This window comes from Streptomyces sp. NPDC030840, assembly GCF_055572015.1.
The window spans coordinates 12,232-59,655 of the sequence record NZ_JBVIEE010000041.1 but is presented as its reverse complement, the minus strand read 5'-3'; the positions used below and the strand labels follow the sequence as shown (position 1 = coordinate 59,655).

The 47,424-nt window shown below is 71.9% G+C and carries 39 protein-coding genes and 3 pseudogenes; 25 read left to right on the top strand and 17 right to left on the bottom strand.

Going from position 1 to position 47,424, the window contains the following annotated elements:
• Positions 1 to 213 precede the first annotated feature (213 nt).
• The gene (locus tag ACZ49J_RS44815; protein ID WP_467457449.1) at positions 214 to 2,022 is read right to left on the bottom strand and encodes a phosphatidylglycerol lysyltransferase domain-containing protein; all 1,809 of its coding nucleotides are present in this window, start codon (positions 2,020 to 2,022) and stop codon (positions 214 to 216) included.
• A gap of 288 nt (positions 2,023 to 2,310) precedes the next feature.
• Here ACZ49J_RS44815 and ACZ49J_RS44810 point away from each other — a divergent pair, with 288 nt between their 5' ends.
• Complete coding sequence (locus tag ACZ49J_RS44810) at positions 2,311 to 3,435, top strand: alpha/beta hydrolase (protein ID WP_467457448.1); 1,125 nt, start codon at positions 2,311 to 2,313, stop codon at positions 3,433 to 3,435.
• Positions 3,436 to 3,734: 299 nt separating this feature from the next.
• Entirely contained in the window at positions 3,735 to 5,123 is a 1,389-nt protein-coding gene (locus ACZ49J_RS44805) for a hypothetical protein (protein ID WP_467457447.1), read from the top strand.
• A 149-nt stretch (positions 5,124 to 5,272) separates the two neighbouring features.
• Here the strand turns inward: ACZ49J_RS44805 and ACZ49J_RS44800 are convergent, their stop codons facing one another.
• Together ACZ49J_RS44800 and ACZ49J_RS44795 are read right to left on the bottom strand one after the other, a co-directional pair.
• A complete protein-coding gene (locus ACZ49J_RS44800; RefSeq protein WP_467457446.1) occupies positions 5,273 to 6,601 on the bottom strand; it encodes a PH domain-containing protein in 1,329 nt (442 codons plus the stop codon).
• On the bottom strand, positions 6,598 to 7,161 hold the full coding sequence (locus ACZ49J_RS44795; RefSeq protein ID WP_467457444.1) for a PH domain-containing protein: 564 nt from the start codon (positions 7,159 to 7,161) through the stop codon (positions 6,598 to 6,600). Before ACZ49J_RS44795 ends, ACZ49J_RS44800 begins: the two co-directional genes overlap by 4 nt.
• A gap of 31 nt (positions 7,162 to 7,192) precedes the next feature.
• Between ACZ49J_RS44795 and ACZ49J_RS44790 the strand changes: the two genes are divergently transcribed.
• The gene (locus ACZ49J_RS44790; RefSeq protein WP_467457442.1) at positions 7,193 to 8,344 is read left to right on the top strand and encodes an NADH-quinone oxidoreductase subunit D; all 1,152 of its coding nucleotides are present in this window, start codon (positions 7,193 to 7,195) and stop codon (positions 8,342 to 8,344) included.
• 11 nt (positions 8,345 to 8,355) lie between these two features.
• Here the strand turns inward: ACZ49J_RS44790 and ACZ49J_RS44785 are convergent, their stop codons facing one another.
• Positions 8,356 to 9,381, bottom strand: coding sequence for an SAM-dependent methyltransferase (locus tag ACZ49J_RS44785; RefSeq protein WP_467457441.1), 1,026 nt, complete (start codon positions 9,379 to 9,381; stop codon positions 8,356 to 8,358).
• Between the two features lie 118 nt (positions 9,382 to 9,499).
• On the opposite strand from ACZ49J_RS44785, the gene ACZ49J_RS44780 reads away from it, so the two are divergent.
• Positions 9,500 to 10,702: a sensor histidine kinase gene (locus ACZ49J_RS44780; protein ID WP_467457440.1), complete on the top strand. Its 1,203-nt coding sequence runs from the start codon at positions 9,500 to 9,502 to the stop codon at positions 10,700 to 10,702.
• 196 nt (positions 10,703 to 10,898) lie between these two features.
• A complete protein-coding gene (locus ACZ49J_RS44775; RefSeq protein ID WP_467457439.1) occupies positions 10,899 to 11,570 on the top strand; it encodes a response regulator transcription factor in 672 nt (223 codons plus the stop codon).
• A gap of 31 nt (positions 11,571 to 11,601) precedes the next feature.
• Here ACZ49J_RS44775 and ACZ49J_RS44770 read toward each other — a convergent pair whose 3' ends face one another.
• Positions 11,602 to 12,822: a threonine aldolase family protein gene (locus ACZ49J_RS44770; protein WP_467457438.1), complete on the bottom strand. Its 1,221-nt coding sequence runs from the start codon at positions 12,820 to 12,822 to the stop codon at positions 11,602 to 11,604.
• Positions 12,823 to 12,997: 175 nt separating this feature from the next.
• Here ACZ49J_RS44770 and ACZ49J_RS44765 point away from each other — a divergent pair, with 175 nt between their 5' ends.
• From ACZ49J_RS44765 to ACZ49J_RS44720, 10 genes are all read left to right on the top strand, one after another.
• The gene (locus ACZ49J_RS44765) at positions 12,998 to 13,918 is read left to right on the top strand and encodes a Rossmann-like and DUF2520 domain-containing protein (RefSeq protein ID WP_467457436.1); all 921 of its coding nucleotides are present in this window, start codon (positions 12,998 to 13,000) and stop codon (positions 13,916 to 13,918) included.
• A gap of 28 nt (positions 13,919 to 13,946) precedes the next feature.
• Positions 13,947 to 14,948, top strand: coding sequence for a pantoate--beta-alanine ligase (panC, locus tag ACZ49J_RS44760; protein ID WP_467457435.1), 1,002 nt, complete (start codon positions 13,947 to 13,949; stop codon positions 14,946 to 14,948).
• Positions 14,945 to 16,753 carry an L-aspartate oxidase gene (locus ACZ49J_RS44755; protein WP_467457434.1) on the top strand — a complete coding sequence of 603 codons (1,809 nt, stop codon included), beginning with the start codon at positions 14,945 to 14,947 and terminating at the stop codon, positions 16,751 to 16,753. Before panC ends, ACZ49J_RS44755 begins: the two co-directional genes overlap by 4 nt.
• Positions 16,750 to 17,739 carry a carboxylating nicotinate-nucleotide diphosphorylase gene (nadC, locus tag ACZ49J_RS44750; RefSeq protein WP_467457433.1) on the top strand — a complete coding sequence of 330 codons (990 nt, stop codon included), beginning with the start codon at positions 16,750 to 16,752 and terminating at the stop codon, positions 17,737 to 17,739. Before ACZ49J_RS44755 ends, nadC begins: the two co-directional genes overlap by 4 nt.
• Positions 17,740 to 17,754: 15 nt before the next feature.
• A complete protein-coding gene (locus ACZ49J_RS44745) occupies positions 17,755 to 18,552 on the top strand; it encodes a type III pantothenate kinase (protein ID WP_467457432.1) in 798 nt (265 codons plus the stop codon).
• Positions 18,553 to 18,961: 409 nt separating this feature from the next.
• The gene (locus ACZ49J_RS44740) at positions 18,962 to 19,708 is read left to right on the top strand and encodes a hypothetical protein (RefSeq protein WP_467457454.1); all 747 of its coding nucleotides are present in this window, start codon (positions 18,962 to 18,964) and stop codon (positions 19,706 to 19,708) included.
• A 63-nt stretch (positions 19,709 to 19,771) separates the two neighbouring features.
• Positions 19,772 to 19,954: a hypothetical protein gene (locus tag ACZ49J_RS44735; RefSeq protein WP_467457431.1), complete on the top strand. Its 183-nt coding sequence runs from the start codon at positions 19,772 to 19,774 to the stop codon at positions 19,952 to 19,954.
• Between the two features lie 200 nt (positions 19,955 to 20,154).
• Positions 20,155 to 20,697, top strand: coding sequence for a BlaI/MecI/CopY family transcriptional regulator (locus tag ACZ49J_RS44730; RefSeq protein WP_467457430.1), 543 nt, complete (start codon positions 20,155 to 20,157; stop codon positions 20,695 to 20,697).
• Positions 20,698 to 20,706: 9 nt separating this feature from the next.
• On the top strand, positions 20,707 to 21,240 hold the full coding sequence (locus ACZ49J_RS44725) for an amino-acid N-acetyltransferase (protein WP_467457429.1): 534 nt from the start codon (positions 20,707 to 20,709) through the stop codon (positions 21,238 to 21,240).
• Positions 21,241 to 21,546: 306 nt separating this feature from the next.
• Entirely contained in the window at positions 21,547 to 21,882 is a 336-nt protein-coding gene (locus ACZ49J_RS44720) for a histone-like nucleoid-structuring protein Lsr2 (protein WP_450758695.1), read from the top strand.
• Here ACZ49J_RS44720 and ACZ49J_RS44715 read toward each other — a convergent pair.
• Positions 21,861 to 22,604, bottom strand: a complete 744-nt coding sequence (locus ACZ49J_RS44715; protein ID WP_467457427.1) for an SCO3374 family protein — start codon at positions 22,602 to 22,604, stop codon at positions 21,861 to 21,863. The genes ACZ49J_RS44720 and ACZ49J_RS44715 overlap by 22 nt on opposite strands.
• 430 nt (positions 22,605 to 23,034) lie before the next feature.
• Between ACZ49J_RS44715 and ACZ49J_RS44710 the strand changes: the two genes are divergently transcribed.
• The gene (locus tag ACZ49J_RS44710) at positions 23,035 to 25,560 is read left to right on the top strand and encodes an ATP-dependent Clp protease ATP-binding subunit (protein WP_467457426.1); all 2,526 of its coding nucleotides are present in this window, start codon (positions 23,035 to 23,037) and stop codon (positions 25,558 to 25,560) included.
• Positions 25,561 to 25,930: 370 nt separating this feature from the next.
• Here ACZ49J_RS44710 and ACZ49J_RS44705 read toward each other — a convergent pair whose 3' ends face one another.
• Positions 25,931 to 26,230 (bottom strand): hypothetical protein, encoded by a 300-nt coding sequence (locus tag ACZ49J_RS44705; RefSeq protein WP_467457455.1) that lies wholly within the window; start codon positions 26,228 to 26,230, stop codon positions 25,931 to 25,933.
• On the opposite strand from ACZ49J_RS44705, the pseudogene tnpA reads away from it, so the two are divergent.
• The 3 genes and pseudogenes from tnpA to ACZ49J_RS44690 all read left to right on the top strand — a co-directional run.
• A pseudogene (tnpA, locus tag ACZ49J_RS44700) lies at positions 26,162 to 26,473 on the top strand (IS200/IS605 family transposase); the annotation flags it as partial. The gene ACZ49J_RS44705 and the pseudogene tnpA overlap by 69 nt on opposite strands.
• Positions 26,470 to 27,524, top strand: a pseudogene (locus ACZ49J_RS44695) (RNA-guided endonuclease InsQ/TnpB family protein); the annotation flags it as partial. The pseudogenes tnpA and ACZ49J_RS44695, both read left to right, overlap by 4 nt.
• 370 nt (positions 27,525 to 27,894) lie before the next feature.
• On the top strand, positions 27,895 to 28,467 hold the full coding sequence (locus tag ACZ49J_RS44690) for a M23 family metallopeptidase (protein ID WP_467457425.1): 573 nt from the start codon (positions 27,895 to 27,897) through the stop codon (positions 28,465 to 28,467).
• A gap of 39 nt (positions 28,468 to 28,506) precedes the next feature.
• Here the strand turns inward: ACZ49J_RS44690 and ACZ49J_RS44685 are convergent, their stop codons facing one another.
• Entirely contained in the window at positions 28,507 to 29,133 is a 627-nt protein-coding gene (locus ACZ49J_RS44685; protein ID WP_467457423.1) for a TetR/AcrR family transcriptional regulator, read from the bottom strand.
• A 226-nt stretch (positions 29,134 to 29,359) separates the two neighbouring features.
• Here ACZ49J_RS44685 and ACZ49J_RS44680 point away from each other — a divergent pair, with 226 nt between their 5' ends.
• The 3 genes from ACZ49J_RS44680 (at position 29,360) to ACZ49J_RS44670 (ending at position 32,188) form a co-directional block, all read left to right on the top strand.
• Positions 29,360 to 30,976, top strand: a complete 1,617-nt coding sequence (locus tag ACZ49J_RS44680) for an MDR family MFS transporter (protein WP_467457422.1) — start codon at positions 29,360 to 29,362, stop codon at positions 30,974 to 30,976.
• Between the two features lie 238 nt (positions 30,977 to 31,214).
• Positions 31,215 to 31,646, top strand: coding sequence for a helix-turn-helix transcriptional regulator (locus ACZ49J_RS44675; protein ID WP_467457453.1), 432 nt, complete (start codon positions 31,215 to 31,217; stop codon positions 31,644 to 31,646).
• Between the two features lie 92 nt (positions 31,647 to 31,738).
• A complete protein-coding gene (locus tag ACZ49J_RS44670) occupies positions 31,739 to 32,188 on the top strand; it encodes a VOC family protein (RefSeq protein ID WP_467457452.1) in 450 nt (149 codons plus the stop codon).
• 34 nt (positions 32,189 to 32,222) lie between these two features.
• Here the strand turns inward: ACZ49J_RS44670 and cseC are convergent.
• The 5 genes and pseudogenes from cseC to ACZ49J_RS44645 form a co-directional block, all read right to left on the bottom strand.
• Positions 32,223 to 33,680: pseudogene (cseC, locus tag ACZ49J_RS44665) on the bottom strand (two-component system sensor histidine kinase CseC); the annotation flags it as partial.
• Between the two features lie 329 nt (positions 33,681 to 34,009).
• Positions 34,010 to 34,717 carry a two-component system response regulator CseB gene (gene cseB / locus ACZ49J_RS44660; RefSeq protein ID WP_467457421.1) on the bottom strand — a complete coding sequence of 236 codons (708 nt, stop codon included), beginning with the start codon at positions 34,715 to 34,717 and terminating at the stop codon, positions 34,010 to 34,012.
• A gap of 120 nt (positions 34,718 to 34,837) precedes the next feature.
• Entirely contained in the window at positions 34,838 to 35,503 is a 666-nt protein-coding gene (locus tag ACZ49J_RS44655; RefSeq protein WP_467457419.1) for a hypothetical protein, read from the bottom strand.
• Positions 35,491 to 36,030: a SigE family RNA polymerase sigma factor gene (locus tag ACZ49J_RS44650; protein WP_467457417.1), complete on the bottom strand. Its 540-nt coding sequence runs from the start codon at positions 36,028 to 36,030 to the stop codon at positions 35,491 to 35,493. The genes ACZ49J_RS44655 and ACZ49J_RS44650 overlap by 13 nt, the downstream gene beginning before the upstream one ends.
• A gap of 514 nt (positions 36,031 to 36,544) precedes the next feature.
• Positions 36,545 to 37,474 carry an HhH-GPD family protein gene (locus ACZ49J_RS44645; protein WP_467457416.1) on the bottom strand — a complete coding sequence of 310 codons (930 nt, stop codon included), beginning with the start codon at positions 37,472 to 37,474 and terminating at the stop codon, positions 36,545 to 36,547.
• 244 nt (positions 37,475 to 37,718) lie between these two features.
• Between ACZ49J_RS44645 and ACZ49J_RS44640 the strand changes: the two genes are divergently transcribed.
• Positions 37,719 to 38,561, top strand: a complete 843-nt coding sequence (locus tag ACZ49J_RS44640) for a hypothetical protein (RefSeq protein WP_467457414.1) — start codon at positions 37,719 to 37,721, stop codon at positions 38,559 to 38,561.
• A 296-nt stretch (positions 38,562 to 38,857) separates the two neighbouring features.
• On the opposite strand, the gene disA is transcribed toward ACZ49J_RS44640, so the two are convergent.
• The 3 genes from disA to ACZ49J_RS44625 all read right to left on the bottom strand — a co-directional run bounded on the left by disA (position 38,858) and on the right by ACZ49J_RS44625 (position 43,029).
• Complete coding sequence (disA, locus tag ACZ49J_RS44635) at positions 38,858 to 39,982, bottom strand: DNA integrity scanning diadenylate cyclase DisA (protein WP_467457413.1); 1,125 nt, start codon at positions 39,980 to 39,982, stop codon at positions 38,858 to 38,860.
• Positions 39,983 to 40,063: 81 nt separating this feature from the next.
• Entirely contained in the window at positions 40,064 to 41,473 is a 1,410-nt protein-coding gene (gene radA, locus ACZ49J_RS44630) for a DNA repair protein RadA (protein WP_467457411.1), read from the bottom strand.
• Positions 41,474 to 41,619: 146 nt separating this feature from the next.
• Positions 41,620 to 43,029, bottom strand: a complete 1,410-nt coding sequence (locus ACZ49J_RS44625; protein ID WP_467457409.1) for a DUF6351 family protein — start codon at positions 43,027 to 43,029, stop codon at positions 41,620 to 41,622.
• Positions 43,030 to 43,332: 303 nt separating this feature from the next.
• Between ACZ49J_RS44625 and ACZ49J_RS44620 the strand changes: the two genes are divergently transcribed.
• Positions 43,333 to 45,060 (top strand): BACON domain-containing protein, encoded by a 1,728-nt coding sequence (locus ACZ49J_RS44620; RefSeq protein WP_467457407.1) that lies wholly within the window; start codon positions 43,333 to 43,335, stop codon positions 45,058 to 45,060.
• A 122-nt stretch (positions 45,061 to 45,182) separates the two neighbouring features.
• Here the strand turns inward: ACZ49J_RS44620 and ACZ49J_RS44615 are convergent, their stop codons facing one another.
• On the bottom strand, positions 45,183 to 46,049 hold the full coding sequence (locus ACZ49J_RS44615; RefSeq protein WP_467457405.1) for a DUF3109 family protein: 867 nt from the start codon (positions 46,047 to 46,049) through the stop codon (positions 45,183 to 45,185).
• Positions 46,050 to 46,121: 72 nt separating this feature from the next.
• Here ACZ49J_RS44615 and ACZ49J_RS44610 point away from each other — a divergent pair, with 72 nt between their 5' ends.
• A complete protein-coding gene (locus tag ACZ49J_RS44610) occupies positions 46,122 to 47,054 on the top strand; it encodes a Ppx/GppA family phosphatase (RefSeq protein ID WP_467457404.1) in 933 nt (310 codons plus the stop codon).
• Positions 47,055 to 47,424: the final 370 nt, after the last annotated feature.

The window sequence follows — 47,424 nt, the reverse complement described above, 5'->3', positions numbered from 1 at the left end:
GGAGCTTCACAGGCCCCTGAGCCTTGCGAACCTTGCGGATCTCGAAGTCCATCGCACCCCTAACTGGGGTGTTGCGAGGACCACTAGAACCGAAGGGGACAGGTAGGGGCGGCGGCGCTTTCCCTCAGGTCGCCCAGGTCGCGTCGCCCAGGCCCCCTCAGGTCCCCCAGACCCTCTCAGGTCCCCCAGACCCTCTCAGGCCCCCAGCCCCTCTCAGGCCGCTTGGACCTCCTTGTGGTCCGCCAGACGATGGGCGCACGGGCGGGGGCCCGTTGACCGGCGGCGCAGCACGCGGGGGAGGGCCAGGTTGACGAAGCCCTCCGCCTGCATGGCCGCCAGGCCGAGGCGGGGCAGGTCGCGCGAGGAGGCGTACACGACGAACCGGGGCTCCCAGCGCGGGCGGAACTTGGCGTTGAACTTGTACAGCGACTCGATCTGGAACCAGCGGGAGAGGAACACCAGCAGGCCCCGCCAGGCCCGCAGCACCGGCCCCGCGCCGATCTTCTCGCCGCGCGCCAGCGCCGAGCGGAACATCGCGAAGTTCAGGGAGACGCGCTCGATGCCGAAGCGGGGGGCGGCCTGGAGGGCCGCCACGATCAGCAGCTCGTTCATGCCGGGGTCGGCCGAGCGGTCGCGGCGCATGAGGTCCAGTGAAGCGCCGTCGGGCCCCCAGGGGACGAAGTGGAGCACGGCCTTGAGGTCGCCGTAGGGCCCGGGCTCGGCGTCGCTCTTGTGTGCCGTGGCGATCAGGCAGTCGCCGTCGGCGGCGTCCCCGATGCGGCCCAGGGCCATGGAGAAGCCGCGCTCGGTGTCGGTGCCGCGCCAGTCCTCGGTGGCCCGCCGGATCCGGTCCAGTTCGCCTTCGCCGAGGTCACGGACTCGCCGGACCCGGGTCTCGTAGCCGGCCCGCTCGATGCGCTTCACCATCTGGCGTACGTTGCGCATCGCGCGCCCGGCGAGGGAGAAATCCGCGACGTCCACCACCGCCTCGTCGCCCAGTTCCAGGGCGTCGAGTCCGGTCTCCCGGGTCCACACCTCGGCGCCCGTCTCGGAGCAGCCCATGACGGCGGGTGTCCAGGAGTGGGCCTTCGCCTCGTCCATGAAGCGCTCGATCGCGCCCGGCCAGGCCTCGACGTCGCCGATCGGGTCGCCGCTGGCGAGCATCACGCCGTGCACGACCCGGTACGTCACCGCCGCCTTGCCGCTGGGGGAGAAGACGACCGCCTTGTCGCGGCGGAGCGCGAAGTGGCCGAGGGAGTCGCGGCCTCCGTGCTTGGCCAGCAGGGCGCGCAGCCGTGCCTCGTCGTCCTCCGTCAGGTGTGCCGCGGGGTGTTCGGGGCGGAAGGCCAGGTAGATCGTGGTGATGGCGGTCAACAGGCCGAGCGCGCCGAGGGAGAAGCCCACCGTCCAGGAGGTGTTGCCGGTGTAGTCGACCGGGCCCTCGAAGCCGAGCAGGCCGTACAGCACGTGTTCGAGGCGGTCGGCCAGGCTCGGGTCGCCGACCATGCGTGTGGTGTGGACGCTGACGATGACCAGGCCCAGGACGATCGAACCGGCGCCCATCACCACGAAGTTGGCGAGCGCGTACCAGCGGCTGCGCGGGTCGGGCAGGGCCCTGAACTCGTCGCGGTGGCGCAGCAGCAGAGCGAGCAGCGCCAGCGAGATGAGGGCGCCGAGCGGCGAGTGGCGGTAGATGAACTGGGCGATCGCGCCCGCCGGGAGCAGCACCACGGCGGCCCGCCACGCCCGGCGTTTGCGGCGCCGCAGCCCGTGCGCGAGGAGCAGCAGCAGGACGCCCGCGCTGAGCGACAGGGCGGCCGCGAACGGGCCGAGCGCGCCGGGCAGCACCTCGGCGATCGTGTGCATGCGGCTGTTGCGGAAGCGGGGGAACACCCCCGCCGCGACGTCCAGAAGCCCCACGAGGGTGCAGGCTCCGGCGACCAGGGCGGGGACGGCCTCGGGGCGCGGCCCGCTCAGTACGCGCCGCAACCCGGTTGACCGGCCCGGAACCTCACCCGACATTTCCCCATCTATCCTGACAGACATCGCATCCCGTAGTTCTGCGAGAAGACTGTGAATCCGGTGCCTTTCAGGCATCCGGCGACATTGCGCCCTCTAGGACGGTGTCTTGAGGGGAGAGGTTCCTTCCCTTGAGGAAAGCCGGTTCAAAGGCCGGGGAAAGGCCGAGGCAAGCCGCTGCGAAGGGGGCGGTGGCGGTCGGGACCGGCTCTCATACGGGACGTCGTACGACGTCGTACGGACGCGGTGGCGGATCGTCCCTCACAGGAAAGCGCAGGCAGGTAGAACCCCATGGGTCTCACGAGCAACAAGGTGCTGGTGCTGGCGGTGCTGTCCGCCGTGCTTCTGTTCGCCGGCACGGTGTGGTGGTGGCCGCGGCTCGCGCGCCGCGGCTGGCGTGCCGTCAGCGGGCGCGTCGGCATCCTGCTGGCCACTCAGGTCGCGGTCTTCGCCTCCGTCGCCCTGGCGGCGAACCAGGCCTTCGGGTTCTACGCCAGCTGGGCGGACCTCCTCGGCCGGGAGAGCGGTCAGGGCGTGGTCGTCGACCACGGCGGCCCGGGAACGGGCGGGCCTCTCCAGGTGCTCGACACCCAGCAGGTGAAGGTCCCGGGCGGCAGCCGTCCCTCGATCGCCGGCCAGATCCAGAAGATCGAGGTCGTGGGCCGTACGACGCGCATCGCGTCCCCGGCGTACGTGTATCTGCCGCCGGAGTACTTCCAACCCCAGTACCGCACCCGCACGTTCCCCGCGACCGTCGTCCTGACCGGCTATCCCGGCACCGCGGAGGCGCTCATCAAGGGCCTGCACTATCCGCAGACGGCCCACCGGCTGGCCAGGAACGGCGAGGCCCAGCCGATGATCCTCGTCATGATGCGGCCGACCGTGGCGCCGCCGCGTGACACCGAGTGCGTGGACGTGCCGGGTGGCCCGCGCACCGAGTCGTTCTTCGCCAAGGACCTGCCCGACGCCGTGGGGCACCACTACAGGGTCGGCAGGAAGCCGGGGAGCTGGGGCGTCGTCGGCGACTCCACGGGCGGGTACTGCGCGCTGAAGCTGGCCGTGCACCACCCGGACGTGTACGCCGCGGGCGCGGGGCTGTCGCCGTACTACAAGGCGCCGCTCGATCCCACGACGGGTGATCTCTTCCACGGGAACAAACGGCTGCGGAACGAGGCGGACCTGATGTGGTACCTGAAGAACCGGCCCGCTCCGGACACCTCACTGCTCGTCAGCAGCAGCCGGCACGGTGAGGCCAACTACAAGGCGACGCTCGACTTCATCGACCTCGTGAAGTCGAAGCGGCCGACGCGGATATCGTCGATCATCCTCGACAGCGGCGGGCACAACTTCAACACCTGGCGGCGGGAGATCCCGGCGACGTTGCAGTGGCTCAGCGGGCGGCTCAGCGACAGGTGAGCCAGGAACAGGCGAGCCAGGAACAGGCGAGCCAGGAACAGGCGAGCCAGGAACAGGCGAGCCCGGAACAGACGAGACCCGAACCGGTGAGTCGGGAACCGGTGAGCCCCGAACCGGTGAGCCCGGACGGAAATACGCGGCGGCGCGCGCGGAATTCGTGAACACGGCCGGTGTGCGGGATTCCCGCTCGGGGTGCTTGCGCACAGGGCCCGCGGTTACTGAATTGTGAGGCTTCGGAGTGGCTGTGTTTTTACCTCGGGGGTCACCAAGGTTCCCCTACGCGCGGTAAGTTTCTGGCCATGCCACGTGGACGTCACCGCCATTCACCACCCCTGCACAGGCTGCTGCCTCCGTCGGCGATCGCGGGCGTCTCGCTCGTCTGCGCCCTCGGGCCCTGGGTGTTCACGGAGCCGGGCGTGCTCCGGGTGTCGGCGGCGGTCGCCGCGGCGACCGCCGCCGTGGGCGCCGCGGTCATGCGCCGCTGGGACGTGGAGGCGGGCAAGCGCGTCGCGGACCTCACGCGCGCGCGGGCGAGCGACGAGTGGCGGTACGAGGAGCAGGTCGCCGAGCTGGAGACCGACCTGGAGGAGTCGCGCGAGCTGCGCCAGAAGCTGGAGCACAAGCTGCGCGCCAAGCGCGCCGAGCTGGCCGGCCTGCGCAACGAGCACGCGGCGCTGCTGCGCCGGTACGCCACCGCCGAGACGGAGCGGGCCAGCGCCCTGGAGGGTCGTCGCCGGCTCGCCATAGAGGCCTCGGAGTCGGCCCCCGCCACGGCGAAGGAGCTGCCTTCGGGGAGCGAGGGCGCGTCCGGGGACGTACGCGAGCAGCGCGCCGCCGGCGCTGTCGACGAGAAGGCGGAGGAGAAGGCACAGGACAAGGCACAGGAGACGAGGGCGCCGGTTCCCGGGGCCTTCTCCCCGGCCGGTGCCTCGCTCTTCCTGCGCGCCAACTCGGCGCTGGACCGGATCATCCAGGGCGGCCCCGCGAAGGCGGCGAGCGCCGAGAAGGCCCGGCCCGCGGTCGACGGCGCGTCCAAGGCCGAGCCGCGCAAGGACGGGCCTGCGAAGGGCGGCTCCGCGGACGGCGGTTCGCCCGACGGCGGTTCGCCCCGGCCCGGTGCCGCGGAGGCCGGAGCCGCTCCGGCCGCCGAGGCCGCCGAGGAGGACGACCACCCGGAGGCGCGGCCCCGGGCGGCCGAGGACCAGGACCACGAGCGCGTGCCCGGCGAGGCCGCGCCGGCCGAGCCCGGGACCGGCGAGGCCGCCGTCGCGGAGACCGGCGCCACCCGGAGCGCGGCCACCGAGCCCGCCGTCACGGACACGGCGCCCGCCCCCTCGGCGAGTTCCCCCGCTCCGCGGCCCGCGCTGCCCTCCCAGTCCTCCGGCCACTTCACGGTCCCGACCGCCGTGGCCGTCGCGCCCGCGACACCTCGGCGGCGTCTGGCGATCGAGGGCGGGTTCGACTTCTTCGGGACGCAGAAGGGCGCGGCGGCCATCGAGGCCGTACAGAACGAGGACCTCGCGGACGTGGTCGGCCAGGAGGCGCTGGCGCTGCACAAGGCCGAGTCCGAGGCGCGGTTCAAGCCCGCGGACGCGGAGTCGCGCGGCGTCGGCCAGGTCATCGACCTGACGGCCCACGACGAGACGGAGCAGATCGACGTGGAGGGACTGCGGAGCGCGGCTTCCTGAGGCGGCGGAAGCCGCGCGGGCCCACCGTTCCTGGCACCGGAAGCGCGTTTCCCGGCACCGGACAGGCGTTGCGGACCGTCGAAATCAAGCCAAGTCCAGCTCGGCGCGGCCCCCTCCCCCGACCAGGACCGGCGCGGTTCAGGACCGCATCAGGCCATCCACCGGTCCGGCAGCGCCTCCCTGCGCCCCGTGCGGGACCGGTCCGCCTGGGCCGCCAGCAGCAGGGCCGCCTCGTCCGCGTCCCGGAGCCGGGCGGTCACCGTCTTGTTGGCGCCCGTGTCCACGCGCACGTCCGCCAGACCCTTGTGGCGCTCCCACGGCCCCTGTGCCAGCCGCACGCTCTGCACCTTCGCGTGCGGGACCAGCGACAGGCTCCGCCGCAGCAGGCCGTGCCGGGCCACGAACACGCTGTCGGTGACGGCGAGCCCGTACCCGCGCCACCAGAACGGTACGCACCACCCGGCCCGCCGGGGCGGACGCTCCAGGGACCGCGGCACGCTCACCCCCGGCAGCACCCGCTCGATCACACCCTCGGCCACGGCACGGGGGGCGACCGGCACCAGCACCGAGTTCGACGAGCCCGCCACGTCCAGCTCCACCCGCACCCAGCCCCGGCGCCGCCACAGCAGCGGCTCCACGATCCGTACGGTCTGCACGCGCCCGGGCGGCACCGTCTCGTGCGCGCGGTCGAGGAGGCCGTGGTCGAGCCGCAGCCCGTCCGGCGACTCGCCCACCGTCCAGTCGTACTCCCCGACGAACCGCCCCACGCTGCTCGCGCCCGCGGCGCCGAGCAGCGGCAGCGCGGTCGCGACGACCGTCCACACGCTGTGCGTGGCGATCCACAGCACCGGCGGGACGACGACCGCGGCGACCAGCGTCGCCCAGGTGGCGCCGCTGAGGACGACCGACACCGCGAGCACGCCCGCAGGGACGTGCAGCAGCTGCCGTACCGGGGCCTCTCCGACCTCGTGCGCCCTCTCGGGCTCGAAACCCGCCGCGCGGGCGAGGAGTTCGGCGCGCAGGGCCCGGGCGTCGGCCTCGCCCAGATAGGCCAGTTCGTCCTTCTTGTCCGTCCCGACGACGTCCAGTTTGAGCTTGGCGACGCCCGCGACGCGGGCCAGCAGCGGCTGGGTGACGTCGACGGCCTGGATGCGTTCAAGCCGGATGTGGGCGGTGCGGCGGAACACCAGGCCGGTACGGATGCGCAGTTCCGTGCCGGTCACCGCGAAGTGGGTGAACCACCAGCTCAGGAAGCCGTACAGGGCGGCGGCCGGGACGACCACCGCGAGCGCGAGCAGCAGCGTGGTCGTGGTCAGCCGGGACAGCTGCCGCTGTGTCCCGTCCGGGTCGTGCATGGCCCAGCCGAAGATCACGGCGACCGGCGCCCAGGCCCGCCGCAGCGGGGTCACCGGGTGCAGCCGGTGCTCGGCCACCGGGGTCTCCTCGCCCACCGACCGCGCGGCGCCGGGCGCGCTCACAGCCCCGCCGATCGTGCCTCGCCGAGCTCCGTCAGCCGGTCGCGCAGCCGCTCGGCCTCCGCCGGGTCGAGACCCGGGATGCGCGCGTCCGTGGCGGCCGCGGCCGTGTGCAGCTGCACGCTCGCCAGCCCGAAGTGCCGCTCGACCGGCCCGGACGTCACCTCCACCAGCTGCATGCGCCCGTACGGCACGACGGTCTCCTCACGCCACAGCACACCCCGGCTGATCAGCAGGTCGTCGGCGCGCTCGGCGTACCGCCACGAGCGCCAGTTGCGGCCCAGCATCGGCCAGCCCCACAGCAGCAGGGCCAGCGGCAGCAGCGCGAAGGCCGCCCAGACCGGCCCCGCGAGCAGGCCGAGCAGCAGGGCCACGCCGACGGTCAGCGGGCCCAGCCACACCACCAGCAGCAGCCGGCGCATCCGCAGCAGGCCGGGCGGCAGCCCGGTCCAGACCGGCTCACCCTCCGGTGCCGCCGGCGGTGTCATCGGCCGCCCGCCGCCGTGCGGCTCCCGCTCCCCGCCCTGTTCCCCACCCGCGTCGTCCAACGTCCCCGTCTCCATTCCGCAAGCGTACGTACGAGAGACTGTCCCCATGACTCCTACGACGGAGACCACGGTCGGCATCGGCGGCGCCGCCGAGAGCACGGACATGGTGCTCAACATCGGGCCGCAGCATCCGTCGACGCACGGCGTGCTGCGGCTGCGGCTCGTGCTCGACGGCGAGCGCATCACGCACGCCGAGCCGGTGATCGGCTACATGCACCGCGGCGCGGAGAAGCTCTTCGAGGCGCGCGACTACCGCCAGATCATCATGCTCGCCAACCGCCACGACTGGCTCTCCGCCTTCTCGAACGAGCTGGGCGTGGTCCTCGCCGTGGAGCGCATGCTCGGCATGGAGGTGCCGGAGCGCGCGGTGTGGATGCGCACGCTGCTCGCGGAGCTGAACCGGGTCCTGAACCACCTGATGTTCCTCGGCTCGTACCCGCTGGAGCTCGGTGGCATCACCCCCGTCTTCTACGCGTTCCGCGAGCGCGAGGAGCTCCAGAACGTCATGGAGGAGATCTCCGGCGGCCGCATGCACTACATGTTCAACCGCGTCGGCGGCCTCAAGGAGGACCTGCCCGCGGGCTGGACCTCCCGCGCGCGTGCGGTGATCGCCGACGTGCGCTCGCGCATGGACGTGTTCGACGACCTGGTGATCGGCAACGAGATCTTCCGGGGCCGCACCCGTGACGTGGGCGTCCTCGCGCCGGAGACGGTGCACGCGTACGGGGTGAGCGGGCCGATCGCCCGCGCCTCCGGAGTGGACTTCGACCTGCGGCGCGACGAGCCGTACCTGGCGTACGGGGAGCTCCAGGACACGCTCCGGGTGGTCACGCGCGAGGAGGGCGACTGCCTGGCCCGCTTCGAGTGCCTCCTGGGGCAGGCGCACAACTCCCTCGACCTCGCCGACGCCTGCCTGGACCGGCTCGCCGAGCTGCCGCCCGGGCCGGTCAACCAGCGCCTCCCGAAGGTCCTGAAGGCGCCCGAGGGCCACACCTACGCCTGGACCGAGAACCCGCTCGGCATCAACGGCTACTACCTCGTCAGCAAGGGCGAGAAGACCCCGTACCGGCTGAAGCTTCGCTCGGCCTCGTACAACAACATCCAGGCGCTCGTGGAGCTGCTGCCGGGCACGCTGGTCGCGGACATGGTGGCGATCCTGGGGTCGCTGTTCTTCGTGGTCGGGGACATCGACAAGTAGGCCGAAGCAGGTCACCGAAGGAGGGCGTCCGGGACGCCGACCGGCTGCAGCAGCCAGCCGAAGTCGCCGAGCCCGCCGGTTGCCGTGAGCTCGGCGGCCTCGCCCGCGCCCGCGAGGGCCCGTACGTACGCCGCCGGGTCGGTGGTCGCGAGGGACAGCGGCGGGCGGCCTCCCTCGACCCCGAGGGCGCGCAGGGCGTCCCGCTGGGTCAGCAGCCGGGCTCCCGGCAGGGCGCACGCGTCCAGCGCCACGTGCGCGGTGATGTCGCACGAGCCGTCCGGCACGGGGGCGGTCTCCCGGCCCTCCCGGAACCCGGTGAGCGTCCCGAACCAAGGCCGTGACCCGGCGGTGTGCGCGTAGTCGACGGCGACGGCGAGCCCCCGGCCGACACTCGCCACGGCCGACGCCCAGGCGGTGTCCCGGGGGCGTCCGATCTCGGCCCGCAGCCCCTCGGCCGCCCCCTCGGCGGGCAGCGGCCACCACCGGTCGAGCCACTCGGCGTCCGCACCCCCCACCGGGTCCCCGAGCCGTTCGGTCCCGTCCCGCCGCACCAGGACGAGGCGTCGTACGCCGTCGGCGTCCACCTGGGCGACGTCCAGGGGCACGTTGTCGAGCCACTCGTTGGCGAACAGCAGGCCGGTCACACCCTCCGGGGGCTCGGGGAGCCACTCGATGCGGTGATCAAGGGCACGTGGCCGGTCGGCGCGCTCGACGGCGTACCCGCGCGCGCGGGCGGCCACCCCGGGCGGGAGGGCCTTCAGGACCCCCGTCACCAGTTCGCCCCGGCCCGCCGCCACGTCCACGAAGGCCAGCTCCGCGGGGTGCCCGACGGCCTCGTCCACCCGGCACAGCAGCCGCGCCACCGCCTGGGCGAACAGCGGGGAGGCGTGCACCGACGTGCGGAAATGCCCGGCGGGGCCCTCAGGACGCCGGTAGAAGCCCGAGGGCCCGTACAGCGCCTCCTCCGTCGCCTCGCGCCACCCGCGCCATTCGCCGCCCGCGGTACCCGTCGCCGCATCCGCCGCCGCACCCGTCACCGCGCCAGGCTATGCGCCGCGGACCACGGAGCCTCCACCTTGGGGAGTACACGCGCCGGTCGCGGATCGGCCCTCCGGTTGACTCCTGCACACAGCACACGTCTTTACGCTGGGTGACGTGCAACGCCTCTATGACTTCCTCCGCAGGCACCCGACATGGGTCGACGGCTTCTGGGCCGTCTTCCTGCTCGGTATCTCCGCGGTGTCCGGAAACGTCCGTCAGGAGGCGGAGCAGAGCGACCTCCCGAACGCCTGGCTCCCGATCACGTTGCTGCTCTGCCTGGTCGTCGCCCTGCGGCGCCGGCTGCCCGAGCAGATGCTGGTGCTGGCCGCCGCCACCGGTCTGGCACAGCTGATCACCGACGTGCCGACGGTGCCGGCCGACTTCGCCATGCTGGTGATCATCTACACGGTCGCGGCGAACGGTGCCCGCTGGGCCTCCCGGTTCGCCCTGGCCGGCGGTCTGAGCGCGGCCACATTGGCGCAGATGCGCTGGCCCCAGGAGGACACGGGCCCGCTGGGCGCGGTCGCGGTAGTGGTCGTCATGACCGTGCCGTTCGCACTCGCCTGGGTGCTCGGCGACTCCCTGCGCACCCGCCGCGCCTACTTCGCGCAGCTGGAGGAGCGTGCCGCCCGCCTGGAGAAGGAGCGCGAGGCACAGGCCAAGGTCGCCGTCGCCGCCGAGCGCGCCCGCATCGCCCGCGAGCTGCACGACGTGGTCGCCCACAACGTGTCCGTGATGGTGGTGCAGGCGGACGGCGCCGCGTACGTCCTCGACGCCGCGCCCGACCAGGCCAAGAAGGCCCTGGAGACCATCTCCTCCACCGGGCGCCAGGCCCTCGCCGAGATGCGCCGTCTGCTGGGCGTGCTGCGCACCGGCGAGCACCAGGAGAGCGGCGAGTACGTCCCGCAGCCCGACGTCGAACAGCTCGACGAGCTCATCGAGCAGTGCCGCAGCTCGGGCCTGCCCGTCGACTTCAAGGTGGAGGGCACCCCACGGCCCCTGCCCAGCGGCGTGGAGCTCACGGCGTACCGCATCGTCCAGGAGGCCCTGACCAACACGCGCAAGCACGGCGGCCCGAACGCGGGCGCCAGCGTGCGCCTGGTGTACTTCGACGACGGCCTCGGTCTGCTCGTCGAGGACGACGGCAAGGGCGCCCCGCACGAGCTGTACGAGGAGGGCGGCCTCGACGGCCAGGGGCACGGCCTGATCGGCATGCGCGAGCGCGTGGGCATGGTCGGCGGAACCCTGGACGCGGGACCCCGTCCCGGCGGCGGCTTCCGGATCAGCGCGCTGCTGCCGCTGAAACCCGCTCACTGACGACTGTTCATGTCGGTCGTTGACACCTGTAAGAGCATGTGGAAGCACGTTCAGAAGCACGTTGCGCGAGACGGTTTGGCCACCCTGGTTCATACGACCTGGTGATTACTGGTAAGACCTCCTGACGGCCCGTACGGGAGTCGGACCGGTATGGAAGACGACCCGGTACGGAAGACGGAAACGGAAGAGGACCCCGATGGCGATCCGCGTGATGCTCGTCGACGACCAGGTGCTGCTGCGCACCGGGTTCCGGATGGTGCTCGCCGCCCAGCCGGACATGGAGGTCGTGGCCGAGGCGGGTGACGGCGTGGAGGCCCTCCAGGTGCTGCGGTCCACCGAGGTGGACGTGGTCCTCATGGACGTCCGCATGCCGAAGCTGGACGGCGTGGAGGCGACCCGCCGCATCTGCTCGGACCCCAACCCGCCGAAGGTGCTGATCCTGACCACCTTCGACCTCGACGAGTACGCCTTCTCGGGGCTCAAGGCGGGTGCCTCCGGCTTCATGCTCAAGGACGTGCCCCCCGGCGAGCTGCTGGCCGCGATCCGCTCCGTGCACAGCGGAGACGCCGTCGTCGCCCCGTCCACGACCCGGCGCCTGCTCGACCGCTTCGCACCGATGCTGCCGGGCACCGGCCAGGCCCCTCAGGGCAAGCATCTGGAGCGCCTCACCGACCGCGAGCGCGAGGTCATGGTGCTGGTCGCCCAGGGCCTGTCGAACGGTGAGATCGCGGCCCGCCTGGTCCTGTCCGAGGCCACGGTGAAGACCCACGTCGGCCGCATCCTCACGAAGCTGGAACTGCGCGACCGGGTGCAGGTGGTGGTCCTGGCGTACGAGACGGGGCTGGTACGGGCCGGAGGACACGGCTGAGCCGCCGGGGCCCACAGTCCGCGCCGGCGGCTCACGAGGACGCGCCCTGCTCGCCGTCCGCCTCCCCGGCGACCTCCCGCAGCCGGGCCACGAACTCCGCCACCGCCTCCTTCACGTCCTCCGCCGTCCACTCCAGACCGGCCGCCCGCACGACGACCTCGGTGTACGACAGTCCCGGGCCGCCCGGGTCCCACACGCCCGCGAACAGGAGCGTTCCCGTCTGCTCGCCCTGCCGGATCGCCGCCTCGGAGAGGACGTCGGCGTCGTACGGCAGCCACACCTGGAACTCATGGGTGTGCGGCTCCTCCGGGTGGACGCGCGCCCAGGGCACCCCCGACGCCGCGAACCCGTCGCGGAGCGCCGCGGCGACCACGCGCGCGTGGGCCACGTACTCCGGCAGCCGGGGCAGCTCCCGCTCCAGCCCGGCCAGCGCCGACAGCACGGTGGGGAACTGCTGGAAGACCTGGCCGCCGTACCGGTGCCGCCACGCCTTCGCCTCGTCGGCGAGCCACCGCGGGCCCGCGACCGCCGCGCCGCCGAGGCCGTCGAGCGACTTGTACAGCGACACGTAGACGCTGTCCGAGAGGCCCGCGATCTCCTCCAGGGGCCGGCCGAAGTGGACGGTGGTCTCCCACAGCCGGGCACCGTCGAAGTGCACCACCGCGTCGCGCCCGTGGGCGGCGGCCACGACCTCGGAGAGCTCCTCCCAGGTGGGGAGCACGAAACCGGCGTCCCTGAGCGGCAGTTCGAGCATCAGCGAGCCGAAGGGTTCCTCGAAATCGCGTACCTCGTCGGCGGTCGGCAGCCGCGGCTCGCTCGTCACGCGCAGTGGGCGCAGTCCGCTGACCTCGCTGAACGCCTTGCGCTCGTGCACCTCGGGATGGGCCAGCGCGTGCAGCGCCACGGCCGGGTTCCCGGTGCGGGCCGCCCACACGCGCAGGGCCACCTGCTGGGCCATCGTGCCCGTCGGGAAGAAGACAGCGGCCTCCTTGCCGAGCAGCCCGGCGACCCGGTCCTCCAGGGCCTCGACGATCCCGTTGCCGTAGATGTCCGCCGACTCGTCCAGGTCGTACAGTCCCGGCGCCTCCTCCTGCAGTAACGCCAGCCGCTCCCGGATCGTCCCCAGGAACGCCGGGCGCGACAGCGCCCGCTCCGCCGCCCGGAGGGCGGCCTTCCGCCGCGCGTACCGCAGCAGCGCCGGTGACCGCTCGGTCTCCGTCTCGTTCTCTGTCTCGTTCGTCTCGCCGCTCATCCCCGGATGATGCCGCGTGCCCCCCACCTGCCACACCTCACTTTCCGGCGCGTCCGCACGGCGTGGGGAAACCCACAGCCTGTGGACAACCGGACGCCTCTCTAACCAATCGCGTTAACATGACGAGAAATCGTCCGGTACCCAGAGCGGACTGGAACGGGAAGGCCACCAGCGCGTGACGACATTCCAGCAACCAGACCCCAAGGACCGCCCCGCGCGGCTCACCGTGGGCGTCGTCGGAGCGGGCCGGGTCGGGCCCGCGCTGGCGGCGTCGCTGCACCTCGCGGGACACCGCCCGGTAGCCGCCTCCGGGGTCTCCGACGCCTCGAAACGGCGGGCCGCCGCCCTGCTGCCCGACGTGCCGCTGGTGCCCCCGGCCGACGTCCTGGACCGCGCCGAGCTGGTGCTGCTGACCGTGCCGGACGACGCCCTGCCCGGTCTCGTCGAGGGGCTCGCCGAGACCGGGGCCGTCCGGCCGGGGCAACTGCTCGTGCACACCTCCGGGCGGTACGGCACGAGCGTGCTGGACCCCGCGCTGCGGGCCGGGGCGCTGCCGCTGGCGCTGCACCCGGCGATGACGTTCACCGGCACGCCCGTGGACGTGCAGCGGCTCGCCGGATGCTCGTTCGGGGTCACGGCGCCCGAGGAACTGCGGCTGGCCGCCGAGGCGCTGGTGATCGAGATGGGCGGCGAGCCCGAGTGGATCGCCGAGTCCGCCCGGCCCCTGTACCACGCGGCGCTCGCCCTGGGCGCCAACCACCTGGTGACCCTGGTCGCCCAGTCCATGGAGCTGCTGCGGGCGGCGGGCGTCGAGGCCCCCGACCGCATGCTCGGACCGCTGCTGGGCGCCGCCCTCGACAACGCCCTGCGCTCCGGCGACGCGGCCCTCACCGGCCCCGTGGCGCGCGGGGACGCGGGCACGGTCGCCGCGCACGTCGCCGAGTTGCGCGAGCACGCCCCCCAGGCCGTCGCCGGATACCTGGCGATGGCGCGCGCGACCGCCGACCGCGCGCTCGCCCACGGACTGCTCAAGCCGGAGCTCGCCGAGGACCTCCTCGGGGTACTCGCCAACGGCACCGAAGGGGACGCCCGATGACGCGCGCGCCCGGGAACGGAGACGCCCGATGACCACCGCCTTGCTGCGCACCACCGACGAACTGCACGCACGTGCGCGTGCGGGCCGCCGTGCCGTCGTGATGACGATGGGCGCCCTGCACGAGGGGCACGCCACGCTGATCCGCACGGCGCGCGAGATCGCGGGCCGGGACGGCGAGGTGGTCGTCACCGTCTTCGTGAACCCCCTGCAGTTCGGCGCGGGCGAGGACCTCGACCGCTACCCGCGCACCCTCGACGCCGACCTGAAGGTCGCCGAGCAGTCGGGCGCCGACGCCGTGTTCGCGCCTTTCGTGGACGAGGTCTACCCCGGCGGCGAGCCCCAGGTGCGGATCTCCGCGGGCCCCATGGGCGAGCGCCTGGAGGGTGCCTCGCGGCCCGGACACTTCGACGGCATGCTCACCGTCGTCGCCAAGCTGCTGCACCTCACCCGGCCGGACGTGGCCCTCTACGGGCAGAAGGACGCCCAGCAGCTCGCCCTGATCCGCCGCATGGTGCGCGACCTGGACTTCGGCGTGGAGATAGTCGCCGTGCCGACCGTCCGCGAGGAGGACGGCCTGGCGCTGTCCAGCCGCAACCGCTACCTGTCCGCCGCCGAGCGCCGTACGGCCCTCGCGCTCTCCCAGGCCCTGTTCGCGGGGCGCGACCGGCACGCCGCCCAGGAGGCGCTGCGCGCGCGGGCCCGGGAGGTGCCCGCCACGCGCGCGCGTGCGGAGGCCCTCAGCGCCCTCGGCGAGTCCCGCGCGGCCGCCGACGCGCACGCCGTCGCGAAGGCCGCCCCCACCACCGCGTCCGGCCCGGCCGACGTCCGCGCGGCCGCCCGCCTCGTCCTCGACGAGGCCGCACGCCTGAAGCCGCCGCTGGAACTCGACTACCTGGCCCTGGTCGACCCCGCCGACTTCACCGAGATCTCCGACGACTTCACCGGTGAAGCCGTCCTCGCCGTCGCCGCCCGGGTCGGGACGACCCGGCTGATCGACAACCTCCCCCTCACCTTCGGAGCCGCCTCGTGACCACCACAGGCACGAACACCACCGGGACGACCACCACGGGCATACGACTGCACGCCCCGGCCCCCGGCTGGGCCATCACCGCGGACGTCGTGGTCGTCGGCTCCGGTGTCGCCGGCCTGACCGCGGCCCTGCGCTGCGAGGCCGCCGGCCTGCGGACCGTCGTCGTCACCAAGGCCCGCCTCGACGACGGCTCCACCCGCTGGGCCCAGGGCGGCATAGCCGCGGCCCTCGGCGAGGGCGACACCCCCGAACAGCACCTCGACGACACGCTGGTCGCGGGCGCGGGCCTGTGCGACGAGGACGCCGTCCGCCTCCTCGTCACCGAGGGGCCCGACGCCGTGCGCCGGCTGATCGAGACGGGCGCCCAGTTCGACGAGTCCTCCGAAGGCGGGCTGGAGCTGACCCGCGAGGGCGGCCACCACCGCCGCCGTATCGCGCACGCGGGCGGCGACGCGACCGGCGCGGAGATCTCCCGGGCGCTCGTCGAGGCCGTCCGTGCGCGAGGGCTGCGCACCATCGAGAACGCGCTCGTCCTGGACCTGCTGACCGACGCCGACGGCCGCACCGCGGGCGTCACCCTGCACGTCATGGGCGAGGGCCAGCACGACGGCGTCGGCGCCGTGCACGCGCCCGCCGTGGTCCTCGCGACCGGCGGCATGGGCCAGGTCTACTCGGCGACCACCAACCCGTCCGTGTCCACGGGCGACGGAGTGGCGCTCGCCCTGCGCGCGGGCGCCGAGGTCAGCGACCTGGAGTTCGTGCAGTTCCACCCCACGGTGCTCTTCCTCGGATCCGAGGCGGAGGGCCAGCAGCCGCTGGTCTCCGAGGCGGTACGGGGCGAGGGCGCCCACCTGGTCGACGCGGACGGCACACGCTTCATGGCCGGGCAGCACGAACTGGCCGAACTCGCCCCGCGGGACATCGTCGCCAAGGGCATCATGCGCCGTATGCAGGAGCGGGGCGCCGAGCACATGTACCTGGACGCCCGGCACTTCGGCGCCGACATGTGGGAGCACCGCTTCCCGACGATCCTCGCCGCCTGCCGCGCCCACGGCATCGACCCGGTCACCGAACCCGTCCCGGTCGCCCCGGCGGCCCACTACGCCTCCGGCGGCGTCCGCACGGACTCCCGGGGCCGGACGACCGTACCGGGCCTGTACGCGTGCGGAGAGGTCGCCTGCACGGGCGTCCACGGCGCCAACCGCCTGGCCTCCAACTCCCTCCTGGAAGGCCTCGTCTACGCCGAGCGCATCGCCGCCGACATCGCCGCGAGCCGGGCGGCCGACGGTCTCCACGCGCGCGTGCCGCAGCCCGTGCTCTACCGCGAGAAGCCCGAGCACCCGCTGCTGGAGCCGGAGGCACGGTTCGCGATCCAGCGGATCATGACCCAGGGCGCGGGCGTCCTGCGCTCGGCGGCGTCCCTGGCGGCCGCGGCCGCGGCCCTCGACCAGCTGCACACCGCCGCGCGTGACGCCCTCGACGAGAACGGCAAGACGGCCGAGCCGGGCGTCGACACCTGGGAGACCACCAACCTGCTGTGTGTGGCCCGCGTCCTGGTCGCCGCCGCCAGGCTGCGCCAGGAGACCCGCGGCTGCCACTGGCGCGAGGACCACGCCGACCGGGACGACACCCACTGGCGCCGCCACATCGTCGTACGGCTGAATCCCGACCGCACACTGGCCCTGCTGACCACGGAGACCCCAGACTTCCCCCCGACCACCCCAGCCCCGCTCGACCTCGCGCGAGCCGGGGGCACCCCCACGCACCGGCCCGAGGCCCTCCCCAGGAGCAGTGACGTCAAGTGAGCAACTCCGACCTTCCCCTCGCCCAGAGCGGCGGCTGCGGCGACGGCTGCGCCTGCGGCACGGACCCCGACGCGGACGCGCTGGATTCGTACATGGAGTGCGGTCTCGACCCCGCGCTCGCCGAACTCCTCGCCGACGCCGGGCTCGACCCGCTGGAGGTCGAGGACATCGCCAACGTGGCCATCCAGGAGGACCTCGCAGGCGGCGTCGACGTCACCACCGTCGCCACCATCCCCGAGGACGCCCGCGCCACCGCCGACTTCACCGCCCGCGAGGCCGGCGTCGTGGCGGGCCTGAGGGTCGCCGAGGCGGTCGTCTCGGTGGTCTGCGCCGACGAGTTCGAGGTCGAGCGCCACGTGGACGACGGCGACCGGGTGGAGGCCGGGCAGAAGCTGCTGTCCGTCACGACCCGCACCCGTGACCTCCTCACCGCCGAGCGCAGCGCGCTGAACCTGCTGTGCCGTATGTCGGGCATCGCGACGGCCACGCGCGCGTGGGCGGACGTGCTGGAGGGCACGAAGGCGAAGGTCAGGGACACCAGGAAGACCACCCCCGGGCTGCGGGCGCTGGAGAAGTTCGCGGTGCGCTGCGGCGGGGGAGTCAACCACCGCATGTCGCTGTCGGACGCGGCCCTCGTCAAGGACAACCACGTGGTGGCCGCGGGCGGCGTCGCACAGGCCTTCAAGGCGGTCCGCGAGGAGTTCCCCGACGTGCCGATCGAGGTCGAGGTCGACACCCTGCACCAGCTGCGCGAGGTCGTCGACGCGGGCGCGGACCTGATCCTGCTGGACAACTTCACGCCCCTCGAGTGCGAGGAGGCGGTGGCCCTCGTCGGCGGCCGCGCGATGCTGGAGGCGTCGGGCCGCCTCACGCTGGAGAACGCGAAGGCGTACGCGGACACCGGCGTCGACTACCTCGCGGTCGGGGCCCTCACGCACTCCTCGCCCATCCTGGACATCGGCCTGGACCTGCGAGCGGCGGAGTAGGAGCGGGTACGGGCCATGCTGCTGACGATCGACGTAGGCAACACGCACACCGTTCTCGGCCTGTTCGACGGCGACGACATCGTCGAACACTGGCGCATCTCCACGGACGCGCGCCGCACCGCCGACGAACTGGCGGTCCTCCTCCAAGGGCTGATGGGGATGCACCCCCTCCTCGGGGACGAGCTGGGCGACGGCATCGACGGGATCGCGATCTGCTCGACGGTGCCCTCTGTGCTGCACGAGCTGCGGGAGGTGACGCGCCGGTACTACGGCGACGTGCCCGCGGTTCTGGTCGAGCCCGGCATCAAGACGGGCGTACCGATCCTCATGGACAACCCCAAGGAGGTCGGCGCCGACCGCATCATCAACGCGGTGGCGGCCGTCGAGCTCTACGGCGGGCCCGCGATCGTGGTCGACTTCGGTACGGCGACGACGTTCGACGCCGTGTCGGCGCGCGGTGAGTACGCGGGCGGGGTGATCGCGCCGGGCATCGAGATCTCGGTCGAGGCGCTGGGGGTGCGCGGGGCGCAGCTGCGCAAGATCGAGCTGGCCCGTCCGCGCGCGGTGATCGGCAAGAACACGGTCGAGGCCATGCAGGCCGGCATCGTCTACGGCTTCGCCGGCCAGGTGGACGGCGTGGTCGGCCGCATGGCCCGCGAGCTCGCGGACGATCCCGACGACGTGACGGTCATCGCCACGGGTGGGCTCGCGCCGATGGTCCTCGGCGAGGCGTCCGTGATCGACGAACACGAGCCCTGGCTGACGCTGATCGGGTTGCGGCTGGTGTACGAGCGGAACGTGTCGCGGATGTGAGGCGGTCGGTGGGGGCGCGCGGGGATTGGTTTCGCCCCCGCCGCCCCTACCCCCCCCATCCCCAGGGGCTCCGCCCCTTCGACCCCGGCCACGGGGGCTGCGCCCCCTGGACCCCCATCCTTTCGGGGCTCCGCCCCGGACCCCGTTTCGGGGGCCGGCCCCCGAAACCCCCGCTCCTCAAACTCCCCCAGCTACCGCTGGGAGGTGCCCCCAAGGGGCTGATATTTCAGCCCGTCCGGCGTTCGAGGACGAGGCCGAAGGCCGACAAGCGGGGGTCTGGGGGCGCAGCCCCCAGGGATGGGACGGGTAGGGGCGGCGGGGGCGCGAAACACCCGTGTGACACCGCCGCTTTTGTCTGATTAGCGCGTATCGTCGGTATATGCCCACGCCTCACGGATCCCGCGGCGCCATGGCGTTCGGCACGGAGGAGCTGCGTGTGCTCCGCCGCGCTCTCGCCCTCGCCCTCAACCCAGCCTCCGTCACCGCCCAGGACGTCCAGGACTGCCTCCGGCTCGCCCGGTCCGTCGACGAGGCCGCCCGCGAGGGTGCCCGGCTGAGGGCCTTCCTGGTGGCCGACCTCGCGCGCTACCGCGCCGCGCTCCCCGGCACCGCCACGGGCTACCTCGCGCTCCTGGGTGACGCCCTGGCCGTCGGCCACCGGCCCACCGCGGACGACCTCGCCGCCCTGCGCGCCCTGCGCGGCAACCCCGCCGCCGCCACCCTCCTGGACCGCTGCCTGGACCGCTGCGGCCTCCCGCAGCAGCAGGACGCCGAGCAGGACGCCGAGCCCCGCCGTGCGCACCCCGCGCACGCGCCGACCGTCACCGTCCCGCCCTCCCGCACCCGGCTCACCGCTCTCCCCGGAGGCCTCTCCCGCGGCACGCGCACACCCGCACGTACCGCCACCGCCGCGCAGGAGCCCGCCGAACGCCCCGCGGACAAGCCCGCCCGCCCCGCGGACAAGCCCGCGCGGCCCGCCCGCCCGGCCCGGCCCGCACGGCCCGCCCAGCCCGCCGAGAAGCCGGCCCCCTCGCCCCGGCCCGGGGCTCCGAGCCCGGCTCGCCGCCCCATTCCGACCCCCGGCGAGGTCTTCCCTCCCAAGCGCAAGCCCGGCCCGCCGGCGAACCCCCAGCAGCAGCGGCTCGCCGTCGGCTGAGGCGGCCCGCGACGCCCCACCCCGACCGGGAGCCACCGGACAGTCCCTGGCTACTCTGGAGGCATGGACTACGTCTCCGCGCTCGTGCCCCCCGTAGTGATGGCCGTGTTGTTCATCGGCGTCATCGTCACGATGGTGAAGTCCCAGGGTGGCGCCAACAAGGCCAAGGAGGACCCGGCCGTGGACGCCGCCCTCGCCCGCGCGGAGAGCGCCCCGCGGCCCGCGAAGGACGACGTCCAGAGCTGATCCCGACCGAAGACCCGGCGCACTGAGCGGCTCGCCCCCCGTGCGTCGGCGCTCGTGTGCCCCTGCGCCCGCTGTGCCCCATCGGCGTACGACTCCTCCCTCTCTTGAGTCGTACGCCCTATTTGTGTGCCCTTGTGCAAGTTGTCTCAGTATGCTGTTGAGTTGTGCCTCGGCCATTGGGAGAACTCGAAGACGCGGTCATGACGCGGGTGTGGAAGTGGAACCGCCCGGTGACCGTTCGGGAAGTCCTGGAAGACCTTCAGCAGGAACGGTCCATCGCATACACCACCGTGATGACCGTTCTGGACAATCTCCATCAGAAGGGCTGGGTGCGCCGCGAAGCCGAAGGCCGTGCCTATCGATATGAGGCGGTCTCCACCCGCGCCGCCTACGCGGCCGCCCTGATGAACGACGCCTGGTCGCAGAGCGACAACCCCGCTGCGGCTCTCGTCGCCTTCTTCGGCATGATGAGCGAGGAACAGCGACAGGCGCTCCGCGACGCCGTCCGTATCGCGCAGGGTCCCGAGCCCGGCGAAACCATCGCTCCTCCAGCCGATACCACCGGCCAAGCCGTCGCCGCCACCTCTGCCGAAGACGCGGCCGATGTCTCCGCCGAATCGGGCGGCGAATCGGACGGCGACTCGGACGGCGAATCGTCAGGCCAATCGTCAGACGAAAGAGCCGCGGCCCCCGAGCACCCCGATGAGAACCCCACGTCGGTACGGGGCGACACCGGACGATAGCGTCCGGTCATGCCAGCAGAGAGTCCCGAAGTCACCGCTAAAGCCATCACCGTCCGACGGGCCAGGACCAGCGATGTCCCCCACGTGCGCGGCCTGCTCGACTCGTACGTCCGCCGGGGCATCCTGCTCGACAAAGCGACGGTGACGCTTTACGAGGACATCCAGGAGTTCTGGGTCGCTGAACGCGATGACAACGCCCAGGTGGTGGGGTGCGGCGCCCTGCACGTCATGTGGGAAGACCTCGCGGAAGTCCGCACTCTCGCGGTGAACCCCGAGGCCAGGGGCCTGGGCGTCGGTCACCAGTTGCTGGAGAAGTTGCTGCACACCGCGCGCTGGCTGGGTGTTCGCCGCGTTTTCTGTCTGACCTTCGAAGTCGAGTTCTTCGCGAAGCACGGCTTCGTGGAGATCGGTGAGACCCCGGTCGACCGCGATGTCTACGCGGAGCTGCTGCGTTCCTATGACGAGGGCGTGGCGGAGTTCCTCGGTCTCGAACGAGTGAAACCGAACACCTTGGGCAACAGCCGCATGCTTCTGCATCTGTGATCGCCCGGGGATGCGCGTCAACGATCGGCGGGGATCGGCAAGGGCATCGGCGCCGGATGGGCATGGCATCGGCAAGGCATCGGCAAGGGTATTCCGGCGGATGCGGCTTGCCCGGGTTCCCTATGTCCGAAACGCGTACGTTTCCGGTCTTCCCCGGGCCCGTGAGCCTCTCCCAGGGGTTTGTGTTTTTCAAGGAAAAGCGGTTTGCTTTCCGACGTACTGCAGTACTGCATATAACAGGGGACTCGAAACAGCGGCTGCGGCCGCGGACCCTCGGCCCTCAAGTTATCGATGAAAGGAAATCCGGTGGCACAGAAGGTTCAGGTCCTTCTTGTCGACGACCTCGACGGCGGCGAGGCGGACGAGACCGTGACGTTCGCGCTGGACGGCAAGACGTACGAAATCGATCTCACGACCGCCAACGCGGACAAGCTCCGCGGCCTTCTTGAGCCGTACGTGAAGGGCGGGCGTCGTACCGGAGGTCGCGCTTCGGGCGGACGCGGAAAGGCGCGCGCCGCCGCCGGCGGCAGCCAGGACACCGCGCAGATCCGCGCCTGGGCGAAGGAGAACGGCTACGAGGTCAACGACCGCGGCCGCGTCCCCGCGTCCATCCGCGAGGCCTACGAGAAGGCGAACGCCTGAGCACTCAGGCGTCGCAGCCGGATCCGGTGGCAGTGCGTCGCCACCGTGTCCACCAGTCGTACGAGGTCAGGGGCGGGCCCACCGCCCCCCAGCGCGGACAGCGTCGGCAGCGACGGTTCCACCTCGCACCCCGGCTCGGGGGGCCGCAGCCATAAGGCGGCCCCCTGTGGACCGGCCCGGTCCAGAGACGACGGCTGGAGCGGTGCCCCCGCGTCCGCAGGGCCGGGGAGCGAGGACGCACGCGCGCCCGGAACGGTCCGGGGCTCCACGGTCGCGGCGCGCTCACCCGGAGCGGGCCGGGGCGAGGGGAGAGCCTCGATGCGACCTCCCGCACGGCCGGAGCGGAACGTGGAGGGCGTGGCTCCGTACGGCCAGGGCCGCGGAGCCTCGATGTGCCCGCCCCTTCCGACGGCCGTGAAGCCCAGTTCGAGGCCGCCCCAGTCGAGCCAGTCGAGCAGCCCCGGCAGTTCGTCCGCACTTCCCGCGGCGACCAGCAGCCCCATGCGCTCTCCGCACAGCGTCACCGGGGAACCCGGGCCCAGATGCCGCAGCGCCGCGAATCCGGCCTCCGCGGGAACGTCGAGCACGTCGAAGCGCAGACCCGTACTGATGCGTACCGGCGCTCCGGGCAGCGTGGCCCAGCCCAGCCCGTTCTCGTACCACTCCCGCACCCGGTCGCTCGAGTCGAGCGGACAGCGGGGGAGGGGGACGATGGATGCCATGCAAGGAACAACCGCGCAGAGGGCGCCCGAGTTACTCAGGGTGGTGATTTATGTACACAGGGTGGCGGAAATGGGGGCGTCCGGCGGCGCGCGGCAGCGCAAGGATGTTCGCCCATAGCGGAGGGAACCGGTGCGCTCGGCATGGAGTGTCAGTGCGTGCGGGTAAGACATCCCTAGTGGGAGGGGGCGACACGCAGGAAAGGCGGTCTCGCGTTCGCCATCGGCGTACTGATGGTGAGGCTAACCACCTGGCCTGCGGGAACATCGTCTCGCACCATCGGGTTGGAGCAGATGTCGGCGTTCGGGGTCAGGAGGCCAAGGACGGTGTCGGCAGTTGGAATGAGCGGTCCCCGCTTGCGGGACTAAGCTGCGGAAGGACAGCGAGGGGAGCGTCCCCTCACTGCCTGACCGCTCTGAGGAGCGATTAACGATGTTCGAGAGGTTCACCGACCGCGCGCGGCGGGTTGTCGTCCTGGCTCAGGAAGAAGCCCGGATGCTCAACCACAACTACATCGGCACCGAGCACATTCTCCTGGGCCTGATCCACGAGGGTGAGGGTGTCGCCGCTAAGGCCCTGGAGAGCCTCGGGATCTCGCTTGAGGCTGTCCGCCAGCAGGTGGAAGAGATCATCGGTCAGGGCCAGCAGGCGCCCTCCGGCCACATCCCCTTCACCCCCCGTGCCAAGAAGGTCCTGGAGCTGTCGCTCCGCGAGGCCCTTCAGCTGGGCCACAACTACATCGGCACGGAGCACATCCTGCTCGGCCTGATCCGTGAGGGCGAGGGCGTCGCCGCCCAGGTCCTGGTCAAGCTGGGCGCAGACCTCAACCGGGTGCGGCAGCAGGTCATCCAGCTGCTCTCCGGCTACCAGGGCAAGGAGACCGCCACCGCCGGCGGGCCTGCCGAGGGCACTCCCTCGACGTCCCTGGTCCTCGACCAGTTCGGCCGGAACCTCACCCAGGCCGCTCGCGAGTCCAAGCTCGACCCGGTCATCGGGCGCGAGAAGGAGATCGAGCGGGTCATGCAGGTGCTGTCCCGTCGTACCAAGAACAACCCGGTCCTGATCGGTGAGCCCGGTGTCGGCAAGACCGCCGTCGTCGAGGGCCTCGCCCAGGCCATCGTCAAGGGCGAGGTGCCCGAGACCCTCAAGGACAAGCACCTCTACACCCTGGACCTCGGTGCGCTGGTCGCCGGATCCCGCTACCGCGGTGACTTCGAGGAACGCCTGAAGAAGGTCCTCAAGGAGATCCGTACCCGCGGCGACATCATCCTGTTCATCGACGAGCTGCACACGCTGGTCGGTGCGGGTGCCGCCGAGGGCGCCATCGACGCCGCCTCGATCCTCAAGCCGATGCTGGCCCGCGGTGAGCTCCAGACCATCGGTGCCACCACGCTGGACGAGTACCGCAAGCACCTGGAGAAGGACGCGGCCCTGGAGCGCCGCTTCCAGCCCATCCAGGTCGCCGAGCCGTCCCTGCCGCACACGATCGAGATCCTCAAGGGTCTGCGCGACCGGTACGAGGCCCACCACCGTGTCTCCATCACGGACGAGGCCCTCGTCCAGGCCGCCACCCTGGCCGACCGGTACATCTCGGACCGCTTCCTCCCCGACAAGGCGATCGACCTGATCGACGAGGCCGGTTCCCGGATGCGCATCCGCCGGATGACCGCGCCGCCGGACCTGCGCGAGTTCGACGAGAAGATCGCCGGCGTCCGCCGCGACAAGGAGTCCGCGATCGACTCGCAGGACTTCGAGAAGGCCGCCTCCCTGCGCGACAAGGAGAAGCAGCTCCTCGCCGCCAAGGCCAAGCGGGAGAAGGAGTGGAAGGCCGGCGACATGGACGTCGTCGCCGAGGTCGACGGCGAGCTGATCGCCGAGGTCCTCGCCACGGCCACCGGCATCCCGGTCTTCAAGCTGACCGAGGAGGAGTCCAGCCGCCTGCTCCGCATGGAGGACGAGCTCCACAAGCGGGTCATCGGCCAGAACGACGCCGTCAAGGCGCTGTCGAAGGCGATCCGCCGTACGCGTGCCGGTCTGAAGGACCCGAAGCGTCCCGGTGGTTCGTTCATCTTCGCCGGCCCGTCCGGTGTCGGTAAGACCGAGCTGTCCAAGGCGCTCGCCGAGTTCCTGTTCGGTGACGAGGACGCGCTGATCTCCCTCGACATGTCGGAGTTCAGCGAGAAGCACACGGTGTCGCGTCTCTTCGGTTCGCCCCCCGGATACGTGGGCTACGAGGAGGGTGGCCAGCTGACGGAGAAGGTGCGTCGCAAGCCGTTCTCGGTCGTCCTCTTCGACGAGGTCGAGAAGGCCCACCCGGACATCTTCAACTCGCTGCTGCAGATCCTGGAGGACGGTCGCCTGACCGACTCCCAGGGCCGGGTCGTGGACTTCAAGAACACGGTCATCATCATGACGACCAACCTCGGCACCCGGGACATCTCCAAGGGCTTCAACCTCGGCTTCGCCGCCGCGGGTGACACGAAGACCAACTACGAGCGCATGAAGAACAAGGTCTCGGACGAGCTCAAGCAGCACTTCCGGCCCGAGTTCCTCAACCGCGTCGACGACGTGGTCGTCTTCCCGCAGCTGACGCAGGAGGACATCCTGCGGATCGTCGACCTGATGATCAGCAAGGTGGACGAGCGCCTGAAGGACCGGGACATGGGCATCGAGCTCTCCCAGGCCGCCAAGGAGCTGCTGTCCAAGAAGGGCTACGACCCCGTGCTGGGCGCCCGGCCGCTGCGCCGCACGATCCAGCGCGAGATCGAGGACAGCCTGTCGGAGAAGATCCTCTTCGGCGAGCTCCGTCCGGGCCACATCGTGGTCGTGGACACGGAGGGCGAGGGCGACGCCAAGACCTTCACCTTCCGCGGTGAGGAGAAGTCGGCCCTGCCGGACGTCCCGCCGATCGAGCAGGCGGCCGGTGGAGCGGGCCCGAACCTGAGCAAGGAGGCGTAAGCCCTCCGGGCGGTACGCGAAACGACGAAGGGGCCGGTGCCTGAGGGCACCGGCCCCCTTCGCGTGCGCTGGAGACAGGACGGTGGGCGCCCGTGCTCCGCAGGACCGGCCGGCAGTAGGGACGAGCGCGTGGCCCAGCCGGTACAGGTGCCAGACGTTCCGTGCGGCGTTGTCGTCCGCGTTGTCGGACCATCCGCAGCCTTCGTTCTTGCGGATGACTCGGCCTGGGACTCCTGGCTGCCCGGCGTGGTGAAGCCGCACATCGAGCAGCGCCGGGAGGTGCCGGGGGCGGGAACCTTGTGCTCGGTGCCGCCGTGGCGGGCGGCCTTGGGAGTATGGTTCCGGCTGCTCGCCGGGGACGCTCGCGGCCTCACTCCTGGGACTCGTCGACGTTCGCCAGGTCGCGTGGGTTGACCCTTGTCGTGCTGGGGAGCCTGTCCGCGTTGAGGATTCTGCAGGTCGGCGGTGTGGTCACGCGGCGCAGGCGAGGGTGCGTGGCGAGTCCACGCGGCAGGAAGCCCCGGCGCTCGCGGTGCAGGGCGCAGTTCAGGGCGCACATCAGCGGGTTGGTCGCCAGCCGCCCCAGGTCCTGCTTGGCGGCGAGCTGATCCGGCAGAAGGCGGATGAGCGCGGGTGGGAGGTCATCGCTCTTGAGGTGATGCCCGACCATGTACACCTCTTCGTCAAGCACGATCCGAAGTCCTCGGCCTCGTACGTGGCGAACCAGTTCAAGGGCTTCACCTCCCACGTCCTGCGCGCGGAGTTCCCGCACCTCAAGAGCCGCATGCCCACGCTGTGGTCGTCGTCGTACTTCGCCGCGTCGGTTGGCGCGGTGTCGGCGGCCACGGTGGCGAAGTACATCAACACCCAGTGGGAACGCCCCTGGAAGAAGGACAAGGAGGGACGGCCTTGATGCGGGCGTACAAGTTCCTCCTTCGCCCAACGGCAGGTCAGCAAGCCGCGTTGCGGGCGATGCTGGCCGACCACTGTTCGCTCTGCAACGGGGCGTTGCAGGAGCGTCGGGACGCCTACCGGCACAGCTCGAAGACCTCGGTCCAGTACGGGGATCAGTCCGGCCAGCTCAAAGCGATCCGGGCGTTCGACCCGGAGCGTCAGGGTTGATGGTCGTTCTCCAGCCAGCAGGCCACGCTCAGGCGGCTGGACAAGGCGTTCCAAGCCTTCTTCAAGCGGGTGAAGGCCGGTCAGAGGCCCGGGTACCCCAGGTTCAAGGGCGTCGGGCACTTCGACACCGTCACCTTCCCCAAGGACGGCGACGGCTGCCGCTGGGACTCCACCCCGCACGACCGGCAGACCCGCGTCCGCTTTCAAGGTGTCGGGCACGTCCGTGTGCACCAGCACCGGCCCGTGCAGGGCCGCGTCAAGACGATCTCGGTAAAGCGGGAGGGGAACCGCTGGTACGTCGTCCTCGCCTGCGACAACGTGCCCGCCGAGGAACTGCCGCCTACGGGCGCGATCATCGGCATCGACATGGGCGTCGCCCACTTCCTGACCACTTCCGGCAGCGAGCACGTCGCCAACCCGCGCTTCCTACAGGCGATGGCCGAGGAACTGGCCGAAGCGCAGCAGCACCTCGCGAGGTTCCCCAAACGAACTCGGCAACGCACCAAGCGCCACCGCGCGGCGGCCCGAAAGGTCGCCAAGCTGTACGGCAAGATCCGGCGGCAGCGCGCCGGCTGAACACGGCGGGCATGACCAAGAGCCCCGCCCCCAAGCCCGACCCCGACCAGCCCGGCGGCTTCCTGCCCAACGGCGCTGCCGCGAAGGCCGGGCTCAACCGCAGCATCCTCGATGCGGGTTGGGCGCAGTTCCTCGGAATCCTGGCGAACAAGGCTGAGAGTGCCGGTCGCCTCGTGGTCCCGGTGGACGCGCGCAACACCTCCCGCACGTGCCCCGAGTGCGGGCACGTCGCGCAGGAGAACCGCGTCACCCAAGCGAACTTCGAATGAGCCGTGAACCGGTCCCGTCAGCGTAGTGCCCGTCACATTCCGGGGTCGCCCGATCTTGTGGGCCGGTGACATGCGGCATAGGGCGTACGTCACTTACTAGGCGAGCTAGTGGGAAAGGACATGGCGGATTGACCGTATTCAGGTCATTTGAGCTGCCGTGGTTTGCGGGTGTGGTTGCGGGCATTTGGCCGCGAGGTGATTGTGGAGCATTTGTGCGACATATGGGCGTTTTGCGAGTGGATAACTACCTTTCGTCGTAGTTCACGGGTTTTGGGGCTGGCGGGAGTCGGGGTTACCAAGGGATGGCCCACCCGGTGATGTCCGCGTCCTGGAGGGCTCCCTGTCCCCGCTCCTGTGAGGTACCCCCATGTCGAAGCGTGTCCGCTCCACCCGTTCCCGTACGTCCCTGCTCCGTCTGCGCACCGCCGTGGTGGTCGCCGGGCTGGGAGCCTCGGTCGTCGGGGGAGCCGGGATAGCGGCCGCCGCCGACAGCGGTACGCCGGCCGCCGCCAAGAAGGCGGCCTCGTGGGTCGCCCCCGTCAAGGGCTACAAGCTCTCCGCCGGCTACGCGCAGGCCGGCAAGATGTGGAACTCCACCCACAGCGGCCAGGACTTCGCCGTGAAGAGCGGTACGACGGTCGTCGCCACGCACGGCGGGACGGTCGTCAAGGCGGGCGGCAACGGCGCCGGTGACGGTCCGGCGTACGGCAACGCCGTCGTCATCAACCACGGCGACGGGACGTTCTCCCAGTACGCCCACCTGTCGCACGTCGACGTGAAGGTGGGTCAGGTCGTCAAGACCGGGCAGCGCATCGCGCTCTCCGGCAACACCGGCAACTCCAGCGGTCCGCACCTGCACTTCGAGGTCCGTACGACCGCCAACTACGGGTCCGCCGTCGACCCGGTCTCCTTCCTGCGGGCCAAGGGCGTCGGCCTCTGACCCGGCGTCCCCGCGGCCGGCGTGCCGGACCGGTCGGGCTCACACGTCGCGGGCGCCTCCGTGCGCCTGCGTCACCAGGTCGATCGCGACCTCCAGGGCTGCCTTGCGCTTCTCCTCGGGGTCGCCTTCGACGTCCCTGAGGGCGATGATCCCCGCGTGCATCGTGAAGAGGGCGCTCACGCAGCGGATCTGGTCGATCAGCGGAACGTCCGGCTCCTTGAGGATGTCCATCATCATCAGCATGCGGTCCTTGAACGACTCGCCGACGCTCAACTCCCGTACGGTCGCCTGGTTCTCGTGCATGAACCGCATGAGCGGCGCCGCGGCCGACAGGGCCTCGCTGTAGCGGCGGAGGACCTCCTGCTTGGTGGCCAGGCCGTGCGGCTGCCCCTTCGCCCACTCGATCAGCTCGTCGATCGGACGGGTCATGTCCTCGAACAGGCTGATGAGGATGTCTTCCTTGGTCTTGAAGTGGTAGTAGAGGGCGGCCTTGGTGACAGCGAGGCGCTCCGCGATCTCGCGCAGCGACGTCTTCTCGTACCCCTGCTCGGCGAAGAGCTCCAGGGCCACGTCCTGGATGCGCTGGCGGGTGTCCCCGCGGCGCTGCTGCCTGGTGCCGCCCGTACCGCCCGTGCCCTCGGTGCCGCCCACGACCTCGCCGCCCATCGTCGTCCTACTCCTCGCGCTCCCGAGCACTTCCGACGGCCCTCGTCGGTCAAGCCATTGGAAACTTACTTGACGCCCGGCTAGTTACGCGCCTACTTTCCTTCAGTGTAGTCAACTAGCCGGGCGGCAAGTAAGTGCCAGGGGGCACAGCGGAAGCCACTGCGCGGAAGGTCAGTGCATGGCTGAGCGGTCGTGACCGGCGGCAGCACCTAGGGGAGTGGGGACGATGGCGGAAGCGGCTGTGGACACGGAGAAGGCCGGGGGCGGTGAACAACCGAGGAGCGTACGGGTCGTCCTGCTCGCGCTCATGATCGCGATGCTGCTCGCGATGCTCGACAACATGATCATCGGGACGGCCATGCCGACGATCGTCGGTGAACTGGGCGGACTCGAGCACCTGTCGTGGGTCGTCACCGCGTACACCCTCGCCACCGCCGCCTCCACCCCGATCTGGGGCAAGGTCGGCGACATGTACGGGCGCAAGGGCGCCTTCCTCACCTCCATCGTGGTCTTCCTGATCGGATCGGCGCTCAGCGGCATGGCCCAGGACATGGGGCAGCTGATCGGCTTCCGGGCCGTTCAGGGGCTCGGCGCCGGCGGGCTCATGGTCGGGGTCATGGCGATCATCGGCGATCTGATACCCCCGCGGGAGCGGGGCAAGTACCAGGGGATGATGGCCGGCGTCATGGCGTTCGCCATGATCCTGGGCCCGCTGGTGGGCGGCACGATCACCGACCACTGGGGATGGCGCTGGTCGTTCTACATCAACCTGCCGCTGGGCGTGGTCGCGCTGATCGCCGTCACCGCCGTCCTGCACCTGCCGAAGAAGTCCGTGGACCGTTCGTGGCGGCGCATCGACTTCCTCGGGGCCGCGCTGCTGACCGTGGGCATCACGTCGATCGTGCTCGTCACCACGTGGGGTGGGACCGAGTACGCGTGGGACTCGTCCGTGATCATGGAGCTGGCCGCGATCGGAGTGGTCGCGCTCGTGGGCTTCGTGTTCTGGGAGACCAAGGCGGCGGAGCCGGTGATGCCCCTGCACATCTTCAGGAGCCGGAACTTCTCGCTCATGTCGGCGATCGGCTTCATCACCGGATTCGTGATGTTCGGGGCGGTGCTGTTCCTGCCGCTGTTCCAGCAGTCGGTGCAGGGCGCGTCCGCGACGAACTCCGGTCTGCTGCTGCTGCCGATGCTGGGTGCGATGCTCGCCGTGTCGATGGTCGCGGGGCGGGTCACCACGGGGACCGGGAAGTACAAGGTGTTCCCGGTGGTCGGCAGCGTGCTGATGACCGTGGGGCTCTTCCTGCTCGCGCAGATGGACACGGGGACGTCCCGGCTGACGTCCGGGCTCTTCATGGCCGTGCTCGGGGCTGGCATGGGCTGCCTGATGCAGATCACCATGCTGGTGGCGCAGAACAGCGTCGAGATGAAGGACATGGGTGTCGCCTCGTCGTCGACGACCCTGTTCCGGACGCTCGGGTCGTCGTTCGGCGTCGCGATCATGGGTGCGCTGTTCAACAACCGGGTGCAGGACGTGATGGCGGAGCGGGCCGGGGACCTCGGGTCCCAGGTGACCGAGCAGTCGGCGCAGCTGGACGCGGCGAGCCTGGCGAAGCTGCCGGAGGTCGCGCGGGAGGCGTACCAGCATGCTGTGGCCGCGGGGACGCACTCCGCGTTCCTGCTGGGGGCCGCGGTGGCTGTGCTGGCGTTCGTGGCGGCCCTGTTCGTGAAGGAGGTGCCGCTCAGGGGGGCGGGGGCTCCGAAGGCGGACGAGGGAGCGGAGGGATCTGAGGGCCCGGCCGGGGACGGTGCGGGGGTCAAGGCGGTGGCTGAGGCGATGTGAGGGGGCGAGCGCGTCCGGGGTGCGGGTGCGGGTGCGGGTGCGTGGGGGTGCGCGTAGGGTTCTCGCCCCCGCCGCCCCTACCCATTCCCGTCCCCTGGGGGCTGTCGCCCCCAGACCCCCGTGGTGGTGTGGCGGGGTGGGTTGGCTGCTGGTTGGCTGTGGCAGGTCGCGCGGTTCCTCGCGCCCCTACGATCGGGGCGTGGACAGGCTGAGGCAGCTCCGGGTGGCGAAGGACGTGATGGACCGCGAGTGGGCGGACCCCGGCCTCGACCTGGACGCCGTGGCGGCGAGCGCCGGGTACTCGCGGTACCACTTCATCCGGGCCTTCAAGGAGGCCTACGGGGAGACGCCCGGCCAGTACCTCACACACCGCCGTATCGACCGCGCGGAGGACCTTCTGCGCACCGCGAACCTGTCCGTGACGGAGATATGCCATCTGGTCGGGTTCAGCAGCCTCGGGACCTTCTCCACGAGGTTCAAGGCGTGGACGGGACTCACACCGAGCGAGTACAGAGCGAAGCACGTGGGCCGCGGCGCCGCCCTGATACCGGGGTGCTACGCGATGCTGTGGGCCGGCGGGTGGCGGGCCAAGCCCGGAGAGAGCGGTGGCGGGCAGGGCGACGGCGGGCAGGGCGGCGGTCGAAGCAGCAATTCCGGAGAAGCGGGCTGACGTGAGCTCCGCCTAGCGTGGCAGTGCAGTACAGAGCAGAGCAGGGCGGGCACGGACCGCACCACGTCATTCCGTACGAGCAGGAGCACGCCATGATCAAGGGACTCGCCATCTCGACCGTCTGGGTCCTCGACCAGGACCGGGCCAAGGAGTTCTACACGCAGAAGCTGGGCCTGGAGGTGCGGACCGACATGACGATGGGCGACGGCGGCATGCGCTGGCTCACCGTCGGCGTGCCGGACCAGCCCGACGTCGAGCTGACCCTGATGGTGCCCGGACCGCCCGCCATGGACCCGGAGTCCGGGGAGATGATCAGGAAGCTGGTCGCGAAGGGGGCCCTGGGGGCGGGCGTCCTCACCACGGACGACATCCACGGGGACTACAAGCGGCTGAAGGAGCGGGGCGTGGAGTTCCTCCAGGAGCCCCAGGAGCGGCCGTACGGGACCGAGGCCCTGTTCCGTGACGACTCGGGGAACTGGTTCTCCTTCACCCAGCGCCGTGAGGGCGGCCTTGACCTCGACAAGGAGTGGGCGACCGGCTGACCCGGCCGCCCACTCCGCCCGGCACCTTCGGTCACGGCAGCATCGGGTAGCTGCCCGTGTTCGTCGGGGCGTGCTCGGGCAGCCACAGCACCGCCACCGCCCCCTCGGCGGGCACGTCCTCGGGCACTCCGGCCGGGCGTACGTTGCGGAAGGTCAGACGGGCACCGAGCACCCGGGCCTGGCCGGCCGCGATGGTCAGGCCCAGGCCGTGGCCCTGGCCCGCGCGGTCGGAGGCGCCGGTACGGAAGCGGCGCGGGCCCTCGGCCAGCAGGTCCTCCGGGAAACCGGGGCCGTGGTCACGGACGCGGATCACACGGCCCTCGACCGTGACCTCGATCGGCGGCCTGCCGTGCTTCGCGGCGTTGGCCAGCAGGTTGAACAGGACACGTTCGAGGCGGCGCGGGTCGGTCGTGACCTCCGACTCGTGGACGACCCGTACCGCGATGTCCGCGTCCTTCGCGGCGACGCGGCGCGCCACGAACTCGCCCAGCATGATGTCCTGCAGCTCGGCCCGCTCGGAGGCGCCGTCGAGCCGGGCCACCTCCAGGACGTCCTCCACGAGTGTGCGCATCGCCTGGGCACGGTCGCGGACCAGCTCCGAGGGGCGCCCGGGAGGCAGGAGTTCCGCCGCCGTCAGGAGGCCCGTGACCGGGGTGCGCAGCTCGTGCGCGATGTCCGCCGTCACCCTTCGCTCGGCCTCTATGCGCTGCTGGAGCGCGTCCGCCATCGCGTCCACGGCCCGCGCGAGGTCGTCGGTCTCGTCGCGTACGACTCCGCCGATCGCGTCCCTGACCCGTACGTCGCTCTCGCCCTTGGCGACCTGGTTCGCCGCCGCCGCGGCCTTGCGCAGCCGACGGGACATCTGGCCGCCGATGAGGACGCCGAGCGCGCAGCCGCCGAACACGACCGCGATCGAGCCGATGACCAGGGCCTGGTCCAGGTCCTCCATGATGTCCGCGCTGCGGTCGGTGAACCGGGTGTTGAGCGACAGCACCCTGCCGTCCTTCAGCGGCACCGCGGCCCAAATGTCGGGCACGCCGTTCGGGCCGTCGGCGACGTACGTGGCGCGCCGGCCCTCAGAGACCTTCGCCAGCAGGTCACGCGGGATCGCGGGGTCGTCGACCTGCACCCCGAACGCGCCCGGGTTCTGCTGGCGTCCCGACTCGTACATGCGCTGGGCGACCTGGATGCGCTCGTCCGCCAGGTCGCGGGCGTTGTCCAGCATCGACACGCGGGCCGCGTTGTGCACGACCAGGCTCAGTGCGAGCGCCACCAGCGCGCCGACCATCGCGATCGCCGCGCTCAGCTTCCAGCGCAGCCCGGTGCGCAGCCCGGAGCCCCTACGCGTCAGCCGTCTCACCATGCCTCCGGCCACTCGTCCCACGGGGCCTCCCACCAGTGGTTCCGCGGAGCCTTCGGCCGACGGCCCCGCCGGGTTTCCTGTCCGCCGTTCCTCTGGGCCTCCGGCTGACCGTCCTGCGGGGCCTCCCACCAGTGGTTCCGCGGAGCCTTCGGCCGAGGGTCCCGCCGGGTTTCCTGTCCGCCGTTCCTCTGGGCCTCCGGCTGACCGTCCTGCGGGGCCTCCTACCAGTGGTTGCGCGGGGCCTCCGGCCGAGGGTCCCGACTGGTTTCCCGCCGGCCGTTCCACCGGGCCTCCCGTCGGTCGTGTCCGGGCCTGCGCTGCTCGTTCCGCCAGGCCTTCCGCCGGTCCTCCCGGCACGTGCTCCGTCGGTCGGTCACCCGGCCGTTCCGTCGCTCGTCCGGCCGGACGAGCGTCCTCCGGTCGTTCGTAAGTCCCCCGCATACCGCTGTTACCCCTGCTCAGGCCTTGAGTTTGTAGCCGAAGCCGCGGACCGTCTCGATGCGGTCCTGGCCGATCTTCGTCCGCAGCCGCTGCACATGGACGTCCACGACCCGGGTGTCGCCGCCCCAGCCGTAGTCCCACACGCGTTCGAGCAGCTTGTCACGGGACAGGACCGTGCCGGGCGCCGCGGAGAACTCCAGCAGCAGCCGCATCTCGGTCGGCGTCAACGCCACCGGCTGCCCGGACCGCCGTACCTCCATGCCCTCCGTGTCGACCTCCAGCTCGCCGAAGGAGAGAACGCCGCCGACCGCGCCGCCACCGTGGCCCTCTCCCTTCGCCGCGCCGCCGTTCGCGTGCCCGAACCGGCGCAGGACCGCACGGATGCGCGCGACCAGCACGGCGCCGTCGAACGGCTTGGTCACGTAGTCGTCCGCGCCCGCTTCCAGGCCGAGGACGACATCGATGGAGTCGGCGCGGGCCGACAGCATGATCACGGGAACGGTCGACTCGTCCCGGATGCGCCGGCAGAGACTGACCCCGTCCAGACCCGGAACCATCACGTCCAGCAGCGCGATGTCGGGGCGGTGGGCGCGGAACGCCTCCAGGCCCGACAACCCGTCGGGCATGGCGGTGACCGCGAAGCCGTCCCGCTCCAGCGCGAGCTGGGTGGCCTCGCGGATGACGTCGTCGTCCTCGACGAACAGGACGTGGGTCTGCTCTGCCATCCGTGCTCTCAGTCGCTCTCTGTCGGCGTCAGGGTCGGGTCCGGTGGTGCCGCGTGGTGCCGCGTGTCTGACGGGTGTACCTGGTCGGCCGGTGGGCCGGCGTGCCGTGTGCCGGCCCTGTCACTTGCCCGGGACCGGCTCAGGGGTGTCCGTGTCGCCCACCGCGTTGCTGTAGTCATTGTGTGTGCGGGACTCTTCCGCGAACCGGTTCCTGCTCCAGCGATAGGTGATCACTTCCTCGCTGGACGGGAACTCCACCGGGTCGCCCTTGGCGTACAGCTGCTGGGTCACCACCAGCTCCCCCCGGTCGATCTCCGCGTACACCGGGGGCTCCTCGGCCCGGAAGACGTTCTCGTATCCGCTGCGCCGCTCGCGGAACACGTACGAGGCGACACCGACCGCGTCCCCGCAGGTCATCACGTTCACCACGATGTCGTTGGCCGACTGGCCGGTCAGCTTGCCGTACGACACGTCGACCGGGTACTCGTCGGCCACGCACGGCTGGAGATCCCGCTTGACCTGTTTGCTGACCTTCGGGTCCGCCTTGACCAGTTCGACCACCCTGGCCATGCTCTCGCGGTCCTCGGTGGGCCCGGCGGCGACGGAGGCGGCACCCGGCGCCAGGGAGTCGCTGCCCGCGGGGCCCTCGTCCCGGGCACCGGTGCCGCCGGTGCCGCAGGCGGCGACGAAAAGCCCGAGGGCGGCGATCAGGGCTCCTGCCGTGATCACCGCCTTCAGGGCCTGGCCGGGGTTGTCCGGCCCCGACCGGTTGCTCAGGCCGCGCAACGCTCCCGCTCCTCACGCTCGAGCGCGCGGGCGCCCAGGTCGCGGTTCTCCAGCTCCTCGCGGAGCCGGGCCAGCGCCCGGTGCAGCGTGCTCTTGACCGTTCCGGCCGACATGCCCAGGGCCGCGGCCGTCTCCTCCGTGGACATCTGCTCCCAGTGTCGCAGGACTACGACGCTGCGTTGCTTGGGAGCGAGCACCTTCATCACATCCATCAGCAGGGCGCGGTCCGCGTGCTGCTCGGTGGAGTCGTCGACGCAGGCGTCCGGGAGCTGCTCGGTGGGCACCTCCTCCAGCTTGCGGGCGCGCCACCACTCGGTCCGGGTGTTGATCATCACGCGGCGGAGGTAGGCGTCCGCGAGCCGCTTGTCCGCTATGCCGTCCCAGCGGCCGTACGTCCGTGCGAGCGCCGTCTGCAGCAGGTCCTGTGCGTCGACCGGGTCCGGAACCAGCCGGCGGGCGCTGCGCAGCAGCGCGTCCTGCCGAGTGCGGACGTACTCCTCGAATTCGAGCACCTCGCCCTGCGCCATTCCAACCGCCTCCGTTCCCCGTGTCCCGGCCGGTGTCCTGTGCGCGGCCGGTAGCTCTCGCTGGTCGCCGCACGGCTGTTCGTGCGGTACGCCAATGAAGCTACGGAGCGGTTGTCACGGGGCTGTCCGAGAGAGCCTGCGGAGAACGCTCGGCTGTCCGTCGGTTGTGTAACGGAAGTAGGGGCGAGTTAAAGAGCGGGGCTCTTAGGTCTGCTTATGGGGGGTTTTGACAGGTGGTGAATGTGTGTCGGTGAGCGGGGAGCTGTGAGACGGCTGAGGGCGGAACACGCGCCGACGGGGCCGTGCGCGTCCGCGGCGGCGTGACCGATCGCGTCCGCGGGCGCGTGACCGTGCGCGGCCACGCCCCCGCGGACGCGCACGGGGCGGGCGCCGCCGTCACGGGTGATGGTCGTCAAGGGCGATGGTCGTTACGGGCGCTCGCCTTTACTGGGACGCGGGGCGGTCACGCCCTCCGCGACTGGGGCGATCAGCGCGATCAGCGCCATCACCCCGGTCAGGTCAGCGGCAGGCGGTACAGGCCGCCCGGCAGGGGCTCCACCAGGCCGTCGGAGACCAGGCCGTCGAGGGCGCGGGCGCGCTGCACCGGCTCGTCCCAGACGCGGTCCAGAACGGCCTGCGGTACGGGCGTGACGGCTTCCCGCAGTACGGCGAGGAGCTTGCCGCGGACCTGACGGTCGGTGCCGGCGTACGTCTGGCCACGGCGGGCCGGGCCGTTGTGGGCGGGCTTCCCGGCGAGCCGCCACGCGCACTGCGCGGCGATCGGGCAGTGGTGGCACGCCTCGTTCTTCGCCGTGCACACCAGGGCGCCCAACTCCATGGAGGCGGCGGCCCATCGGGAGGCGGTGCGCTCGTCCTCGGGCAGCAGTTCGCGGGCGAGCCTGCGCTCGGCGGCGGTCGTCGCGTTGGGCGGGTACTGCACGCCGGTGACCGCGCGGGCGAGGACGCGGCGGACGTTGGTGTCGAGGACGGCGTGCCGCTGCCCGTACGCGAAGGACGCCACCGCGGCGGCCGTGTACTCCCCGATGCCGGGGAGCGCGAGCAACTGCGCGTGCTCCGTGGGGACGTCACCGCCGTGCCGTTCCGCTATGGCGACCGCGGCGCCGTGCAGGCGCAGGGCGCGGCGCGGGTAGCCGAGGCGGCCCCAGGCGCGTACGGCTTCTCCCGGCGCCTCCTTGGCGAGGTCGGCGGGGCGGGGCCACCGGGCCAGCCACTGCTCGTAGACGGGCAGGACGCGGCTGACGGGGGTCTGCTGCAGCATGAACTCACTGACCATCACCCCCCAGGGCCCGGCCTCGGGCCGCCGCCACGGCAGGTCGCGGGCGTGTGCGTCGAACCAGTCGATGACCGGCTCGTGGAGGGTGCCTCGGGCGGGCGTCGGTGTCGTGGGGGTGGGAACGCTCGGGGTGTGCGTGGGTGCAGTCATGGCACTTCGATCCTGCCATGCGGCGGTGGCGGAGTGTGGGTATCGGGTCGCGGTGGGTGGGTCGTGTACGGCAGGGGCGCGTACGAGGAGGGCATGGCGGCCCTTCCGTGGGCCGGCCGGCCACCCGCGAGTCGCCCGGCCGGGACGATGATCCGGAGAAAGTCAGGATGATGATCCGAGAAAGTAGTGCCGGGGCGGCGGGGTGGGGCGGGACAAGTGGCGGATCTCTCGTAAGGTTTGCGGCGTGGGATCTTTGCGCAATCCGGTCGGGCCGCTTCCCTCCTCCATCTACTGGCGACGGAGGGCCGTTCTGCTGACCGTCGTCGCCCTGTTGGCGCTTCTTGTCGCCTGGGTCCTGACCAGTGGCGGGGGGAACGGCAAGGGCGGTGCGGACGGGGCCGACGGCAAGAACCCGACGAACTCGATCACGCCGGGGCCCGGCAGTTCGGGGCCCGCGATCAGCGAAGCCCCCGGCGGACGCGACGAGTCGCCCGGCGGTGACACCTCGGGGTCCGGCTCTGGTTCGGGTTCCGGTGACGGCTCGGGTGACGGCTCGGGCTCGGGCGACACCGTCGGCGGGTCCGGGACGGGCAGTGGGTCGAGCAGCGGCTCCGACGGCGTCGGCAGCGGCACGGGCGATGAGGGCGGCACCTCCGGCGAGCAGGTTCCGGCCGGGTCGAGCCTGCCCAACTGCACCGCTGGCGCGGTCAAGTTGACGGTCCGCAGCGTCAAGAACACCTACGAGCCCGGCGAGAAGCCCACGATCAAGCTGATCGCCCGGAACTCCTCCGGTAGTGACTGCAAGGTCGATCTCGGGCCGAAGGAGGCGGTGGTGACGGTCACTCAGGCCGACAGCGACGACGAGTTCTGGTCCTCCGCCGACTGCCCCAAGGGCGCGGGCAGCCTCCTGTTCCGGGTCCCCGCCGGAGGCAGCGCCGCCTACAGCGTCGCGTGGGACCGCGAGCCGAGTGCGCCCAAGTGCGCGACGCCCTCCGGGGGTTCGGCTCCCGCGGGCACCTACCTGGTGGAGGCGAAGGCTCCGGGGCTGGCGAAGGCGCAGACGTCGTTCGTGCTGGCGAAGGACTGAGCTTCGGCGGAGTGCTGAAGGGGGAGTGTGGGAGGGGGGGGAGCGTTGGAGGGGCTGGAGGCGGTGACGGCCCAGGAGTTGTTCGCCCCCCGCATCAAAAACACGGGCTGGATGGTGCGGGGCCGCGCCGCGCAAGGGGCGCGGGGAACTGCGCGACCAGCCCCACCCACTCGCACGCGACCCACCCATCCCGGACACCTCTCACAGGGGCATGGGGCGCAGCCCTCATGGGGCGCCCCACGCTCAGGGCGCCGGCAAAACACGCAGGGCACCCGCACGCGCGGTTCAGCCGTCGGCTAGACGTACCGTTCGAGGATCGACGACTCCGCCAGCCGTGACAGACCCTCACGTACGCTGCGGGCCCGCGCCTCGCCGACGCCGTCGACCGTCTGGAGGTCGTCCACGCTCGCCGCGAGCAGCTTCTGGAGGCCACCGAAGTGCTCGACCAGGCGGTCGATGATCGCGCCGGGCAGCCTCGGCACCTTGGCCAGCAGCCGGAAGCCGCGCGGCGACACGGCGGAGTCCATGCCCTCGGGGGAGCCGGTGTAGCCCAACGCCTTGGCCACCGTGGGCAGTTCGAGCAGCTCCGCGTGAGTGAGCGCGTCGAGCTCGGCGAGCGCCTCGTCGACCGTACGGGAACGCTTGGCCGTCGGCTCGGGCACGTAGTCCCGGACCACCAGCTCGCGCTCCGGCTCCACGCCCGCGATCAACTCGTCCAGCTGGAGGGCGAGAAGACGTCCGTCCGTGCCGAGCTCCACCACGTACTCGGCGATCTCCGTGGCGATCCTGCGCACCATCTCCAGCCGCTGCGCCACCGCCGAGACGTCCCGGACCGTCACGAGGTCCTCGATCTCCAGGGCGGAGAGCGTGCCCGCGACCTCGTCCAGGCGGAGCTTGTACCGCTCCAGGGTCGCGAGGGCCTGGTTGGCGCGGGAGAGGATCGCCGCCGAGTCCTCCAGGACGCGGCGCTGCCCGTCGACGTACAGCGCGATCAGCCGCATCGACTGGGAGACCGAGACGACGGGGAAACCCACCTGCCGGGAGACGCGGTCCGCCGTGCGGTGGCGGGTGCCCGTCTCCTCCGTCGGGATGGCCGGGTCGGGCACCAGCTGCACGCCGGCCCGCAGGATCTTCGACAGGTCCGAGGAGACCACGATTCCGCCGTCGAGCTTGCACAGCTCCCTCAGGCGCGTCGCCGTGAACTCGACGTCCAGGACGAAGCCGCCGGTGCACAGCGGCTCGACGGTCTTGTCGAAGCCGAGCACGATGAGCCCGCCGGTGTTGCCGCGGAGCACCCGCTCCAGGCCGTCGCGCATCGCCGTACCCGGTGCCACAGCGCTCAGTGAGGCGCGCATCAGACCATCGGAACCGGCACTCCCACCGGACTTTCCGGGAGCTGCCACCCGGTCGTTGGCTGCCACTGCACTCCTCCGGTCGCAGGTTCTGGGGCGCTCCCGTTTCGCACACTCGGTTCGTACGGACGGGCGGGACCTGGGCAAAGTCTACCGGCGCTCCTCCGCCTCCCGTGGGGCCTCTCGGCGACGGGAGCGCGGAAGGACCCTGAGCGCGTCTCCCATGTCGGCCACTTCCAGGACCTTCATGCCGGGCGGAACCTTGCCCGGATCACCCGGTACGAGGGCGTGTGTGAAGCCGAGGCGGTGGGCTTCGGCGAGGCGGCGCTGGACGCCCGTGACGCGTCTCACCTCGCCCGCGAGGCCCACCTCGCCGATCGCGACCAGGTTCTTGGGCAGCGGGGTGTCACTCGCCGCCGACGCCAGCGCGAGCGCGATCGCGAGGTCCGCGGCAGGCTCCGAGAGCTTCACGCCGCCGACCGTCGCGGAGTAGATGTCCCGCTTGCCCAGGGCACTGATCCGCCCGCGCTGCTCCAGGACGGCCAGCATCATCGAGACACGGGACGTCTCCAGGCCGGAGGTCGTACGGCGTGGGGAGGGGATCTGCGAGTCGACCGTGAGCGCCTGCACCTCGGCCACCAGCGGGCGGCGGCCCTCCAGCGTCACGGTGAGGCACGTGCCGGGTACCGGTTCGTCGCGCCGGGTCAGGAACAGGCCGCTCGGGTCCGCGAGCCCCGTGATGCCCTCGTCGTGCAGCTCGAAGCAGCCCACCTCGTCCGTCGCCCCGTAGCGGTTCTTGACGCCCCGCACGAGGCGCAGGCGCGCGTGCCGGTCGCCCTCGAAGTGGAGGACCACGTCCACGAGGTGCTCCAGCAGACGCGGGCCCGCGATGGCGCCGTCCTTCGTGACGTGGCCCACGAGGAGGGTGGCCATGCCGCGCTCCTTGGAGGCCCGGATGAGGGCCCCGGCGACCTCGCGGACCTGGGCCATGCCGCCGGGGGCGCCGTCGATCTCCGGGGACGCGACGGTCTGCACCGAGTCGAGGATCAGCAGGGACGGCTTCACCGCGTCCAGGTGGCCGAGCACGGCGGCCAGATCGGTCTCCGCCGCGAGGTACAGGTCGTCGTGGATGGCGTTGATGCGGTCGGCGCGCAGCCGGACCTGGCTCGCCGACTCCTCGCCCGTGACGTACAGCGTGCGGTGGTCGCCGCTCGCCGCCTTGGCCGCCACGTCCAGCAGCAGCGTGGACTTGCCCACCCCTGGCTCGCCCGCGAGCAGGACGACGGCGCCCGGGACGAGACCACCGCCGAGGACACGGTCCAGCTCCGGCACACCTGTGGAGCGGGCGGTGGCCTGCCGCCCGTCCACCTGGCCGATCGGCACCGCGGACGTGGTGACGCGACCCGGTGTCGTCGTACGGACCGCGGGCGCGCCGTACTCCTCGACCGTGCCCCACGCCTGGCACTCGGGGCAGCGGCCGAGCCACTTGGCCGTCTGCCAGCCGCACTCGGTGCAGCGGTAGGACGGTCGGTCCTTGGTGGTCTTGGTACGGGCAGCCATGCGGGAAACCGTAACGGAGCGCACTGACAGTGTGTCCGGCGGTTCACTGGGGACTGCGCCCCCAGACCCCGCTTCCCCGCTCCTGCCTCGTGATGTCGTATGTCAGCTGCCGGTCCGCTGTGGCTGGTCGCGCAGTTCCCCGCGCCCTAGGGGGCGCGCCAGCGCCCGACCGTCAGCTCCGCCGGGCTGTACGGCACGTACGCCGCACCGTCCAGGCCCAGCTCGAGCGCCTCCCTCTGCAGCGCGCCCGGTGTCGCCGACGCGCCCCACCGCCCCGTGGCCACGCGCTGCTCGACCGCCCGCAGGGCGGCGACCGTCTCGGCGGTCGTGAACGCGCAGTGGCCCTGGCGCTCGACGTACGCCTGCCGCAGCAGTGCCCCGTCGCCGGACGCGCGCACCCGGTCGGCGAACCGGTTCTCCTGCTCGACCGGCACCAGGTTGTCGGCCGTGGTGTGGATGTCCAGCAGGGGTACGGCCAGGCCCTGCCCGGCGGACGAGGTGCGCTCCGCGGTTCGGACGGCGGCCGGGTCCGCGGTGATCGCGGCGCCCTCGGTGAGGGTCCTGAGGTCGGCCCGCAGGTCAAGGCCGGCCTCGCGGTACAACGCCCCGACCAGCCTGGCGTGCGTCGAACCGGCCAGCACGCGCGCGTAGTCGACGCCCTTGTTCCAGGAGTTGTTGCCGCCGACGGCCTGCTCGATCTCGTACCGGCCGTTCTCGACGAACGAGAGGATGCCCTGCGCGAACCACTCGTACTGCTGCGCCTGCTGCCCCGTCCAGTCGCCGGGCGCGGGCCGTTCCTTGCCGGGTGCCCAGGCGGGCAGGTTGAGGAAGGCGGCGGCGAGCGCGATCCGGGCCCGGCCCTCGGGGGTGCGCTGGGCGTCGGTGACCGCGGCGGTGAGCTGCCGGGCGGTGGCGGCCGCCTCGGCCTGGGAACCGAAGCCGACCAGCTTCACCGGTGTCTCCGGCAGCAGCAGGCGGGCGATCGTGTACTCGGCGTCGAGCTGGTAGTTCTCCAGGTCGTTGGCCCCGGCGACGAGACCGCACAGGCCGAGGGCGCCGTCGATGCGGCCGGCGGGGTCGCGGGCCAGCTGGGCGTTGACGAGCCCGCCCATGGACTGGCCCATGGAGAACGTGCGCTCCGGCTCGCCGATCTTCTCGGTGACGGCGTCGAGGGTGGCGAGCTGGTCGCGGCGCGCGCTCTCCAGGGCCCACAGGGAGCGGCTCGTGTCGTAGGAGGAACCGGCGAGCGCGTACCCCTCTTCGAGGAGGCGGACGCGTACGGCCTCGGAGGGGGCGTTCTGGGCCACGGTGATGCCGAAGCCGTGGCTGAACAGGATCAGGCGGCCGTTCCAGTCCTCGGGGACGTCGGCGATCCAGGTGGCGCCGTCGGGGAGGGTGCCGGTGAGCCGCTCGGTGGCTGTGGCGGCCGTCCGGGGCGCGGCGGGCGCCGCGGCGGTGGCCGACAGGGAGAGGGCGGCGGTGGCGGCCAGGGCGACGAGCGTGCGCAGGGGCGTGCGGGATGCCGCGCGGGATGCGGTGCGGGGACGTAAGGCCATGACGGGGGGCCTCCTGTGCGGGGGGAGACGGTGGGGGGGGGAGGGAGCGGTGCCCGGGGTCTTCGGTACGTCAGGCCCTCCGGAATGTAGGGCCAATTTCTGATCACGGTCAATGGAGTGCGCAACATCAGGCCACATGGCCCCGCTGCCCCGCGTTCCGTCCCGCCCGACCGGTTGTGACCAGCGGAATCACTGGAATCAGGCGCTCCTGTCCCCTTATGAGGGATCGTTTCACCCGTATGGATTAAATGTGCGCAAGGAGGAAGAGGGGGCCGTCGCCCGCCGCATACGGTCCCATGGGTGATGAGCAGCAGCCCGGAGACCAGCACCCGCACCGCCGGCGCGCACCGAACGCACCGCGAGGCGCGCGACACGCACGGCGAGACGCGCGAAACGCGCCGCGAAGCGCGCGACCGGGCGGCCGCGCGCACGCGGACCCAGCGCCCGCCCACGCGCCACGAGCCGTACCTGGACGGCCTGTTCACCTACTGCCTGTCCGTCCTGTGCGACCACGACACGGCGACCGCGGCCCTGGCCGACGCCCTCGCCCTCGCCGAGCGCCGCCGGGGCCCCGATGCCCCGGGCGACCACCGGGCCTGGCTGTACGCGCTGGCCCGCTGGGCATGTCTGCGCAAGCTGGCCGAGGCCAAGCAGAAACGTCAGGGCACGCATGCCTCCGGCCGCCACGGCACCGACGGACAGCGCGCCCAGAAGCCCGCCCCCGCCGTCTCCGAGGAGCTCCAGGAACAGCGGCGGCGTGAACTCTCCCTGCTCGCCTGGCCCGAGGCCGCGGGTACGACACCCGAGCAGCGCGAGGCCCTCGAACTCGCCGTACGCCACCACCTCGCCGCCCACGAGGTCGCCGCCGTCCTCGGCCTCGCCCCCGCAGCCGCACGCGAGCTGCTCGCCTCCGCCGCCTGCGAGGTGGAACGCACCCGCGCGGCCCTCGCCGTCGTCGAGACCGGCGCCTGCCCGAGCGTGGCCCGGCTCACCGGCGACCACCAGCTCGTCCTCAGTGCCACCCTGCGCCGTGAACTCGTCCGGCACGTCGACGACTGCCCCCACTGCCGCCGCACGGCCGAGCGCGCCACCCCCGGCCGCTGGCCCGGCACCAGCGTCACGCCCGCCGCGCTCCCCGTCCTGGAAGCCCCCCGCGCCGCCCTGCACTCGGCGACGGCCCACCTCACGCGCGCGCGTGGCGGCGCCCCGCGCTTCGACCGGCGCGGCTTCCCCATGGACCCCAGGGACCGCGCGGCCCGCCGAGACCGCCTGCGCGCGCGTGCCCTCACGACGACCGTCGTCGCCACAGTCGTCGCCGCCCCCGTCCTCGCACTGTGGGCCGCCTACCGGGGGGCGCCCCCGGCCGGTGAGGGCCTCGACGGCCACTCCGCCACCGCGCGCGAGGCCCACGGCCCCGCCGGACTCGCCGGTGAGGAGGCGGGCGAGTACGAGAACGCCGGCAACGCCAGCGCCAAGCCGGACACCCGCTACGACAGGACGGGCAAGCACGCCTCCGACGTCTCCGTGGAGGTCGTCAGCACCCCCGGCCGGAGCTCCGGCACACTCCGGGTGAAGGCCGCGGGCCGAGGCGACACCACGCTCATCACCCTCACCGCGTCCGGGAACTCGCCGGTCCGCTGGTCCGCGCACACGGCCCAGGACTGGCTCTACTTCAGCCGGTCCTCGGGCACCCTCGCGCCCGGCGAGTCGCTGACGATCAAGGTGTACGTCGACCCTCTGCGGGAGCCCTCCGGGTACTGGAGCGCGAGGGTGTCCCTGGCGCCCGCCGGGGCCGTCGTCCTCATCGAGGGATACGGCAACGCCCCGCTGCCCGGCGACCCACGGCCCACCTCACCCGGACCGGCGCCGAGCAGTCCGCCTTCGACGCCCACGCCCGACCCCACGTCGAGTGACCCGGGGCCCGCCGATCCGACACCGACGCCGACCTCGTCGGATCCGGGCACCCCGGACCCCGGAGGGCCCACCCCCGAGCCGACGGAGAGTGGCGAACCGACTCCCTCGGAGGGATAGCCGGGGGGCGACGGCCGGGTTGCTGTGGTCTGCGGGCTGCCGGTCGTATGTGGCTGGTCGCGCCCACGCGGCGGAGCCGCATGATCGACACAGCCCCGCGCCCCTCACGGGGCGCGCGCCGCTCAGCCCAGCGGGTCGGCCGGGTCGGCCGGATGCGGCGCCACCAGCGGCAGCCGCGACGCCAGGCGCTCCTCGCACAGCTCGACCAGGCGGTCGTACCCCGCCTTGCCCATCAGTTCGATCAGCTCGGGGCGGTACGAGACGTACACCGGCTCGCCCGCGCCGTGCGCCGAGGTCGCCGACGTGCACCACCAGTGCAGGTCGTGCCCGCCCGGGCCCCAGCCGCGCCGGTCGTACTCGCCGATGGAGACCTGGAGCACCCGCGTGTCGTCGGGCCGGTCGATCCACTCGTACGTCCGCCGGACCGGCAGCTGCCAGCACACGTCCGGCTTGGTCTCCAGGGGCTCACGGCCCTCCTTGAGCGCCAGGATGTGCAGCGAGCAACCCGCGCCGCCCGGGAAACCCGGCCGGTTCTGGAAGATGCACGAGCCCTGGTACGGGCGGGTCTGCCGGTCCCCGTCCTCGTCCTCCGAGACCCAGCCGGTCTTCGTGCCCACGTCATGGTGCTGCCAGATCTCCGGTGTGAGCCTTGCCACATGCCCGGCGACCCGTTTCTCGTCGTCCTCGTCCGAGAAGTGCGCGCCCAGCGTGCAGCAGCCGTCGTCCGCGCGGCCTGCCTGGATGCCCTGGCAGCCGCTGCCGAAGATGCAGTTCCAGCGGGAGGTCAGCCAGGTCAGATCGCAGCGGAAGACCTGCTCGTCGTCCGCCGGATCAGGGAACTCCACCCACGCGCGCGCGAAATCGAGCCCCTTCTCGTCGGGCTCCGGGACACCCTTCCCCGGCTTCGTGGACCTGGCGTGCTTCGCCTGCGAAGAACCCGTGGCGGATTGGGCTGCCTTGTCGTTCTTCGCCTTTTTCGTCTTTGGCACGCGTCCAGAGTAAGACCCCGGGAACGACGGCAGGGACTGCGCGGGCTTCCGCTGGCAGTAGCGTTCTCGTCCATGAGACTCGGTGTCCTCGACGTGGGTTCGAACACGGTGCATCTGCTGGTCGTGGATGCGCACCCAGGCGCGCGCCCGCTGCCCGCGCACTCGCACAAGGCGGAGCTGCGGCTCGCGCAGCTCCTCGACGACAGCGGGGCGATCGGCCCCGAGGGCGTGGAGAGCCTGATCGGCGTCGTCCAGGACGCGCTGCAGGCCGCCGAGGACAAGGGCGTCGAGTCCGTGCTGCCGTTCGCCACGTCCGCCGTGCGCGAGGCCAGCAACGCGGACGACGTCCTCACGCGAGTCCGCCAGGAGACGGGCGTCGAGCTGACCGTCCTGACCGGCGAGGAGGAGGCCCGCCTGACCTTCCTGGCCGCCCGCCGCTGGTTCGGCTGGTCGGCGGGCAAGCTGCTGGTCCTGGACATCGGCGGCGGTTCCCTGGAGGTCGCCTACGGCATGGACGAGGAGCCGGACGCCGCGGTGTCGCTGCCGCTCGGCGCGGGCCGGCTGACGGCCGGCTGGCTGCCGGGGGACCCGCCCGACCCGGAGGACATACGAGCCCTGCGCCGCCACGTGCGGGCGGAGATCGCCCGTACGGTGGGGGAGTTCAGCCGCTTCGGCGCACCCGACCACGTGGTCGCCACGTCGAAGACCTTCAAGCAACTGGCCCGGCTGGCCGGCGCCGCCCGCTCCGCCGAAGGCCTCTACGTCCAGCGCGAGCTGAAGCGGGGGTCCCTGGAGACCTGGGTGCCGAAGCTCGCCGGAATGACCGCCGCCCAGCGCGCGGAACTCCCCGGAGTCTCCGAGGGCCGCGCAGGCCAGCTCCTCGCCGGCGCCCTGGTCGCCGAGGGCGCCATGGACCTCTTCGGCGTCGACAACCTGGAGATCTGCCCCTGGGCCCTCCGCGAGGGCGTCATCCTCCGCCGCCTGGACCAGATGAGTTCGTCGTAGGGCCCCGGAGCCGGGACAGCGCCCCGACAGGGGCGCAGCCCCAAAAGGGGCGCGGGGCTGTGACATCGTGCGGCTCCGCCGCGTGGGCGCGCTCAACCTCAGCGAACCGGCACTCGCCCACGGCGAGAACCGCCCTGAAAGGGGCGCGGGGAACTGCGCGACAGGCCTCAGTGAACCCGCACCCGCCCACGGCGAGAAGCACCCTGAAAGGGGCGCGGGGGACTGCGCGACAGGCCTCAGTGAACCGGCACTCGCCCACGGTGAGAACCGCCTTGAAAGGGGCGCGGGGGACTGCGCGACAGGCCTCAGTGAACCGGCACTCGCCCACGGTGAGAACCGCCTTGAAAGGGGCGCGGGGGACTGCGCGACA

Excerpts from the sequence above, each read along its gene's own strand:
- ACZ49J_RS44690 (WP_467457425.1), top strand. The coding sequence starts at position 27,895 with ATGTCGAAGCGTGTCCGCTCCACCCGTTCCCGTACGTCCCTGCTCCGT.
- ACZ49J_RS44740 (WP_467457454.1), top strand. The coding sequence starts at position 18,962 with ATGGCGTTCGGCACGGAGGAGCTGCGTGTGCTCCGCCGCGCTCTCGCC.
- ACZ49J_RS44725 (WP_467457429.1), top strand. The coding sequence starts at position 20,707 with ATGCCAGCAGAGAGTCCCGAAGTCACCGCTAAAGCCATCACCGTCCGA.
- ACZ49J_RS44815 (WP_467457449.1), bottom strand. The coding sequence starts at position 2,022 with ATGTCGGGTGAGGTTCCGGGCCGGTCAACCGGGTTGCGGCGCGTACTG.
- ACZ49J_RS44670 (WP_467457452.1), top strand. The coding sequence starts at position 31,739 with ATGATCAAGGGACTCGCCATCTCGACCGTCTGGGTCCTCGACCAGGAC.
- ACZ49J_RS44790 (WP_467457442.1), top strand. The coding sequence starts at position 7,193 with ATGACTCCTACGACGGAGACCACGGTCGGCATCGGCGGCGCCGCCGAG.
- ACZ49J_RS44735 (WP_467457431.1), top strand. The coding sequence starts at position 19,772 with ATGGACTACGTCTCCGCGCTCGTGCCCCCCGTAGTGATGGCCGTGTTG.
- ACZ49J_RS44770 (WP_467457438.1), bottom strand. The coding sequence starts at position 12,822 with ATGAGCGGCGAGACGAACGAGACAGAGAACGAGACGGAGACCGAGCGG.
- ACZ49J_RS44650 (WP_467457417.1), bottom strand. The coding sequence starts at position 36,030 with ATGGCGCAGGGCGAGGTGCTCGAATTCGAGGAGTACGTCCGCACTCGG.
- ACZ49J_RS44745 (WP_467457432.1), top strand. The coding sequence starts at position 17,755 with ATGCTGCTGACGATCGACGTAGGCAACACGCACACCGTTCTCGGCCTG.
- ACZ49J_RS44685 (WP_467457423.1), bottom strand. The coding sequence starts at position 29,133 with ATGGGCGGCGAGGTCGTGGGCGGCACCGAGGGCACGGGCGGTACGGGC.
- ACZ49J_RS44795 (WP_467457444.1), bottom strand. The coding sequence starts at position 7,161 with ATGGAGACGGGGACGTTGGACGACGCGGGTGGGGAACAGGGCGGGGAG.
- panC (WP_467457435.1), top strand. The coding sequence starts at position 13,947 with ATGACCACCGCCTTGCTGCGCACCACCGACGAACTGCACGCACGTGCG.
- ACZ49J_RS44810 (WP_467457448.1), top strand. The coding sequence starts at position 2,311 with ATGGGTCTCACGAGCAACAAGGTGCTGGTGCTGGCGGTGCTGTCCGCC.
- ACZ49J_RS44680 (WP_467457422.1), top strand. The coding sequence starts at position 29,360 with ATGGCGGAAGCGGCTGTGGACACGGAGAAGGCCGGGGGCGGTGAACAA.
- ACZ49J_RS44610 (WP_467457404.1), top strand. The coding sequence starts at position 46,122 with ATGAGACTCGGTGTCCTCGACGTGGGTTCGAACACGGTGCATCTGCTG.
- ACZ49J_RS44625 (WP_467457409.1), bottom strand. The coding sequence starts at position 43,029 with ATGGCCTTACGTCCCCGCACCGCATCCCGCGCGGCATCCCGCACGCCC.
- ACZ49J_RS44775 (WP_467457439.1), top strand. The coding sequence starts at position 10,899 with ATGGCGATCCGCGTGATGCTCGTCGACGACCAGGTGCTGCTGCGCACC.
- ACZ49J_RS44710 (WP_467457426.1), top strand. The coding sequence starts at position 23,035 with ATGTTCGAGAGGTTCACCGACCGCGCGCGGCGGGTTGTCGTCCTGGCT.
- ACZ49J_RS44730 (WP_467457430.1), top strand. The coding sequence starts at position 20,155 with ATGACGCGGGTGTGGAAGTGGAACCGCCCGGTGACCGTTCGGGAAGTC.
- ACZ49J_RS44715 (WP_467457427.1), bottom strand. The coding sequence starts at position 22,604 with ATGGCATCCATCGTCCCCCTCCCCCGCTGTCCGCTCGACTCGAGCGAC.
- cseB (WP_467457421.1), bottom strand. The coding sequence starts at position 34,717 with ATGGCAGAGCAGACCCACGTCCTGTTCGTCGAGGACGACGACGTCATC.
- ACZ49J_RS44620 (WP_467457407.1), top strand. The coding sequence starts at position 43,333 with ATGAGCAGCAGCCCGGAGACCAGCACCCGCACCGCCGGCGCGCACCGA.
- ACZ49J_RS44675 (WP_467457453.1), top strand. The coding sequence starts at position 31,215 with ATGGACCGCGAGTGGGCGGACCCCGGCCTCGACCTGGACGCCGTGGCG.
- ACZ49J_RS44645 (WP_467457416.1), bottom strand. The coding sequence starts at position 37,474 with ATGACTGCACCCACGCACACCCCGAGCGTTCCCACCCCCACGACACCG.
- ACZ49J_RS44705 (WP_467457455.1), bottom strand. The coding sequence starts at position 26,230 with ATGGTCGGGCATCACCTCAAGAGCGATGACCTCCCACCCGCGCTCATC.
- ACZ49J_RS44805 (WP_467457447.1), top strand. The coding sequence starts at position 3,735 with ATGCCACGTGGACGTCACCGCCATTCACCACCCCTGCACAGGCTGCTG.
- radA (WP_467457411.1), bottom strand. The coding sequence starts at position 41,473 with ATGGCTGCCCGTACCAAGACCACCAAGGACCGACCGTCCTACCGCTGC.